Source organism: Alteraurantiacibacter aestuarii (genome assembly GCF_009827405.1).
GTDB classification, from domain to species: Bacteria; Pseudomonadota; Alphaproteobacteria; order Sphingomonadales; family Sphingomonadaceae; genus Alteraurantiacibacter; species Alteraurantiacibacter aestuarii.
Genome location: NZ_WTYY01000001.1, coordinates 281,978 through 339,174 on the forward strand (window position 1 = coordinate 281,978; position 57,197 = coordinate 339,174).

Below are 57,197 nucleotides of genomic sequence, written 5' to 3' on the forward strand. Positions count from 1 at the left end.
CGCGCGGGGCGGGCAGACGAATTTGCCTCCACCGCACTTTTCATTATCGAAAATGCCTTGCTCAATGGCGAGGTTATCCGGCTTGATGCCGGGACACGCCCACCTGCCCGCACCGCATGGTCTGCGTCCTGAGGTCTGGTGAGCTGAGAAAGTAGGAACTTATGGCTGATATCCCGCTTCCCCCTGATTTTACGCTGCAAAAGCTGGCGCAGGCGCAGCGCGCCTTCGAAAGCGTGCTGGGTGCCGGCAAGGTGTTCTTCGAGGACCTCGACCGCATTTCCTATCAGGACAAATTCTCGGTCAATGACGAGGCGCATCATGCTTCGGGCGCGGTGGCGTGTGAAAGCGTCGAGGAAGTGCAGGCGGTGGTGCGCATCGCCAACCAGTACCGCCTGCCGCTCTACCCCATCAGCCGGGGCAAGAACCTGGGCTATGGTGGCACCGCGCCGGTGCTGGCAGGCAGCGTGGTGCTGGACCTGTCGCGGATGAAGAAGATCGAGTTCGACGAGGAGCTGGGAACGGTGATCGTCGAGCCGGGCGTGGGGTTCTATGACCTGTACGACTACATCCAGCGCAACAATCTGCCGTTCTGGCTGTCCACCCCCGGCAACAGCTGGGGATCTGTCATGGGCAATGCGCTCGATCGCGGCGTGGGCTACACTCCCTATGGCGAGCATACCAAGAACATCTGCGGCCTCGAAGTGGTGCTGCCCGATGGCGATCTGGTGCGCACGGGCATGGGCGCGTTTTCCAATGCGCCGACATGGCAGGCCTATCCCTTCGGCTTTGGCCCGGGGTGGGACCAGATGTTCGTCCAGTCCAACTTTGGCATCGTGACCAAGATGGGCATGTGGCTGATGCCGGAGCCGGAAAGCCTGATGGGCATGGATGTCGAATTCGACAAGCCTGAGGATTTGAAGGTGATGGTCGACACCATCGCTCCGCTGCGGCGCGAACGCGTGCTGACGCAGAGCCCCTCCATCGGCAACTGGATGCGCGCGGCGGCCGTGCTCACCCGGCGGACCGACTGGACCGATGAGCCAGGGTCCGTTTCGGACGCGGTAATCGATGCCATTCGCAAGCAGTTCAACATCGGCTGGTGGGGCGTTTCGCTGCGCCTGTATGGCCGCGAGGACGTGAACAAGGCGGCCTACAAGATCCTGGAAGAGGCGATGGGCAATGCCGGCCCCATGGCGATCAAGCCGACCGTGTGGAAACGCGGCGAGCCGCTGGAATACACCGGCTGGACCGGCACGCCGATGACCTTCCCGATGCAGAATGTGAACTGGTATGGCGGGCGCGGCGGACACATCGGTTTCAGCCCGATCATTCCGCAGGATGGCGATGCCGCGCTGGCGCAGTTCCAGCGCACCTATGCCAGGTACCGGGAATTCGGCGTCGACTATCAGGGCAGCTTTGCCTTTGGCGAGCGGCACCTGACCAATGTCAACGCGATGATCTTCAACAAGGATGATCCCGCCATGATGGCCAAGGTCGATCCGTTCTTCCGCACGCTGGTGGCCGATGCTAAGGAACAGGGTTACGGCGAATACCGCACGCACCTTGATTACATGGATCTGGTGGCGGGAAGTTATGACTTCAATAACAACGCTTTGCTGCGCCTGAATGAGAAGGTGAAGAACGCGCTCGATCCCAACGGAATCATCGCGCCGGGCAAGAGCGGCATCTGGCCCAGAGCCTTTGCACAGGAGCGCGGACAATGAGAATCCTGACCGCAACATCGTTTGTCGCCGCCTCGCTGGCGCTTTCTGCCTGCTCAGGCGGAGAAGCCGAACAGGCTGCCACAGGCGGCCCGCCGCCGATGCCGCAGCCGGTCACCATGGCGCAGCGTCCCGATGCCACCGGGGGTGAGGCTCTGTATGTCGAATTTTGCGCCATGTGCCACGCGCCCAACGGCATGGGCACCGGGCTGATCGCGCGCCGCGCCGATGTTTCCCTGCTGGAGGAGCGTGACGATCTAACGGTGGAACTGGTGGTGCTGTCTGCCCGCAACGGCATTGGCAACATGCCCGCCATTCCGCGCGGAGAAGTGTCGGACGAACAATTGCAGCAGATCGCCGAATATCTCGCCGCCGGACCGCATGGAGGGGCACAATGAAAACCACCCGCCGCAACATGCTGCTGGGCGCGCTGGCTGTCCCCACAGTGGCCGGGCTGGCGCGCTGGCGCTGGCAATATGGCGCGCACAGCGGTCTGGTCCATGATCCGTCATTGGATGCAGGCCAACGCTTTGCGGCGGCTGGCCGCGCGGCGGGCACGTCATCGCGCGCCATCGAGGGCGATACGATCCGTTTCGCGCAGGAACTGGTCGCCAGCCGGCCTGCCCTGATCGCCGGCGTATCGCGCCATGCCGATGCGCTGATGATCGGCGAAGTGGCACTGGAAGCAGGCTATACGCTGGCCGCAGAGATTCGCGGACAGTCTGAAGGCTGCGAGTGCTTCACGCATGATTCCGCCTGGCTACCGCTCGCCCGCATGGCGGTGGGCGCAAGGCATGACTGGGCGGAGCGGTTTGCCGGCTGGGCGGCCAGGCCCGATGGCACCGCCGAGGCGATGTCCATCGCTGCCCGTCGCCAGCCCGATCGCGAGCTGGCACTGGGCTGGCTGCTGGTGCCGCGCGGCTAGGGCGCAGTTGGGGCGCGGTTCCTAACTTACCTCGCAGGTAAAACTGCTGGCCACGGCGGTGTCGCCCGTCCCGTCATATTTCGCCACCATCGGATAGGGGCACAGCGGGCGTTCCATCGGCGCGCGCGGGGGCGGCGGAGGTCCGCCAAAACCGCCGCCAGCCTGCACTGGCCGCGTGGCGATGATGCGATTGGGCGCGCGTCCGCTTGTGGCCCATGCGTCGATCGTTCCCAGCGTATCGAAATCGCTCGGGCCGTCCCCGCCAGAGCAGTGATCCATGCCCGGCGCCATGAACAGCCGCGTCTGGCTTTGTGCCACGCTGGCGGGCAGCGAATTATACATGCCGTGATAGAAGGCCAGCGTGTTGGTTGCCGGGATCAGCCCGTCGGACCAGCCGTGGCTCATCAGCAATTTGCCGCCGCGCGCGAAGAAGGCGGTCAGCCCGTCTGACGGCACGTTGAGCATCTCGGCACCAAAGCTGCGCGCATCGTTCATGTAGTCGCGATAGTCGGTTTCCTGCCAGTTCCAGCCTGTGCGCCCGGCATAGGCCAGGTCCCGGAAATAGCTCATGGCGACGGGGAAGGGCTCTGCCCCCATGGTGAGCGCCACCATCTGCCCTTCGGAGCCAACCGGCCACCCGGGCAGGAGGTGCGAGCCATCGGCAGCGCGTGTGCCGCCATAGATGTTCTGCATCGTCAGCACCTGTCCCGATGACAGGCAGCCTTCGGTCTGGCCGGGCGCGCATTGCAGGCTGGAGGGCTGGAAGTTGCATTGCAGCGGGCGGCTGATCACACCGTCTGCCACACCGTCCTGTGCATCGCACTGGGCGATCGCGGCGGCATGCACCAGGCCCAGTTGCTGCGGCCCAAGCTGCACGCCAAAGCGTTGCGGCTGCCAGCCCTGCCACATCGACTGGGTCATCAGGTCGGTCATCGGATTGGCCGGAGCCATGGCCGAAATCGCATCAAAATCATCAGGATAGCGGTGTGCCGCCATCAGGCCCTGCCGTCCGCCGGTGGAACAGCTGTTCCAGAAGGACAGCTCCGGCCCGCGGCCATAGAAGGCCTCAACCGCCGCCTTGGCCGCCACCGTGGTGACATGCACCGCGCGGTAGCCGAAATCGACCAGCTTTTCCGGGTGGCCGATGGCCCATTCAGCGGTCATCCCGCTGCCGGTATGGCCGGTGTCGGTTGCTGCCGTGGCATAGTTGCGGCTGAGTGACCGGCCCATCTCGGCATAGGAGATCGATCCTGCCCAGATGCCATTGCCAATGCCGACATATTTGCCGTTCCAGCCTTCCATCGGCAGCCAGATCTCGGTCTTGATGTCCGAATCGCTGCTGGGGGTCAGAGTGACCTGAACGCGGCAGAAGGAGGGCACATCGGCAAAGGGCGATGCAGCCACGCCCGGCGGCGGACCAAAGCCGCTGGCGGGTGCCTCGAACCCGCCAGCGGCCACGACGGCAGCCGATGTGACGCGGCCATTTTCCAGATCAAGCGAGAGCATATCCTCGCACGCGGCCTGTGCCGGTGCGGCGATAGCCAGCGCCGCCAGCGATGCCGTGGCGGCGAATGCGGTCTTCAAATTCATGGTCGTTCCCCTCAAACCCCGATGCAGATATTCTTAGCTCACTTGCGGATGATCAGCGAGTCCGGTCGCTTGCGCGGCTTCCACTCGCCGTGGCCGGGGAAGCGTTGTAGTACCTCGCCATCCCACAGCCGTACGATGCGCCGGGCAAAGCGCCATTGGCCATCCGCGCATTTGACCGCATGGTCATCATACCAGCCGCAGAAGCGCAGTTCATAAGGCGGTTCGCCGTGGCATTCGGTCACGAAGGCAAAGCTCTTCAGCTTCACGCTGCCATCGTCCTGCGGGAAATACTTCACCTGCGTGACGTGATGCTGGCGGCCGGGGAAACCAGGGGCATTGGCATAATGCTTCATCAGGCCGCGAATGCCGTCATGCCCTTCCCAGATATCGGGATCTTCGAACACTTCCTCGCTCATCAGGCAGTCAGGCGTGAAGCAGGCGACCAGCCCTTCGGTATCGCCTGTATCCAGCGCCCAGCTGTAGTCCGCGATCAGGTCCTGCAAAGCGAGGCGGTCCTCGACAGTCAATTTCGGCACGTAATCTCTCTCCCGATTGTTGCCACAACCGTAACACTCGTTATGATCGCTCCGCAAGAAGGAGAGGTAAATCGTGGGCAAGATCATCGTCACCGGCGCATCGGGACAATTTGGCAATGCGGCCGCAAAGCAGCTTCTGGAGATCGTTCCGGCGGAGGACCTGGTGTTCCTGTCGCGCACTCCGGAAAAACTGGCCGAGTTTGCCGAAACGGGCGCGCATATTCGTTGCGCCGATTTTGACGATCCCGCCAGCCTGCCCGCTGCGATGGAAGGTGGGGAGCGCATGCTGCTGATCTCCACCGCGCGTGTGGGCACGCGGGTGGGCCAGCATACCAATGCAGCGCGGGCAGCCGCCGCGGCAGGCGTCAGGCAGATCGCCTATACCAGCATCATCAATTGCGACCGGCCTGATAATCCCGCGATCGTCAAGAACGACCACCTCGCGACCGAGCAAGCCATCCGCGCGACGGGTGTCGAATACACATTCCTGCGCGACAACCAGTATTCGGAAGCCATCGCTCTCGCCATGGCGATCCCCGCGCTGCAGATGGGTGTGAAGCCCGACAATTGCGGGCAGGGCCGGGTGGGCTTTGTCAGCCGCGATGATTGCGTGAACGTGGCCGTTGGTGTGCTGACTCAGGAGGGGCACGGCAACCATGCCTATCCGGTGACAGGCCCTGAAGCGATCTCCATTCCCGAAGCGATGGCGATGGTTTCGCAAATGGCCGGCAAGCCGATCGAGGTTCAGCATGTCGATGATGAAGGGATGTTCGCATATTTCGATTCACTGGGCGTACCGCGCCACGCCAGCGACATCGTGCCTGATGGCCCGATTCCGTGGTCGAGCGATGACATGGTAACCTTCGGCACCGCCATCCGCGCCGGGTTCATGGATGAGGTGAGCGACTGCGTTGAACGCATCACCGGCAAGACCCCGCGCACGCTTCGCAGCGTGTTCGAACAGTATCAGGGAGCATGGCCGGTATGATCGGGGCTGGCATGATGCGGCGCGCACTTTTCATTGGCATGGCCGCACTGGCGCTGACCGCCTGCGGCGACGACGTGCCCGAGGTGGACACTTCCGTCTATGGCGCGGGTGAGAACTGGGACAATCCCGGCGGTGACTGGGCTGAAAGTCATTTTTCCCGGCTGGAAGGGCTGACGAAGGAGAATGTCTCCGGACTTGGTCTGGCGTGGGAATATGATCTGGGCACGGCGCGCGTGCAGGAAGCCACTCCGGTGGTGATTGACGGGGTGATGTACACCTCGGGCAATCTGGGCCGCGTCTATGCCATCAATGCCGTGACGGGGGAGGAATTGTGGACCTTCGTGCCCGAAATGGACATGCAGATCGTCCGCTCCGCCTGTTGTGACTGGGCCAATCGCGGCATCGCGGTTGCGCAGGGCAAGGTGATGGTCGCTGCGCTGGACGGCATGCTCTATGCGCTCGACATGACAGACGGGTCGGTTGCGTGGAGCGTCGATACGATTGCCGAACATGACCGCGGCTATACCTCCACCGGCGCGCCCGAAGTGGCGGGCAATCTGGTGGTTATCGGCAATGCCGGCGCGGAATATGACACGCGCGGCTATGTCACCGCCTATGATATCACCGATGGCAGCGAAGCCTGGCGCTTCTACACCATCCCGCATGATCCGGCCGATGGCCCGCAGGAGAGTGAGGAGCTGGAAGCCGCGCTTTCCACATGGTCCGAAGATACACGCTGGGACATTGGCGGCGGCGGCACCGCATGGGATGCGATCACCTACGATCCGCAATTTGACCAGATCATCGTCGGCACCGGCAATGGCGGGCCTTACCCGCAGGCAGTCCGCTCGCCCGGCGGAGGCGACAATCTCTACCTGAACTCGCTCGTCGCGCTTGATCGTGAAACGGGGCGGATGAAATGGCATTTCCAGGAAACGCCGCAGGACAACTGGGACCTCACCGCCACCCAGCCGATGATGCTGGCCGAAATGGAAGTGGCGGGCGAGCAGCGCCCGGTGATCCTGCACACGCCCAAGAACGGCTTTTTCTTTGTGGTGGACCGCGAAACGGGCCGTCCGCTGGCCGCCAACCCCATCGTCCGCACCAGCTGGGCAGACAGCTGGAACCTGGAAACCGGCCAACCCAACATGACGATGGAACTGGCCGATTATACCAATGGGCCAAAGGTCGTTTATCCCGGCTCACCGGGCGCGCGCAACTGGTATCCGGCGGCCTATGATCCGGGCCGCAACACCTATTTTGCCCATGTGCTCGATATGGGCAATCTGCTGTTCCTGACCGGCCCGACCGAGGGTGTGGAGCGGCAGAAGAGCTTCCTCAATGCCGGGGCCGCGATCATCTTCACGCCCGATCTGGAAGCCGCCGCGCCCAGCCTGCCGCCGTTCATTCGCGAGGCGATGATGGCCACGCCGCAATGGCAATGGGTGCTGGATGAACCTTTCCGCAGCGAACTTCGCGCGATGGACCCGCTGACTGGCAAAACCAAATGGGCGGTTGAATCGCTCGGCTGGCAGGACCGCAACGGCGTGCTGGCCACGCAGAGCGGGATCATCTTCCACGGCAATGTTGCTGGCCAGCTGTTCGCGCGCGACAGCGATACGGGCGAGGAATTGTGGCACATCGACACCGGCTCCAGCATCATGGCCGCGCCGATGACCTATTCGGTGGACGGGGTGCAATATGTCGCCGTGCAGACCGGCTGGGGCGGCGGTGGCTGGGGCTTCGTGCCCCCCTATGCCGCGGCCTATAGCAAGGGCAATCGCAACCGCCTGCTGGTGTTCAAGCTGGGTGGCGGCGCCGTGCCCGTTCCCGATGATCTGCCGGCGCTGGAACCCGCGCCCCAGCCGCCCGCGCAATTTGCCGATGCCACGCCGGACATGATCGCCATGGGCAGCGGCCTGTTCACCGAGAATTGCGGCATCTGCCATTCCAACCAGCCGCGCGCTCCTCTGCCCGATCTGCGGCGGATGAACAGCGGCGTGCACGGGGCCTTCAACCAGATCGTGCTGGAAGGGCTGCTGATGCCCAATGGCATGCCGCGCTGGGATGACCGGCTTTCACCCGATCAGGTGAAGGCGATCCACGCCTATCTGATCGATACGCAAGCCGCTTTGCGGACAAGAGAGCTGGAATTGCAGCGCCGCGGCCTGCCGCTGGACACGCAATCGCTGACGATCCTGTCCAATTATTGATATGATGGGCCGCACGTGGCCCGAATACGGAGAGATATGATGACCCCCGAAGGCGTGAACATCAAACACCCGGACAAGCTTTTCATCGGCGGCGAATGGGTGGCCCCGCACGGCCCCGGCCAGATCGAGATCGAGAACCCGGACCGCGAGGAAATCGTCGCCCGCGTGGCCGAGGCGGACGAGGTGGACATGGACCGCGCGGCTGCTGCGGCGCGCGAGGCGTTCGACAATGGCCCCTGGTCCACCACCCCTCCGCTGGAGCGCATGGCCAAGTTGATGGAGATGGTCGACTATCTGGAAACCCGCGTGCCCGAACTGGCGGCTGCATGGACCGCGCAGATCGGCGGCCTGTCCAGCGCGTCAGGCCCGATGCATGCAGGCGGGGTGGCCGGCCTGCGCGGCATCGCATCGCTGGGAGAGCGCTTCCAGTGGGAAGAACGCCGCCCCGGCATGGCGGTGGATACCGTCATCATCACGCGTGAACCGGTGGGCGTTGTGGCCGCCATCGCGCCGTGGAACGGACCGTTCGCGATCATGGCGAACAAGGTGTTCTATTCGCTGATCGCAGGCTGCACGGTGATCATGAAACCATCGCCCGAAACGCCGCTGGAAGCCTATATCATTGCCGAGGCGGCAGAGGCCGTGGGCATGCCCGCCGGAACGGTGAACCTTGTTCCCGCGCACCGCGAGGCGGCCGATCACCTGGTCCATTCCAGGCTGATCGACAAGGTGACCTTCACCGGTTCCTCGGCTGCGGGCATGCATATCGCCAGTGTCTGCGGATCGAACATGACCCGCTGCACGCTGGAACTGGGCGGCAAGTCCGCCGCCATCATCCGCGACGACTTCCCGATCGAGGCCGCAGCCGGTATTCTTGGCAACACCATCACCGTGATGAGCGGGCAGGTGTGCGCCATGCTCAGCCGCGCCATCGTTCCCCGCGCGCGGCATGACGAACTGGCACAAGCGATCGCCAAGGTCATGCAGGGCGTGAAGATCGGCCATCCCGAAGACGCTGACACGCAGCTTGGCCCGCTCGCCATGCGCCGCCAGCTGGAACGGGTGGAAATGTATATCGAGGAAGGCAAGAAGTCCGGCGCCGATCTGGTGACAGGCGGCAACCGCCCGGCGCATATGAACAAGGGCTATTACATGGAGCCCACATTGTTCGCCAACGTCGATAACTCCAGCCGCATCGCTCAGGAGGAGATCTTCGGACCGGTGCTGTGCCTGATCCCGGCAGAGGATGAGGAAGACGCCATTCGCATCGCCAATGACAGCAACTTCGGCCTCAACGGCAGCGTGCTGACCAATGATCCGCAAGCCGCCTATGACATTGCCCGGCGCATCCGCACCGGCGTGGTCGGCCAGAACGGAATGCGCATGGAATGGACCGCGCCGTTCGGCGGGTTCAAGCAGTCGGGCATCGGCCGCGAAGGCGGCGATGAAGGCATCTGGGCCTATACCGAAACCAAGACCATCTTGCTGGACGGCGCTCCGGCCTGATTTCCGGCTACCGGGAAGTGAAGGGGGGCGACCGAAAGGCCGCCCCCTTTTGTCATTCTGCCGCCGCGTCTTCTTCCTGAACGGGCGTGACATAGGCGATCTGGCCATCTGGCATGGTCAGGGCGCGTGTGCCGTTCTCGTCCGCTGCGCCAATCGTGTAGCAGCGTGGCTCATCCTCGCCCGTTGGCATCCAGCACGAAGACCCGTCATCCTGCATCGACCACGTGCCTTCCGATACGGTGCCATCGGCCATCTGCGTGGTGAAGGTGCCGTCAGGCCGGTTGGTGGTGACGGCGGTTGTCTCGTCGGGATAGACGACATCCCAGGCCCCCAGGTGTTCCTCGAAGGTAAAGTCGCTCACCGGTTGCACTGTTTCTGCGCTTTCTTGTGCAGCGTCGTCCGACGTTTCGGAGCAGGCCGATAGAATGGCCAGGCATGCGGCGCAGGCGATCAATTTCTTCATGGTACTATCCCCTCAGCTGTCTTTGAGGAGGGCATTCTAAACAGACTTGGCCGGTTTGCGGGACATTTCTGGCCTGTTTGCAGCGATGGCGCAGCATCAGGCTGTTTTCGCGATACAAATTGAACGAATCTTTGCCGTGTTTGCGCTGTTCGCTTTGTTGCATTGTAATTAAACGCAAGTGAGCCTATATAGCTCTTGCCTGACGTCGCTTGCGACGGAATTTGCCAGCCGGTCGAACCGGCTTTCACCTTTCCTTATCACGCTACCTGGCTGCGCAACGCGGAATGATTCGCGAAGCGACAACTCACATGCCTGAAGGATTAGAAATTTGGCGAAGGAAGAGCTGCTTACACTGGAAGGCCATATCGACGAGGTTCTGCCCGACGGTCGCTTTCGCGTAAAGCTCGACAATGATCATGAGATCATCGCCTATACCGCTGGCAAGATGCGCCGCTTCCGGATTCGTTCGGTGGCTGGTGACAGGGTTCATGTTGAAATGACGCCCTATGATCTTTCCAAGGGCCGCATAATCTTCCGCGAACGCACTCCGGGCTCCGGCCCAACGGGTGGTGCTGGCGGCGGCAAGCGCGGCAAATTCAGGCGCTAGACTACAATTTACGAAGGGCAAGGCGCATCAGACGCCGCCCTCCAGAGGAATATTATGACAATCCAGACCAGCGTGCGCACTCCGCGCACCACACTTTCGCTGCCTTTTGGCGGTCGGAAGCCCGTTTCGCATACCGCGCCGCAGCATTGCTCGAGCGCGCTGAGCGAACGGGAACTGCGGCGCCTCGTCGCCGCCATGATCGACTGACAATCATCACCACGGGGTGGTGGGCGAAATCCTGCCACCCCGCTGGGTAAGCCGCCTTTGCGGCACCAGACCTAATTTACCGGACTGATTGTAACGACCGAGCCGTCTTCCATGATGGCAGTGCGTGAGCCGTATTCATTGGCTTCGCCAATCACATAGCACCACGGCCGGTCTTCCGCCTTCAGCGACAGCAGGCAGGTCCGTTCTTCGGCAAAGATCCACAATCCGCGATCCGCGCTATCTACTCCCGCAATGCGTTCATAACTGCCATCGGCGCGAAGGATAATCGTGCTCTGCGTGCCATCGGGATAGGTGAATTCCCATCTCCCGGCATGCTGTTCCAGCGTGATTCCGGCTTTTGCCGTCTCACCCTGTATGGACCCGGGCGTTGCCGCTTCGGCTGCATTGGTGGCCGCGTTCTGTTCGGGCGCCTGCCTGCCACAGGAAGACAGGGCCAAGAGCAAGATGGCGCAGGCGATCGGTGTCCTCATCCAGTTATGCGTCCCTTGCTTTCTTGCTGTTGGGCGGATGCTAGCCGCCAATGGTTAGCAATTCCTGTTATTCTCCTATGCCAATGGCGGCCAGCATGGCCTGATCGGGGTCCAGCGCCGCGCCGGCAGGAAAATCGTTGGCTTCCAGAAGATAGGCAATCACGGCCAGATACTGGCTGTCGGGCAGCGATCCGCCTGCGGCCACCGGCATGTTGCCGCGCGTATAGGCGAACAGGTCGCCCACGGACTTGCCGCGCCAGTTGGCCATGAATGCGCCACCTTTCAGCGTGGGTGAACCTGGCGCGGGCTGGAAATCCACCCCGTGGCAGGCCGCGCAGGCGCGTTCATACACCGCCTGTCCCGCGCGTGCCTGGGCAGCCGAATACACGCCATCCGCCGTATGCCGGGCAAAGCCGCCACCCGGATTGTTCAGCGCCGGATTGTTCAGGGCCGGATCGACGGAGGACAGGCGGCCTGCCGGATTGATCGGCGCGCGATAGGGACCGGCATGACCGATACCCGCCTGCGGCAGGGCGAACACATACAGCGTGTTCTGCGTGCCATGCGTCAGTTCGGGGGTGAAGCTGTCATTCAGCCAGCGCCCGGTTGAAACCGCCACATATTGCTGGCCATCGACTTCGAACGTTGCCGGATAGCCGGTGACGCTGGAGCCAAGGTTCATCTCCCACAGCACTGCGCCATCGTGTTGGTCCATCGCGCGGAAGCGCCCGTCGGCATCGCCTGCAAACAGCAACCCACCGCCGGTCGTCATCAGCGACTGCATTCCTGTGCGGGTGGAAAATTCCCACAATGTGCGGCCGGTCACGGCATTGACCGCGTGGATCACGCCCACATTATTGTTGGCGCCCGGCGCGATATACTGGCGCGAAGACATGCCATAGACGCCCGGATTATCCGCCGGGTCGAGCGCGGCCATCTCCGCACAGCTGTTGTTGGAGGTGAGATACATGGTGCTGGTGAGCGGGCTGTAGGCCCCCGCCGGATAATTGGTGCCGCCCGATGGGGCCGGGCACACGGTCAGCTTTGCGCCAAAGGCAGTGAAGATCGTCTCCGGGTTCACGGTCACGCGGCCCGTTGCCCCGTCAATATCGCCGACAACGTTCTGGTGAATGGTCGGGCGCGCCCACAGGAACTGCCCGGTTTCGCGGTCGAGCGTGTAGATCACCCCGGTCTTGCCGGGTACGCCGGTCAGCACCTTGTAGGTGCGGCCCGCCTCGATGGCGGGATTGATCCAGGTGACTTCGGAAGGATCGGGTGCCACCGCCTCATCCACCAGCATGCGCGGGAAGGGATGATCCAGGTCCCAGTGATCCACCAGATGCTGGTAATGCCACACGATCCGCCCCGTCTCCACATCCAGCGCGAGGGTGGAATTGTGGTAGAGGTAATCGTAATCCGGCCCCGCCAGCGATATCTTGGGCGCAGGTGCGGAAACTGACGTGCCCATATAGATCAGCCGCAGTTCGGGATCATAGCTGGCCACCATCCATGCACCCACCTGCTGGCGGTCTTCCAGCGGCACGCCGCCCCATGTGGCATCGTTGGGATCATCGCCGCGGGCGATGGTGCTGGTGCGCCAGACTTCCTCGCCCGTCAGCGCATTATGCGCGGTGATGACGCAGGCATCGGGCCCGCCCTCAGGCTCGCAACTGCGCCCGGTGATGGCGAGGCCTTCGGCAATGATCGGGCCGGAGCTTTGCTTGGCACCGTTGCGGTAATCCATGATCCTGGTTTCCCACACCATTTCCCCGGTGCGGGCGTCGAGCGCATAGATATAGTCATCCGCGCCATTGGCGATGATCAGATTGCCATAGATCGCCAGATTGCGGTTGGTATCCCAGACAGGCAGGTAATTGCCGATGTCCTCGGGAATGTCGCGGCGGTACTGCCAGATCAGCTGGCCAGAGCGGGCATCGATCGCTTCGATCACATCGCCCGGCGCGGGGAAATACATCACCCCGTCATGCACCAGCGGCGTGCCTTCCTGCGATCCTGTATTGAGCGGCCGCGCCCACACCATGCGCAGGCTGGCCACATTGTCGCGGGTGATCTGCGCCAGCGGGGAATAGCCCCAGCTATCCAGCGTGCGCCGCCAGCTGAGCCAGTCAGCCGGATCGGGGTTCTGGATGTCCGCATCGGTCACGGGGGTGAAATCGCTCAATGTCTGGCCACCGGCCTGCGCTATGGCCAGCACCCCGATTGCAACTCCCAGACTGGCCTTTGCGGCCCAGTTCGTCACGGCCATGCCGCTCTCCCCATGATTATAGTGCTATTCTTCCAGACGCTGTGAATTGGGATCGATCGGCGTATCGCTCTTCAGCATCGGGTCCCAATGTTCGGCGATCTTGCCGTCCTCGATCCGGTAGAGATCGAACCAGGTCGAATAATAGGTCGCGCCGTTCGCATCGGCTTCCGTGCGCACGAAGGCGGTGGTGACAAAATCGCCCTCTGCTAGCAGGTTGATCAGCGGCAGTTCCAGCTTGTCCTCAAGCGCGCGTTCGGGCCGCGTGTTGCGGATGTATTCCTGAACACCCGCCAGACCCTGTCCGGCGTTGGGATTGTGCTGGATGTAATCGTCGGCGATGAACTCTCCCGCGCGGTCGGCATAGCCGCCCTGCAACACGATGCGGTACATGTCATAGACCAGCCGCTTGTTCGCCGCGAGCTGCGGATCGTCGCTGGCAAGAAGCGCTGTGTGATCCTGTGGCACAGCGGGCGGCGTGGCGGTCATGTCGGTCTCTCCCTCGCTCGCAGGCGCGGGCGCTGCGGCGGTTTCTTCAGTGTCTGTCAGCTTGTTGTCAGAGCAGCCAGCCAGCAAGGCGGCGGCGATGCAAAGCGTCAAAATGCGCATCCAATTCCCCTCTCCGATTGCCTTCCTGCCATTGCCGGGGTGACGCGGCAAGCATGAGACGCTAAAGCGCGCCGGACAAAATCAATTTGGGATGATTTCCACCATGAAAACCCTGCTCCTTGCCAGCACTGCAACCATGCTGATCGCCGCTCCCGCTTTCGCACAGGAGGAGCCCGCGGATCCGGCAGAAGAGACAGTCATCGTCGTGCTGGGCGATGGCCTGGCAGAAACGCCCGCCACGCCCGCCTATTCGCATGTCGAGATTGAGCGTGAGCAGATCGTCAGCTCTGGTTCGGGCCGTCTGGAAGACGTGCTGAGCAATGTCGCCGGCTTCCAGCAATTCCGCCGTTCGGACAGCCGTTCGGCCAATCCCACGGCGCAGGGCGCCACGCTGCGCGCGCTTGGCGGCAATGCCACCAGCCGCGCGCTGGTGTTGCTGGACGGCGTGCCGATGACCGATCCGTTCTTCGGCCATATCCCGTTCAGCGCCATTGCGCCTGAGCGGCTCGGCCTCATCCACGTCACGCGTGGCGGCGGTTCCGGCCCGTTCGGCTCGGGCGCTCTAGCTGGCACGATAGAGCTCAACAGCGCCGATGCTTCCGCGCTTGGCCTGTTCACCGGACAGGTGCTGGCCAACCAGCGTGAAGACACCGAAATGTCCGCCAGCATCGCGCCGGAATTTGGCAATGGTTATGCCGTGTTCAGCGGTCGGTGGGATCGCGGCGATGGCTTCTTCACCACGCCTCTGGCGGACCGTGTGCCCGCCACCAGCCGCGCCAATTTTGATGACTGGTCCGCCAGCGGACGCCTTGTGCAGAGCCTTGGCCCGGTAGAATTGCAGCTGCGCGGTTCGGCTTTCGAGACCAGCCGCACGCTGCGTTTCGAAGGCGCGGACAGCACCACATCAGGTGAAGATGTCAGCCTGCGACTGGTCAGCCGCGGATCATGGCAGGTGGACGCGCTGGCCTATGCCCAGTGGCGCAATTTCAGCAATATCATCGTGTCCTCCACCCGCTATGTGCCCGTTCTCGACCAGAAGAACACGCCTGCGGAAGGGCAGGGCGGCAAGATCGAGGTGCGCCCGCCCGTGGGTGATGACATGACGCTGCGCCTTGGTGCCGATTTCCGCCGCAGCGCGGGCGACCTGTTCGAAGATGCCTACAGCGCCTTCTCCGGCAACTTGACCGAGGAACGCTTTGCCGGCGGTGTGAACACCAACTTCGGCCTGTTTGCAGAGAACGATATCGAGCTTGGCCCGGTCACGCTGACCGGCGGCCTGCGCGCAGACCGCTATGCGATCAAGGATGGCTATTACCGCAGCTTCACCGGTGCGGGCGCGCCGGTGCGCAATGACAGCTATGCCAATCGCTCCGACTGGGAAGTGACTTGGCGCGCGGGCGCCCTGGTTCAGGCCAATGATGTGATCACCTTCCGCGCGGCGGCCTATACCGGCCTGCGCCTGCCCACCCTGAATGAGCTGTACCGCCCGTTCGTGGTCTTCCCGGTGACGACCAATGCCAATGAGAACCTCGTTCCCGAAAAGCTGGAAGGCTATGAAGTCGGGGCCGATTTCGCGGTCGATCCCGGCACGCGCTTTTCCGTCACCGTGTTCGACAACAAGGTGAAGAACGCCATCGCCAATGTCACCATCGCCACCAACCTGCGTGAACGGCAGAATCTGGATGCGATCGATGCCTTCGGGGTGGAATTTGCCACATCCGTGCAGCGCGGACCGTGGGGATTTGATGCCAGCATGGCGCTTACCAATTCCGAAGTGCGCGGCACCGGCTTTGCCGCCGGTCTGGATGGCCTCACGCCGTCGCAGACGCCCAAGTTCTCCGCCAGTGCCACGGCCAGCTATCGCGCCGACAACGGGATGAACTTTGCCGCCACGCTGCGCCATGTCTCCAGCCAGTTCGAGGACGATCAGGAAACCGACGTTCTGCCTGCCGCCACCACGGTGGATCTGTTTGCGCAAATGCCGGTCGCGGGCCGCCTTTCGGCTGTCGCCCGGGTGGAGAACCTGTTCGATGAGACGATCGTCACGCGCAACCAGGGCGGATCGATGGATATCGGCGTGCCGCAGACCGTCTGGCTGGGCCTGCGCTACGGCTTCTGATCCTGTTGCATAGGGAAATTTCCCTATTCTCGGCTGGCCTGAGAGATTAGGTTCACTGGCAAACAGGGAGGATCAAATGGCATCACGGCCTGCCGTGCTGAATGTGCGCAATCCACGCAGTGGCGAAGTCGATTTCCAGCTGCAGGTTTCATCGCGGGAGGAGGTAGCAGCCAAGGCTGCACGCCTGCGTGAAAACCAGATCGCATGGGAGGCGATGGGCGTGGATGCGCGCTGCGGCGTCATGGCGCGCTGGCTGGAGGTGGTGAAAACCCGCGCTGGCGACATTGGCGAGGCCGATGCGCACGATACCGGCGGCTGCCACACGTCATACGTCCAGGGCTTCATCACCATGGCCAATGTGGGCGGCTGGCTGCAGGATGCGCCAAAGGCTTTCGCCGACCTGAAATGGGAAGGCAAAAGCTTCACCATGCCCAGCGTGGAGCTGGAATCGCAGGTTGTCGCCATGCCGCTGACCGGGGTGATCAGCCCGTGGAACGCCCCGCTGATGCTGGCGTTGCTGGATGCGGTGCCGGCACTGTTTGCCGGCTCCGCCGTGTTGCTGAAGCCCAGCGAAGTGACCCCGCGCGTGATCGAGACATTGTTTGAAACCGTGCGCGAAGTGCCCGAACTGGCAGCGGTGTTCGATTACGTCTCCGGCGCGGCCGACGTTGGCCAGGCGCTGATTGCCGAGGTCGATACGATCTGCTTCACCGGCTCCGTCCCCACGGGCCGCAAGGTGGCGATTGCCTGCGCCGAACGGCTGATCCCGTGCAATCTGGAACTGGGCGGCAAGGACCCGTGCATCGTCACCGAAAATGCCGATCTGGACCGCGCGGTAACCTCGGTGCTGCGCGGCGCGGTCTATGCCACGGGGCAGGTCTGCTATTCGATTGAGCGGGTCTATGTGCACGAGAGCGTGCACGATGCATTCGTGGCGAAGCTGGTGGAGCAGGCGCAGGCCGTGCGCCTCAATTCCGATAATCCGCGTGCCGGCCATATCGGTCCCTTCACCTTCGCCCCGCAGGCAGAGATCGTCACCCGCCACATCGCCGATGCCGTGGCCAAGGGCGCCATGGTGCTGACCGGCGGCGCGGTGGAGAATATTGGCGGCGGGCTGTACCTGCGCCCCACGGTGCTGACCGGCGTGACGCATGACATGGAGATCATGCGCGATGAGACTTTCGGGCCGTGTATCCCGGTGATGGCCTATTCCGACACCGAGGAGGCGATCCGGCTGGCCAATGATACGCAGTTCGGCCTTACCGCCAGCGTGATCGCGGGCGATGCGGAGGAGGCCAAGGCCATCGGCAGGCGCATCAATGCGGGCGGAATCTTCCTGCAGGACACGTTCCTGACGTTCGCCAAATTGCGCACTTTCGGGTCTGACAGCTTCGGCTGGTCGGGCCACGGCGCCCCGCGCATCGGACCGGAATCGCTGCGCCGCTTCCTGCGCCGCAAGAGCCTGATGGTGCAGCATGGCGATGTTGCCAATATCCAGAACGATCATCATCTGGGACCGCCCCCGGGGAGGCCGGAAGCATGAAAATCACCGCCGCACTCAGCGGACGAGGCGGCGATGCGCCGCAATTGACCGAGCTTGAGCAGGAGGAACCGCGCGCTGGCGAGATGCGCATCCGCCTGGTCGCCACCGGTATCTGCCACACCGATCTGCATGAACATCCCGGACGCCATTCGCCGCAACCCATTGTGCTGGGCCATGAAGGCGCAGGCGTGGTGGAGAAACTGGGTGAGGGGGTGACCGGTTTCGCACTGGGCGATCACGTGATCCTGAGCGGTAACAGCTGCGGTAAATGCCCGTCATGCCTCGATAATCGTCCCACCTATTGCGATCTGGCCATGCCGCTGTGCTTTGGCGGAAAGCGCCTCGATGGCTCCACTGCGCTGTGCAGCGACGGGGCTGCAATCCACTCGCATTTCTTCGGCCAGTCGAGCTTTGCCACCCACTCCATCGTGCCCCAGCGCACGGCGGTGAAGATGGACAAGGATCTGCCGCTGGAGAAGCTGGGACCGCTTGGCTGCGGGATCATAACCGGGGCTGGCGGGGTCATAGAGGCGTTGAAAGTCGGCTATGGCGACACAATCGCCATCTTCGGGACCGGAGGCGTGGGCCTTTCGGCAGTGATGGCGGCCAGGCTGGTGGGCGCCAGGCGCATCGTTGCGGTGGACCTTGACCCCGTCCGGCTGGAACTGGCGCGTGAATTTGGCGCGACCGATTGCCTGCCCGGCGATGAAGATGATCTTGCCGCCAAGATCCGCGGCATCACCGGGCGCGGTGTGGATTTCACCTTCAACACCACCAATGTGCCGAGCGTTCACACTCTGGCGCTGGACGTGCTGGCGATGAACGGCACCGCCGGCTTCGTGGCCGCGCCGCGCGGCGAATGGGCGCCGCAGATGTTCGGCATGCTGGCGGGCGGCAAGCAGTTGCGCGGCATATTGGGCGGCGATGCCCATCCCGGCATTTTCCTGCCCAAGCTGGCCGATTACTGGCGGCAGGGGCGCTTCCCGTTTGACCGCATGATCAGCTTCTACCCCTTTGCCGATATTTCCCGTGCCTTTGCCGATGCGCACAGCGGCAAGGCAATCAAGCCCGTGCTGTTGATGGAGACACCTGAATGACGCCAGATATGCGCGCAAGACTGCAAGCATTTGGTCCCGATCTCTCGCCAGAAATGCTCGGCGGGACACAAGCCATGATGGCGGCCATCAACAAGGGCCTGCACCCAGAGACCAAGGTCGTGCGCGATCTGTCCTATGGCCCGGATGAGCGGCACAAGCTTGATATCTTCTCCATGCTGTCCCCCAGGGATGCACCGGTTCTGGTGTTTGTCCACGGTGGCGGTTTCGTGATGGGGGACAAGCATACCGAAGGCTCCCCCTTCTATTCCAACATGGGCGATTTTGCTGCCCGGCACGGCATGGTGGGGGTGACGATCACCTATCGGCTTGCCCCGGCGCACAAATACCCCGCCGGACCTGAAGACCTCAAGCTGGTGGTCGAATGGCTGCGTGAGAATATCGCCAGCCACGGCGGCAATCCGGACAAGATCGTGCTGGCCGGACAGTCCGCCGGGGCAACGCATGTGGCAGGCTATGTCGCGCACCGTCAGCATCATGCGGTGGAGGGCGGCGGCATTGCCGGTGCCGTTCTGATGAGCGGGATCTACGACACCATGACTGCCGAGCCCAACAGCTTTGCAGAGGCCTATTACGGCGAAGATCGCAAGGGCTGGGGGCCTGCTTCGTGCATGGCGGGCATGCTCAATTCATCGATCCCGTTGCAGTTTTCAGTCGCCGAATTCGACCCGGACGATTTTCACCGCCAGGCAGCGCAAGTGGTGACCCAGTTCACGCAGGCGCAGGGCCGCTACCCGGAAATGCATTTCCTCTCCGGCCACAACCACCTCTCGCCCGCGCTTTCCATCGGCAGCGACCAGCTGGAGACAGAGACCATGGTGGCAGACTTCGTGCGGCGCGTTACCCGGTGACGCGCGAGCGGGCGGACTATCAGGGCAGCTGCCATTGCGGGGCGGTGAAATTCGCCATCACCAGCGATTTCCCTGAGCTGACCACCTGCGACTGTTCGATCTGCCGCAAGAAGAATGCGCTGATGGTGCGCGTGCATGAGGATGATTTCCGCCTGCTTTCGGGTGAGGAAAGCCTGCGCGAATATCGCTTTCACACCGGCACGGCGCGGCATTTCTTCTGCGGGACCTGCGGCATCTACACCTTCCACCGCAAGCGCATGATGCCAGACAGCTATGGCGTGAATGTCTTCTGCCTGGATGATTTCGATCCCGCCGGAATCCCGCTGCGCGAAACGCACGGGACGCAGCTGCCCTGATCTCAGCGCAGCTGGTCGCGGAACAGATCGCGCATGGTCTGGCGCATGATCTGGTTGCTGATCGATGCGCGCTTGTCGAAAGCGTGTTCGGCCAGCGGCAGGGTGATCAGCCGCGCGGGCGCGCCAACCCTGCGGGCATTTTCAAACCAGTAATTGGCGGCATCGATCTGCACCGTTGAATCGTTGGTACCGTGCAGCACCAATGCCGGCGGCGCTTCCGGCGTCAGATATTGCACCGGGTCCAGGCTGGCATAGCGCTCAGGATATTCGCGCGGTGTGCCGCCGGTATAGAAGGATGCCATGCGCCGGGATGCGGGTGCATATTCGAAATGCGGATTGTCGTGGAAATCGGCCACGCTGATCACCGGATAGATGGCGCCGATTGCAGCCACTTGCGCCGCTTCGCCATCGCACGACACGGGCAATGTGCCATCCGCACGGCGATAACCTGCGTTGAGGGCGAGATTGCCGCCCGCCGATTCTCCCAGGACCGCGATCCGCTTGCCATCGCCGCCCCAGCGCTGCGCATTGGAGCGGATCCATGCGAGGGCGCAGCCGATTTCGCCCAAAGTGCGATCCCAGCGATGATCGTCCTGCGTGGACAGGCCATATTCGAGCGAGATGACCAGAAAGCCCTGATCGGCGAACCAGCCCAGATCGTCTCCGCGCGTCAGATAACTCCCGCCGGTAAAGCCGCCGCCGTGGATATAGGCGAGGACTGGTGCATCGCCGGCACCACCGGCAGGCGGGTAAATGGCGAAGTCCAGCTGCTTGCCGTTGTTGTCGGTGACCGAATCCCGGATCGTCGAAACCGGCGTTCGCACAATGGCGACAGGGTCCAGCAGCGGCAGGAGAGACACGGTAACATCGTTCTGCCAGGCGACCGCCACCATCCGTGCCGCGCCTGCCAGCGACAGCACGGTGCTGACCGCGCCCGCCGTTATCAGCACTTTCCCGGCGCCGCGACGCCAGCCGCCGAACGATGCCAGCACGATGCTGGCCAGCAGCGGAACTGCGACCATATAGACCGTATAATGGGTGATGGCAGACGACCCGCGCGATCCCAGATAGGGGATGGACGGGAACCAGGCCCCGGCCGCGTTCAGTGCGGAGGCGATGATTGCCACCACCGAGATTACGATCAGCACGGTGCGCACCACGAACATGGGGCGCACGCTTGCGGGCGCGGCGGCGGGGGCCTGCGTGTCCTGCGTCCCCTGCTGCGGCGCGGCCGGAAGTGTGTTCTCAATTGCCATGGTCGATCTGCTTACCGGGCCGAGCATTAGCGCACTCCCGTCAGCATTTGGTTAAACCGGCCCGGCGGGCGCATTTTGCCCGCAGCATTTCATGGACAGCGGCGGCGGATGGCGTAATCTGGTGCAATCAAGGCCGGCACATTCCGACCGGCCACAAGGCAGGAGAATGCATGTGTTCGTAAAATTCGTAAGCGTCGACAGGGTCCCGGTCGTCGTCAACGCGTCGCAGGTCTCCTTCATCTCCTCGGTCGAGGACGGAACGCGCATCCGCTTTGGCGAAGGGCGCAGCGTCACGGTGACCGAGCCGATGGATGAAGTGCTCCACCGGCTCGACCAGACGCATCAATTGCCCAAGATTTAGGCCGAAACCCGCTAACGATCAGACCTTGCGCGCGCAGTCTATGCACAAGGCGGCTTCGGGCCGCGCGGCAAGGCGATTGGCGGAGATATCATCGCCGCACTGCATGCAGGTGCCATAGCTGCCGTCTTCCACCCGCAGCAGGGCGCGCCGGGTCGAGGCGACATCGCGTGAGACGATGGCCGCCTGGCCTTCCAGCGATTCGTCATCTTCCATCTGCACCGCGCGTTCGGATGAATCGGGATCGAGCGGTTCGGCCAGATCGCGCTCAATATGGCTCAGGCGCGTTTCGAGTTCGGCCAGCTGCGCTTCCAGCACGGCCTTGGCCTTGGTCAGATCAGTCATTCCCATATTCTCCTATGCGGGCATCCAGCAGCCGTGAAACGCCATCGGCTGGGCAAAAGGCAGTTTGATTGTGGCGAGTGGCGGACGGCTGACATCATTGCCATCCAGAATCAGCAGATCCATGCGCTTTTCCGCCATGCGGTCAACCGCGACAAGCACGAAACCATCGCCTTCGGCGCTATAGGCAGAGCGCGGCACGAACAGCGGTTCCTGCGATGCGGCGCCTTCCAGCTCATGCACTTTGACCTCGCCTGTCTCCCAGTCGATCTGGCCGATGCCCATCTGCGGGAAATCGCGCAGGGCAAAATAGCCGGTGCGATATTTCTCCATCGCGAAGCGGTCATCGATGCGGGGCATGTCGCCCAGCGCGCCATTGACCGGGTGCAGTGAAACCGCCTCACTATCGGGCTTGGAAAGATCGAACACGATGCGGGTGATCTGGGTGATGGTTTCCGCCGGGGCAGGCTGGTTGCCGTGCTTGTCCTTGAAGAAGCTGAAGCAGTTTCCGGGCGAACACGGCGTATCGATGATGACTTTGGTGCCCTCGCTATAGGCGTTCATCACATGGCCCATCACGATGCCGGGAATATCGAACCAGCGCATCTGATCGGGCGTGCCACCGCGCGGCATGATCCCCCATTTGCTCGGCAGGTCAGGATCGTACTGGTAATAATCGCCGCCCGCCCGCAGCCGCGCATCGCTGGCGGTCAGCGGCATGATCGGGAAGATCAGGTGCTCGCGCGTCACGCCCCAGTCATGGCTCAGGCCGGGATAGGGGGTGTGGAACCAGTTCTCGCGGATCAGCCTGCCCGACTTGTCGAACACGTGCAGGCTGGCATCGGTGGTCGGCTCTCCGCCGGCAAAAACCCCGTAGCTCCACCATTCGCCGGTCTTGGGATCGATCTTGGGATGGGCGGTCAATGCGGTCGACTTCAGCGTGCCGAACTCGCCGATCTCCAGCGTGTCGAGCGTTTGCGGATCGAGCCTGTAGGGCCGCGAATCCTCGCGCAGGGCGTACAGCTCGCCGTGGTGAGCAAAGGCATAGGTGTTGCCGGTGTTGTCACGGTTGGGGAGGTTGGAGACGCTTTCATCGTCGGAATACTTGTTGCGATAGGCACCGTACAGCCGCCGCCGCGCCTCCCGCTCCGCCTTCAGGCGCTGGGTCTGCACGTAGCGGCTGCGATAGCTGACATGGCCATTGTCGAAGCGGAACATGGAGAACATGCCATCGCCGTTGAGGATGATGTCATCCTCCAGCGTGGGGAACTGGCGATCACCGCCGGTGCGATAATAGGCACCCTGCAACTCGGCCGGAATTTCGCCTTCCACTTCGCATTCAAAGACATCGGCTTCAAAACGCATCGGCATGCGCTTTTGCAGGCCGAAACTGTGAAAGGCCTGAAATACTTCCGGCATCGCTCTCTCCCTTGTGATAGCCCGTGATTCAAATAGCATTAGGCGCGCAAATCAAGCGCGCATTTGACGGGAGGCAAATTGATGAACCAGCCGTGCTGGCCAGATGGGGTGCCGCAGATCATGCCGGCGGACGACCGCGGGGAGATAGAGGAGCTTTATGCCCGCTATGCCTGGGGCATCGATCTGGCGGATGAGGAACAGGCGATCGGCACTTTCGCCCGCGATGCCGAATTCGATCACCTGTGGCAGGGCAAGGTGAAGGGCCATGATGCCATTCGCGAGAATCTGCGCAGCCTTTGGTACGATCGCCAGCACTGGTGGTATGGCCGCCAGCACCTGATGAGCCAGTTCATCATGGACCCGCATGAAGAAGGCGCGCGGGTGCGGTGCTTTTTCCAGATCATCCAGTGGAACGCCGATTACCGCACCAATTTCGTGTTCGGCATCGGCACGCGCGACGATCGGCTGATCCGCGAAGACGGGCGCTGGAAGTTCTGGCGCCTGACGGTCAATGCATGGACCGATGTGGACCAGATCCCGTGGAAGGGGGAGCGCACCTTGCCCCAGCGCCCGCCCTACCGCAGCGAACCTGCCGACACGCGGCCTTTTCACGAACAGTCACAGGACAAGTTCGCCTGAAGGTTAGGGGTGCAGGGTAAGGAGCGCGGACGGCCCGGCTATATGGCTGTTCGCGCCTTACTTCTTGTCCTTCTGACCCGGAATTCTGGCCAGCTTGCGCTTCTTGCCGCCTGATTTCCCGGAGGCGGACGCCTTCTTCTTCTTCTTTTTCTTCCCGGTTTCAGCAGACTTTGCCAGCACCGCCTCTGCCAGACGGCGCACCGTGGAAACCTTGGGGCGAAAATCGCGCGCCAGCACGCCCTTGGCCAGTGCTTTCACATCCAGCGAATCCTGATCCACGGCGGTAGCGGCTGCGGCTGCGGGGGCGGCTTCAGGGGCGGCTTCAGGGGCGGGGGGCAGCGTATCATTCGCTGCATGTGGAGCCTGGGTCGATGCCTTTGAAACCATGTCTGTCCTCGATGAATAGGTGGTCGCACAGCAGACCTGTTTTGCGCAGGCCCTGCAACAATTGCGTAACATGGTCACAAAAATGTCAAGGAGTCCTCACCCGCAACTCCGGCGGGGAGCGGTCAGGCCTGGCCGATGCGCAGTTCAGGTTCGCAATTGAGCCACAGCGCCAGCGTCTTGAGATCGGATTGCACGCTGTCCGATGCCAGCTGTTCGCGGCTTTCGTCCAGCCACAGCACCAACCTGCCATCGTCGCGGGTGAGGCGGCTGGTGAGCATGGAGGCACGCGATCCCGCGCCGATCCGGCGGCACAGGCGGAACGCCAGCCCCCATCCCGCCGCCTCGCGCAGTTCCTCCTCCTCCGCCAGTTGCAGCAGTTCCAGCGTGGGTTCGGGCTTGCCGCAAGCCCCGCGCAGGGCAGCGCCGATGATCGCGCGGCCCTTGTGATCAAGGCCCAGCCAGCGCTTGTCCATCGCCCAGTCGAACGAATGCCGCAGCCGCATGTTCGGCTCCAGCCGCGCCTGCGCCATCGCCAGCATGATCGATGCCATGCGCAGCCGCTCCAGCGCCTTGTCATTGCCCGCCACCACGCCCGAAGTCCAACCCGCGATCATCGCCGCAGCGCTGAGCGAGGCGCCGCGCGGAGCCACGAAATGGGCGATAGCGGCCAGCAGCGGATCCTGCTCGCGCGCGGCGGGTTCCAGCTGTTGGAACAGCAGGCCTTCGCGCAGGCCCCATGATGAAATCACGATGCCATCGGGCTTGAGCGTGGAGAGGATCACCCGCAGCATGGCCGCGGCATCGGGCAGGCCCGCAGCGCGTGAAGAGGATATTCCGCTGATCGAACTGAGCTGCGCGGGCTGCATCTGCATCAGCTTGCGGGCGACCTTCTCCGCCTCCTCGTTGGAAAGGCAATAGGCTTGCGGATCGGAAAGCGGATATTTGCTGCGGTACATGGAAAAGGCGGCAAAGGCGCGCCACGTCCCGCCCACCAGATACAGCGGGCCATCCAGATGCCGGGCCCAGTCCGCGCCGACCAGCTCCTTGTTCACCGCCTTGCGGAACGCTGCCTCACCCTTTTCGCGCAGGGCAGGCAGGCGCAATGTGCCCAGCGGCAGGGATACGCCATCATGGCTGGTGCCATCGCCGATGGCCACCAGTTCCAGGCTGCCACCGCCAAGATCGGCCACCACGCCCTGTGCGCCGGGAAAGGCACCGATCACGCCATAGGCTGAAATAGTGGCCTCTTCCTCACCCGTCAGCAGGCGCGGTTGCAGGCCAAGCGCGCGCACCCGTTCGAGAAACTCGAGGCCGTTGCGGGCATCGCGCACCGCTGCGGTTGCCACCACCTGCACATCGCGCACATCAATATCGGAAAGGATCGCGGCAAAGCGGGCCAGCCCCGAGAGCGCCAGATCCATCGCCTTGTCCGGCATGGAGCCGGTGGATGCCAGGTCGCGGCCCAGCTTGGCGGTGACTTTTTCGTTCAGCCAGACGTTGGGTGCGCGGCGCGATCCGGAATAGATCACCAGACGCACCGTGTTGGAACCGATATCGATGACTGCACGATCGGGCCGGTCACCTACCCCGCCATTCAGCGTGCCCCTGCGGATAGCTGTCACATGCCGCCCTTGCGCAGCGTCAGTTTGGGAATGCGGCTGTCCTTGAGAGCGCCGCCGCGACCGGAGAGGGATGGATTGACCATGAAATATTCGTGGCAGTTGAACGGCTCGCCGTCATCCTCCACGCGTTCATATTCCCCGGTTTCCCCATCCAGCAGCCAGCTTTGCTCGGTATCCAGCAAATTGGCCAGCAGCACCTGTTCCAGCACCTGATCGTGCACGGTGGGATTGGTGATCGGCACCAGCGTTTCCACCCGGCGGTTGAGGTTGCGGCTCATCGCGTCGGCGCTGGAGATATAGATCTTCGCCTGATCGCTGGGCAGCGGCTCGCCGCCCGCAAAGGCCCAGATACGGCTGTGTTCCAGAAAGCGCCCGATGATCGATTTCACGCTGATATTGTCAGACAGGCCGGGTACACCGGGACGCAGGCAACAGATGCCGCGCACCACCAGCACAATCCGCACCCCCGCCTGACTGGCCTCGTAAAACCGGTCTATGATGCCTTTTTCAGTCAGCGAATTGAGCTTTACCCAGATCGCGGCGGGCCGTCCGGCCTGTGCATTGGCGATCTCATTATCGATATTCTCATAAAGCTTCTCGCGCAGGTTCAGCGGCGAGATGGCAATGCGTTCAAGGTCCGGAGGCTCGACATAGCCGGTGATGAAATTGAACAGGCGCGAGGCATCGCGGCCGAATGCCGGATCGGCGGTGAAATACGACAGGTCGGTGTAAATCTTGGTGGTCACCGGGTGGTAATTGCCGGTGCCGAAATGGCAGTATGTGCGGTATCCGCCGTCTTCCGCGCGCACGACCATGGAAATCTTGGCGTGGGTTTTCCAGTCCACGAAGCCATAGATCACCTGCACGCCCGATCGTTCCAGCTCGCCCGCCCATTTGAGGTTCTGTTCTTCGTCAAAACGGGCCTTCAGTTCGACCACGGCAGTGACCGATTTGCCCGCCTCGGCAGCGGCGCACAGCGCATTGATGACGGGCGATTGCTGACCGGCGCGATAAAGCGCCTGCTTGATCGAAACCACCGCCGGATCGGCGGCCGCCTGGCGCAGGAAATCGACCACCACTTCGAAGCTTTCATAGGGGTGGTGGACCACGATGTCCTTTTCGCGAATGGCGGCGAAGCAATCGCCGTCATGTTCCATCACGCGTTCGGGATAGCGGGGTGTGTAGGGGGTGAATTTCAGGTCCGGGCGGTCTTCGTCGACCACGCTGGCAAGGCCGGCAATGCCCAGCATGCCTTCGGTATTGGTGACCAGCGCCTGTTCCAGCCCCAGCCTGTCACGCAGCAATTCCTCCGCGGCGGCATCGAAGCTTTCGTCGATCTCCAGCATGATCACCTGTCCGCGGCGGCGGCGCTGGATGGCGCTGCGGAAATAGCGGACCAGGTCTTCTGCCTCTTCCTCCACTTCGATATCGCTGTCGCGCAGCAGGCGGAAAACGCCGTCTCCCTCTATCCGGAAGCCGGGGAACAGCAGTGTGGCGAAACGGCAGATCAGGCGTTCTATGGCGACATAGATCGCTTCCTCGCCCGGCACGCGGATGAAACGCGGCAGGGCAGAGGGGATCAGCACCATTTCCACCAACTGGCTGCCATCTTCCTCACGCACAAGGTTGAACAGCGCGCCAATGCCGAGGTTGGAAACGAACGGGAAGGGATGCGCCGGGTCGATCGCCTGCGGCGTGATCACCGGCATGATGTGATCGAGGAAATAGCGCCGCAGCCAGTTCTCCGCCTCGGTATCGATACGGTCTTCGCCCTTGATGTGGATGCCGTTGGCTTCCAGCAGCGGGCGCAATTCCGAAAGCGTGCGCTGCTGCATCGTTTCCAGTTCGCGCACCTTGGCGTTGATCGCCGCCAGTTGCTGGCTGGGGGTCTTGCCGTCGATCGAAACCTGGCCCACGCCGGATCGCACCTGTCCGGCCAGTCCGGCCACGCGGATCATCATGAATTCATCGAGATTGCTGCCCGAAATGGACAGGAAGCGCAGCCGCTCCAGCAGCGGATAGGCGGGATTGCATGCCTCTGCCAGCACGCGCTCATTGAACGAAAGCCAGCTCAGCTCGCGGTTGAAATAGCGGTCTTCCGGGCTCAGCCGGTCCGCTGCCGTGGTGTGGGGGGCGGTGCTCATCGCCTCATTTTCAAATATTGCCCGATGTTCAATTCATGCCTGCCTGTTGTCATCAGGATGTGGCCTTTTTGCCTGCCGCGCGCAAGACACTGGCCGCGCATGTCACAGCCTCTGGCTCAGGTCTTGAGCCTTCAAGGTTCAGGCGATTTCGCTGGAGCGGGCAATCGCGCTGATCCCGCGCTTGCCATTGCTGCGGTCCAGCTGGACGATCACGTCGATCACGCTGGCGGCATAGGCGATGGTGTCGCTGCGGGTCAGGCCGATACCGGTCTGCATCACCATCAGGCTCAGCTGTTCCAGCGCGCCGCGCAGGCTGTTGGCGTGAATGGTGGAGAAACTGCCGGGATGGCCGGTGTTGATGGCGCGCAGGAAGGATACGCTCTCCGCGCCGCGCAATTCGCCCAGGACGATGCGGTCCGGGCGCAGGCGCAGGGCCGATTGCAGCAGTTCGTTGGCGGTCACCTTGGCCTCACCCAGTTCGCCCTTCACGGCCACCAGTCCCACGCCATTGGCGCCCGGCAGCTTGAGCTCGGGCGTGTCTTCCACCAGCACCACGCGCTCTTCACGCGGGATTTCGCCCAGCATGGCGTTGAGGAAAGTGGTCTTGCCGGTGCTGGTGCCGCCGGAGATCAAAATGGTCTTTCGCGCGGCAATGGCGGCGCGCAGGAAGGCGATCGGCTGCTCCACGGGATCGGGCATGTCATGCTCGGCCTGCTGGTGCAGCGGCCCCGCATCATAGGCATCCAGCGGCAGGTCCAGCCGGCGGTGACGACGGATCGCCATCGCCCAGTGCTTGCGCGTGGCGGGCGGACCGCAAAACTGCACGCGCGCGCCGTCGGGAAGCGTGGCCCCCAGCAATGGATGCTCGCGGTTGATACCCTGGTGGCTGACGCGCGCGACCTGTTCGGCCAGACGCTGCACCAGCTTGTCATCCACCTGCGGTGCTTCCACGCGCTGCATGCCGGGGCGCGCGGCATCTTCCACCCAGATCTCTCCGGGCCGGTTGACCAGAATTTCAGTCACCGTGTCACGGTCCAGCCATTCACGGAACGGTGCCAGATAGGCGTCGAGATAGACAGAGCCGCTGGCCACAAGCGGCTCAGCGGGTGCAGCGCCGCCGTCCTGTGCAACCGGCGCAGTGCCTTCCGACATCTCACCCAATTTGTGTATCCTGGCGCTCATGACTGGTGTCAGACCTGCGGTGCCTGGCTGAAATCCAGATCGCGCGCGGTGAACACGCGGATCGGTTCACCCTGCCGCACGCGCACCGTGGGCGGGCGCTGGCCGTCCTGCTGGAGCGCGGTCGAGGCGGCGCTCTCTCCGCCGCCAAGAACTATCGAAGCGCCGCCGCCGGCAATGGTGGTCAGCCCGCTGATGACAGACAGCAACATGGCGGACCCAAAGCGGGAGAAGAAGTGGCTGTTGACGTCGCCCGCAAGGCCGGTGGTGCCGTCAAAGCCGGTGGCCGGGCTGGCAAGGTTGACCGAAACGCCATCGGGCCGGATCAGCCGGGTCCAGATGACATAGGCGCGCTTTTGCCCGGCTTGCAGGCCGGACTGATACTGGCCGACAAGGCGGCTGGAGCGCGGCACGAGGATGCGGCTGCCATCGAAGCTGCGCACGTCCTGGCTCACCACCGCGCGGACATAGCCGGGCACATCGGTATCGATGGCGGTTTCCAGAATGGCCGGGATCATCGTGCCCTGCGTCACCGTGGTGGCGGGGTTCACATCGCTGCGCGCCATTGCCGGTCCGCCGCCAACGCCGCCGATCCGGGCGGCGAAATCGCCAGCCGAGCCGGAGCCGGGAATCGTGCCGCCCTCACCAGTTGCGGATATTGCTGCTTCTGCCAGCGCGGACACATTGCTGGGAGCGACACCGGCATCGAACACCAGAGTGGGCGAGGAATAGGGATTGATGGCGGGCTGGTAACCTTCCAGCGGCGGCTGCGCCAGCACGGGCGCGGGACCGACGCCGACCTGTGCCTGCTCCGATCCGGCATTGGCGCTGGGCAGGCTGGTGATATCGGTCGCCGGCGCGGGCACGATGGCGGCAGCAGGCTGCGCAGCGGCGGGTGCAGCGGCTTCACCGCCGTCATTCATGCGGCTGGCATAGAAACCGTAAAATGTCGCGCCACCGATCAGCGCTACAATGGCGACACCGGCGGCAAGGGTCAGCGCATCGGACTTGCCCCTGCGGTTGGCCACTACGGGATAGGATGTGCGGCTGGCGAGATCGATCACCTCGGCAGAGGCATCCTCACGCGGGTCCGTATCGCGGGGCGCATTCTTTTCGGGCAAGCGCATTGCAAGCTTCATCGGATTTCCTCCACGTCTTCCGTTCAGGCCCCGGCGAGGGCGGCTGATGCGCCCCCACGGGTCTGAACCGGACCATTGTTTACCAGCCGGGCATAGGCTTCACCCGATCGCAGGATGATTTCTGTGGGCACCAGGTCGAGCACGATCACATCGCCGCGCACGACGAAATTGACCGGGCCTTCGGTGCCCTGCGCATCCTTCACCAGAATGGCGGGCATCGCCTCACCCACCGGCCAGGCGAGGAATGTCGCCTCACCATTGTCATAGATCTGCTCGGGCAGCAGCGCGCTCGCGCCCTCGCCCGACCAGGCGAAGTTCAGCGTGGCAGGGTCCAGCACGGCCAGATCATCATGGGCGGCGGCCATTTCGGTCGCATTGGCGCTTTCGGGCACACTGCCCTCTGCCAGTTCCACGTCTTCTTCCGGCAGCATTTCCTCCGGATAGGTGAAGGTCATCACATACAGCGGATTGCGATGGTTGGGGCTGGCCACCAGATCGAACAGATAGACGCGGGCGTTGGTCACCACGGTCATGTTGGTGGTCGCGCGTTCGGCCAGTGGCTTCACGAACAGCAGGTTGGCATTGCGGCTGGGGGTCACCTGCCACTTCTGCGAATCGCCGATGGCAACGTTCTGGATCATCTCGTCTTCGCCAAAGCGAATGGTGGCCTGAACATTGGTGCGGCCTTCCACGCGGACAACTTCACCGGGATCGTAAAGCCGGTCAACCAGACGCGGGTCCTGCTGGGCTGCGGCAGGCAGCGACAGGGTGCAGGTGGCAAACAGGGCCGCGGCAATAAGGGCGCGGGTCATTTCACAATTTCTCCGTTGAACGAACAGGCGCTGATTTGAAGCGGCTGCCAATGCCGCGTGCGCGCGAGACAGAACCGGGCTTGTCACCCTGACTGCCCGCTGAAGCGGCGGTGGATATGATCTTCGTCTCTCGCGATACGCTGTGCGTGCCGCCGGTATCATTGGCTGCCAGCGGGGCGGAGGCGGTGACGCGAATGTCACGCGCCGGGGCGGCGGATGTGGCAATGGCCATCCGCTCACGCGCGGCGGTGCTGGCGATCGCCGTTGCCGGGGCGCGATCAGCAGAAAAGCCGCGTCCGCGCGCCTCATCATTGCGGTCTGCCTTGACCAGTCCGAACACGCTCCAGCCGCTGACCATGGTGGTGGCAACCTTCATCACCATGAACATCAGCGCCAGGTGGACCGCGCCGATCATGAAGAAGGCCATCGCCGGACGCACATCGATCTTGCCCGGCGTGGACATCAGCGAGGCAAGCACGGGCGTGGCCAGTTCCAGCATCAGCGAACCGGACAGCACGGCGAACAGCGGTGCCATCGCCATCATCACCACCGCCTTCAGCCAGCCGGTGAACAGGCCGCGCGTGCCGTTGAACAGCGCCATCACGATGAAGATCGGCCCCAGTGCCAGCAGCACGGCCAGCGCGATCTTGCAGGTGGCAAGAACGCCGACGGTGCCCAGCAGCAGCATGGTTCCGCCCGACCACAACAGGCCCGGGGGGGAGAAGATCGAGGTGGTCTCGCTCATCGCATCGCCGCCCGATGCTTCCATCAGGGAGAACATCACCACGTCCAGCTTGTCGGCAAAAATGGTGGTGGCGGAGCCATCGGTGCCCATCAATGCCCCGGCGATTTCATCGGGACCACCCACAGCCAGGTTCCAGAACACCGACTGGAAAGCGATCCAGCTGGTGGCAAAGGTGATCACCAGCACCAGCGTGATCAGCCGCGGGGCGAGCGAGGACAGGCCAATCCGCAGCCGCCCGGTAATCAGCCCATAGCCAAGGAAAGCGACGAAGATCGTCAGCAGCACCTGCAACGGCAGCAGGAATGCACCGTCAGGGCCGAAGATGCGGCTGAAGGCAGCCTGCGACATCTCGCTGGCGGCGCAGTCAATCGCGCGCAGCGATGCGCCGATGCCTGCGCCCACGCCATCCAGCGCAGACTGGCATTGTGCCGGATTGATCGCAGCCGGTGTCATTCGGCGGCTTCCCAGGCATCCAGTTCACTGTCCTGCGCATCGCCCTTGCCCGAACCGGGCCAGCGGCGATTGGTCAACGCGGGATACCACTGTGCGGGATCATCCCCCACGGCTTCTCGCAGCAGGTCGAGCCGGCGCACGGTGCTTTCGCGGCCGGAAAGAATGGTCAGCACTTCGGGCGCGTTCGACAGGTCGAGCCGCACCACAACGCTGGCATCGGGCTGGCGGACCAGGAAGCAGCGGCTGTGCGCGGGCAGGCTCTTGATCAGCGACAACTCATGCTCGGTCAGGCCAAAGCCTTCGCAGTAATCCTCCGCCCGGGCGCGGGCATTGGGCATGAAGATCATCGTCGCGGTCTGTTCCACCAGCGCGGTGGAAATGCGGCTGTCCAGCGCATCGCGCGCGGACTGCGTGGCAAAGCCGACCAGAGCATTGCGCTTGCGCAGCGTTTTCAGCCAGTCGCGAATGCGGGCGGCAAAGACCTCATCATCCAGCGCCTTCCAGCCCTCATCGATCAGGATCATCGTGGGATGGCCATCCAGCCGCTCATCAATGCGGTGAAACAGATACATCATACACGGCGTGCGCAGCTTGGGATTGTCCAGCAGCGCGGTCATGTCGAAACCCATGACCCGGGTGGACAGGTCCAGCTTGTCGACTTCATTATCGAACAGCCAGCCAAATTCGCCATCTTCTATCCAGGCGGACAGGCGGTCTGCCAGATCGCCAGCTTGCGGACGGCGGGAACCGGACACCAGTTCCTTGAAATGACGCAGACGGCGCAGAGAGGCATCATTGGCATAGGCGGCATCCACCGCCTGGGCGATGGTCTGCAATTCTTCCGGGCCTTGCGCGCTGAGCAACACGCCCAGCCAGTCACGCAGGAAGGCGCGGTTGACGGGCGTATCCGCCATCGCCAGCGGGTTGAAGCCGGTCGGCTCCCCCGAACGCACGCGGTCATAAGTGCCGCCAATGCCGCGAATGAACAGCTCGGCACCGCGATCCTTGTCGAACAGGATCGTACGCGGGCTGAACTTCTGCGCCTGCGCGGCGAGGAAATTCATCACTACGGTTTTGCCCGAACCCGACGGGCCGATGACGCTGAAATTGCCCAGATCGCCATTGTGGAAGTTGAAGAAGAACGGCGTGGAGCTGGTGGTTTGCAGCAGCGTGACCGCATCGCCCCAGTGATTGCCCTCGGCCTGTCCCAGCGCAAAGCCGTGGAGCGAGCCAAAGCTGGCCATATTGGCGGTGGAGATCATGGCGCGCCGCACCAGATAGCTCTCATTACCGGGGAACTGGCCCCAGAAAACCGGCTCCAGATTGGTGTCCTCACGCACTGCGATCGCGCCGGTATCGGCCAGCGCCGCAGCGACAGAGGCGGTGGCATCGTCCAGCCGCTGAAGATCGCGCTCACGCACCTGAACTGACAGGTGGTGATCGCCGAAAGCGACCGATCCCGCGCCCAGCTCGTCGCGTGCGGCCAGCATGTCATTGCGCTCTGCCTGGGCTTCCTCATCGGCGGAGCGCAGGCGGCGCAGCGCCAGGTCTATCCGTTCGCGCGCGGTCTGGCGTTCCTGCGGGGCGAAGCTTTCGGTCACCACCATTTCATACGGCAGGCGCAGCATGGCATCGAGCAGGCCGGGGCTGGTGGCGTCAGGATAATCCTTGAGGCTGAGCATGGCCGAGAAGTCGGTACCCGAAGCGCCGCGCAGTTCCATCGCATCCAGGCCAAAGCTGGCCCGGCGATAGGGCAGCATATTGCCGATATCGGTGCCATCGTCAGGGCGGCGCACGGGGCGCATTTCGCCATTGTAGAGTGCGGACAGCAGTTCCAGCAGTTCATTATTCGCATGGCCGCTGGGGCCGGTGTAATCGCCCAGCGGCTGCGCGCCATAGTCACCCAGCGATGCGGCCAGCGCCTGCAATGCTGCGCGGAGCGAGCGCAGGTCACGCGGGTCGACCTCTTCCGCCTCGGTCGCCTTGCCCTTGACCATGCGGGACAATTTCTCACCCCAGCCGGCCTTGCCGCGCGCCGGGCGGCGCACCAGCGTGATGAACTGGTCATTCACGAACAGCGATCCGCTGGACAGGCGTTCCCGCCAGCGGGCATCGATATGGGCCGAAAGCGGATCATCGAAACTGGCTTCCAGCTCCACCGTCACGCGGCGGCGGATGACGTGGTGATGGAGAACGAAACGCGCATCCAGATTGCTGCGCAGCATCACTTCGCGGGTGGAAGCGTGGGCGTTGAGCGCGTCTGTATCTTCGGTTTCGAACAGCAGGCCGGGCACCTGCAAGGCGCCCATCAGTGAGCCATCGCGCAGCAGCAGGGTCTGCGCGTCGACCAGCTGCGCATAGGGCAGACGGTCACCCGCCTGCGCCTCCTTGGCGCTCCATGCTGCGGCTCCGAGCCACTTGGTTGTCATCGTCTAGCTCCCTGCCGCAAATCGCGGCGGTTCAATTGGTGCACCCTCACGGGGCGTAGCTGTTGCAGCCCCAGCGCTTGTAATTGCGCACGCGCGGGCATTTGGAGACCTTGGTGATCCACAGGTCGAAAATCCGCGGTTCGCGCAGGCAGGCGAAATAGCCGACTGCATGCATCACGAACGGGATCGGCAGGATCCACAGGCTCTTGAGGATCAGGAATGCCTCCGTCGTCACCAGCGCATTGATCACGAAATAATTGAATGTGACCCCGGCAAACATCTGCGGGCGGGTCAGCGCGCGGTGCACCGGTTGGCGGGACAGCTGCACCGGATCAGCCTGCCGCGCTCTGGATGCCGGCAACGATGCTGGCGGCGCCAAAGATGATGAAACAGCCGATGATCACGGTTGCGCCAAAGCGCCAGTTCATCCGCCCGGTCAGCATCATGAAGCCCACGGCGGCCACCGCCATCACCGCCACGGCGGTGGCGACGGAGCCGAGCAGCGTGCCCTGCATCCAGAACAGTGCGGCATTGATCGGGCCAGACCCGGCGGGGTCCTGCGCCTGGGCGGCGGCGGGAACGAGCAGGGCGGCAAAAGCGGCAAGACGGCTAAGCAAACGCATGTCTATTGGGAACTCCGGGAATGGTCGGACAGGCGGCCCATGATCGAAGTGACATAGGCCTGAGTTTCACGAATACGGGGAATGCCACCGGCGCGGATCACGCGGCCAGGTCCGGCATTATAAGCGGCAAGGGCGCGCTCCAGATCACCGTCAAAGCGATCCAGCTGTTCACGCAGGTAACGCGCGCCGCCTTCAAGGTTGGCAACCGGATCATCGGCATTGACGCCAAGATCGCGCGCCGTGCCCGGCATCAGCTGCGCCAGGCCGCGCGCACCGGCGGGCGAAACGGCGTTTTCACGCCAGCGGCTCTCCTGCCACACAACCGCTTCGATCAGCGCCGGGCTGAGATCGTAGCGGGCGGACAGATTGGCCACCACGGCGGAATAACGTTCAGGAATTGCGCCGGAATTGCGCACTGTATCGGCAACCGCATGTTCGGGCACCAGCCGCGCCTGCGCCGGAGCTTCAACCGCTTCGATCGCGCCGCCTGCCTGCAGGCCGGTCTGGACAATCTGCACGGCGGGGCCGGAAAGCCAGCGCGCCTCTCCCTCTGCGCCCACTTCCAGCACGTCTGCGCAGGCCGGGCTTGCGTAAAGCGCAACCGGAGCCAGCAGGGCGGCATAAAGAGCACGATGCAGAATCACTAAAAAGGGGCCTCCAAGCGCAGTCATGTGCTTACAACAAATGACAGCGGCATGACAGTGGCCCAAGCAAAATGGCCCGGCGGCATCATGCCACCAGGCCATTGTGTGGTTGCTCGTGCACTCATCTGTGCGCTCACCCCTGCCGGTATTTCGCCAGCGGGCCGCTCCACGTGAGCGGGCCTGTTTCCGGACCTTATATATATGGCGCCATAAATAGCGGCCTTGCACCCGCTCAGTTGAGGGCGAGGTTCTCGCTGGTCAGATCGCGCAGGGCCTGACGTGCGGCGCGGCGGGAATCCACCCAGCTGCCGTCTGCCAGTTCCAGTTCGTAACGGACATCGCTTTCCATCGCGGCGCGATAGCATTGCTCGGCCCGGTCGGCCTGGCCCAGTTCGGCATAGGCACTGCCCAGATTGATCAGCAGAGCCGGATCATTGGGCATCTGTGCGCGCAGGGCTTCCAGATCGTGCACCGCCTGCGAGGCATTGCCACCTGCGAGCGTTTCAAAAGCGACATCATTCGTCTCGGTGCCGGCAGGCGAACCGATGATTGCCAGCGAACTTGCTTGGGTCATGAGCAGGGCGCCCATTGCCAGTGTGGCCAACATTGCCATTCTCCCTTTGTCTTTATCTGAAGCGATAATGGAACGAGAAATCTGCTTTCGCAACGAAACTGTAACATTGTCATCAAAGTGCAATATTTGGCGATGGTGCAGCGTTTTCGCATGGTTGGTCCAGCGGACTCCCCATTGCCACACAACTGTCATCAACTTTGTTTGCTGAAACTGCCAGATTACCGTCACACAGACCGCAAACTGTCACAAGCCACCCCTAGCGAGCGATTCGCGACATCGAATTCGCATCTTCTGATTCTCGGTTTTTTGAGGGGACCGCTCGCTGTGACTCACATTTCTCGTTCGCTTGTTCTTGGCTGCTCTATCCTGGCGCTTTCCGCCTGCGGCCCTGAAGGCATCGCTTCGCCCGGCACCGGTGGCAATGTGACCATCAACGAAGGCGACAACATCGTAAATAACCCGGCGCCCACGCCGACACCCACGCCCACTCCCACCCAGACGCTGGTGACCCCGGCCAATGGCTGCCCGACGATCTCCGATTCGCAGGGCCTGACCGATGAAGGCACCATCACCGGCCCCGAAGGCACATGGCGCGTTTGCGCACTGCCGGCCGTGGTGCAGGCATCGTCCACCCTGACACAGGTTCCCGGTCTGCTGTATCGCCTGCCGGGCCGTGTTGACGTTGGCGTGGACGGTGGTCCGGCCAATGTCGGCAATGACACCAACGTGACGCTGACCGTTCAGCCTGGCGTGATCATCTATTCCAGCGGTTCAGCCTTCCTGAACGTGACGCGTGGCAACAAGATCAACGCCAATGGCACTGCCGCCAAGCCGATCATCATGACCAGCCGCGACAACGTGCTGGGCCTGAACAACGCCAACTCGTCGGGTCAGTGGGGCGGTCTCGTCCTGTCGGGCCGCGCCAAGGTTACCGATTGCTTCCAGCCGCTGGCCACACCCGGCACGCTTGATTGCGAACGCCGCGTTGAAGGCGCATCGCCGAACACGTTCTTTGGCGGCATCACCAACAACGACAATTCCGGTTCGGTCAGCTACATGCAGATCCGCTATTCGGGCTTCGTGCTTTCGGGCGATGACGAACTTCAGTCGCTGACCACCGGCGGCGTGGGTTCGGGCACGACCCTGCACCACATCCAGTCGGTCAACTCTTCGGACGATGGCGTCGAATTCTTCGGCGGTAACGTCAACATCAAGAACCTGATCATCGCCGGTGCGGAAGATGACGGCCTCGACTCTGACACCGGTGTGAAGCTGAACATGCAGTTTGTTCTGGTTGCCCAGCGTCCGGGCGTGGGTGACACCGCGATCGAAGCTGACTCCAACAACGGCCTGTATCAGCAGACCCCGCGCCAGAACACGAAGCTGGTCAACGCCACGCTGATCCAGCGCAATGCCCGCGATCAGGTCGTCCGCATCCGCGGCGGTACCGATTATGGCATCTTCAACTCGGTGATCATCGATCAGGGTTCAACGGCCACGCCTTGTATCCGCATCGATCAGGCTGAAACGGCTGCCCTGACCAATCCGGGCGGCGATGAAGCCGGTCCTCCGGTGTTCCAGTCGGTTGCGCTGCAGTGCGCCACCAACTTCCGCAATGGCAGCGACGGTGGCCCCACGGCTGCCGAAGCTGAAGCCATCTTCGATGCTGGCACTGGCAACAACAAGGCATTCGTCAACACGCTGGTCGCCAATTACCTGAACGGCGACAACGAGAACAACTTCACGCCGCTGTTCAACGTAACCGGCCTGTCGGACTTCTTCGTTGCCTCCACCTTCCTTGGTGCGGTGTCTGCGACTGACAACTGGACACAGGGCTGGACCTGCGATTCGCTGGCCATCACCTTCGGTGGAAACACCGGATCGTGCTCGGCTCTGCCGGTCTTCAACTAAGATGACGACAGCGGGGGGTGTGACCGGTCCAGCAAGGGCCGGTGCATCTCCCGCTTACGTCTTGTGCCGGGCCCTGCGAGGCCCACGATTTTTATGGATCGACTCATGAGGGAGTCCCAGATCATGACCACTGGCAAGCAGCTGGCGGGGCTGCTTTTGCTCACCACCGCGCTCACATTTCCGGGCGCGGCCCTGGCTCAGGATGCCGATACGGCTCCGGCTGACGAATTGCTCGACACCGTTGAGGGGGTTGATCCACAGGACGATTACGAAGAGCCGGATATTTCCATTCCCGGCGGTACCGACCGGATCATCGTGACCGGACGCATCAATCGCGATCCCACGCAGACTTCCACCCAGGTGGTCAGCGTGCTTTCGACCGAACAGATCGCGCGGACGGGTGAAGGCGATATCGCAGGCGCGCTTGGCCGGGTTACCGGCCTTTCTGTGCAGGGTCAGGGCTTTGTCTATGTCCGCGGCCTGGGTGATCGCTATTCGCTGGCGCTGCTCAACGGCCTGCCGCTGCCATCGCCGCAGCCGCTCAGCCGCGTGGTTCCGCTGGACATCTTCCCCACCAACATCATCGCTTCCTCGCTGGTGCAGAAGACCTATTCCGCCAACTTCCCCGGTGAATTCGGCGGCGGTGTGATCAACCTGACCACGCGCGCCATTCCCGATGAGACATTCGTTACCGTCAGCGGCAGTGTCAGCGGCGATACGGAGACGACGTTCTTCAACGGCCTGTCCTATTACGGCTCCAAGACCGATTGGTCGGGATTCGACAACGGCACGCGCGATGCGTCTCCGGCCCTGCAGGCGTTCTTCGATACTGGCGCCCGCCTCACTGATGCCAATGTCAACCAGCAGGCGATTGCGCGCGACCTGGGCGATCCCAACCTGATCGTGCTGCAGACGCTGGGCAATGTTCCGGCCAACTGGTCCGGCGGCATCACCGCCGGCACGGCGACCGATGTGTTTGACGATGGCCGCCTGGGCGTGATCGCCACCGTATCACTCAGCAACAAATGGCGTACGCGCGATATCACTTCGCAATCGGTTCTGGCTGACTTCACGCTGGACCAGGATTTCAACGATCTGGTGACCGACAACCGCATGCTGTTCAACGCCCTGCTGGGCTTTGGGCTGGAAGTGGGCGACCATGTGATCCGCTGGACCAATCTGTTCATCCGCGACACGGTGAAGCAGTCGCGCCTGTCACAGGGCACAGACTTCCAGGACGATGACGATATCCAGCAGCAGCAGACCGCCTGGTACGAACGGCAGCTGCTCGATTCGCAGCTTGTTGCCGAGCTGGAATTTGGTGATCTGGGTGTGGATCTGCGCGGCGGCTATGCCCAGACGCAGCGTGAAGCGCCGTATGAATACACCTTCACCTATGTTCGAGACAACACTTCGGCCACGCTGGGCGATCAGTTCATCAACGTGCTCGATCGCCAGAATGGCGATGCCAATGTGGTGTTCTCCAACCTGAAGGAACAGCTGTGGTTCGGCGGCATCGATGTCAGCTATCCGGTGCTGGACTTTGCCACGGCCACCATCGGCTATGCCTATAGCGATACGGATCGCTATTCGGAGCGCCGGCAGTTCCTGTTCACGGCGCCATCGGATTTTCCCGATGGTGTAGGCCTGCTGCGGCCTGACCTGTTGCTGGGCGATGCGATCATCGATGCCTTCAACATCGGCCTGATCGAATCGACGCAGTCCGATCCGGCCTTCCAGGCAGCGCTGGAAGTGCAGGCTGGTTACGGCAAGCTCAGCATCGAACCGACGCTGGGCGTGGTGCTGGACGTGGGCGTGCGTTACGAAGATGCCACCCAGACGGTCGATCCCGCAGAAGTGTTCGCAACGCCGACCATTTCGACAAGCACAACTGCGCTTTCGAACAGCTACTGGCTGCCGGCGGCAACGCTGACCATCGAACCGATCGACAGCCTGCAACTGCGTGCCAGTGCCTCGCGCACCATCGCCCGCCCGCAATTTCGCGAGCTGATCTTCCAGGCGTTCTACGATCCGGAAACAAACCGCCAGTACGTGGGTAACCCGCTGCTGACGGACAGCGAGCTGACCAACTACGAAGTGCGCGGCGAATATTACTTCGGCGGCGGTGACAGGGTTTCGATTGCGGGCTTCTACAAGAACCTCAAGAGCCCGATTGAAGCCTTCTCCAGCTTCTCCGACAACGATCAGATTACCAGCTTCGCCAACGCGCCGCGGGCCACGCTCTATGGTGCCGAAGTGGACCTGCAATATACCTTCGACCTGTATGACATGGGCGGCTTCTTCGAAACCAAGGAGCTGGTCGTCTTTACCAACTATACCTACACCCAGTCGAATATTTCGGTGAAGGCGGGTGACACTACCCAGCTGTTCCCCGGCGGGACAACGGCAGCGTCCAACCTGTTCCTGGACGGCTTGCCGCTGACCGGCCAGTCGGACCATCTGGCCAATTTCCAGGTCAGCCTGGAAGATACCGACCGCTTGCAGCAGTTCACCGTCCTGCTGAACTACGCCAGCGAGCGCGTGACCAGCCGCGGCACTGCCGGACTGCCCGATATCGTGGAAAATCCCGGCATGACGGTCGATCTGGTGTTCCGCCAGGGCATTCCGCTGTTCGGCACCGATACGGAGCTGAAATTGCAGGCCCGCAACATCTTCGGGCGCGGCAATCATGAGTACCAGACCAACGGAACCCAGCAGATCGAGATCAACAGCTACGATGTCGGAACCGAGCTTTCGGCATCGCTCTCGGTCACGTTCTGATAGCGGCGCACCGGGCTGGCAGTTGCCGGCCCGGTAGCCACTCTTTGGCACAATATTACCGGCACAATAACAAAGGCCCCAACCGCAAGGCTGGGGCCTTATGTTATGTCCGGCAGTTATATTGCAGTTGGGGAGCGCTCATACTCGACAGATATCAGACCCCGTAAAACTCAGGCCAGATCGAGGACGTAGCCCTTGCCGTGAACGGTGCGCAGCAAATGCCCGGCGTTGACCTCTCGCAGGCCAAAGCGCAGCCGCTTGATCCACACATCCACCGTGCGCAGATATTCCGGATCGCCAGCTTTCCCCAGCGCATCGACCAGTTCCTGCCGGGTGAGGATGCGGTTGGGATTTTCGGCCATGAAGCGCAGCACCCGAAATTCGTTGGGACGCAATGGAATCTGGGACTTCTTCCAGCGCGCCTGCTCCCCCGCCACGTTGATGTGCAATTCGCCAAGGTCCAGCACCTGGCCCGCACCCGGCCTTCCGCCCGATGAATGGAGCGCCAGAACGCGGTCGAGCATGCTCTTGCGGTCCAGCGGGCCGATTGCATAATCATCCGCCCCGGCCTTTAGCGCGCGGCGCCGGTCATCGGCATCATCGGCTTCCAGCACAATGGTGACATGGGCATCGTTCAGCCGGTGATCGGCCCGCAGGCGGCGACACATTTCCAGACCCGAAAGGTCTTCCATCACCCAGTCGACAAAAGCCCAGACCGGGCCCTCGACCAGTTTCTGCGGCCCCTGTGACGTTAACAGACCAAATACGAATTCGGTTTCCCCATTGGAGAATGAATCGAAACGCGCGGCGTTTTCATCGGTGGTGACAATACTCACCCGGTTCATTGCAAGATCCCTCAGCCTGATAGGCAGGACCTGCCACCGGGATGTGACTCAGATATGACGATTTCAGCGCTGGGCGGGGCCAATTGTTGATTGGCCTGTTTTCGTCCTGGCACCGTGCAGTCTCCGGCGTGCGAGGACGCGGGAAATTCATGCCCGAACGACTTGCCATGTTTATGGCATGACCGGCACGTGATAGCTGCCATAGATGGGGCAGGCACAAATCTGCCTGTGGGATGGGGATCACATGCTATGGCGCTGCACTGGCGCAAGGACTGGCCGCAACTGCTCTTCGCCATATTGGTGTTGCAGGCGCTGTACTGGCTGTTTCTGACACCTGTCTTCGATCCGCAGACGCGCCCGCTGGAGCGCATTCTCCCCATTGCCTATGAAGTTGCCACACTGGCCTCACCCGATTGGGATGCGGTGGAGGCCGCGCAGTTCGAGGCCACCGATGTTCCGTGGGAGGATTGCTGCGAGGAAGGCTACCGCGCGTTCCGCGTGATATTCGAACTGGATACAGTGCCGCGCGAAGGCATTGGCGAAGTCCCCGTTGTCGGCGCGGACAATTATCAGGCGTGGATCAACGGATCGCTGCATTACGGGGCCGGGCGGATGGTGCTGCCCGATCTGACCTATCACGGGCGGGCCTATCGCGGGATACACCGTTTGCCCGCTGGTGTGCTGAATGTCGGCCGCAATGAAATCACCTATATCCTTGCCAGCCATGAAGGGACCGGCGGCTTCCTGGTCGCCGAGCCTACGCTGGGCGAATATGACCAGGTGGTGGCGACCTTCAATCTGCGGCGCTTCCTGCTCAATGATTACCTGCAGATATGTACGGTGGTGGGCTTTCTTGTCGCGCTGCTGGCCTTTGTCGCCTGGGCACGTAGCGGACGGCAGGGTTACCTGTTCTGGCTGGGCATGCTGTCTTTCAGCTGGGCCGGGATGCTGTTCCACGAAGACTGGGCCGATCCGCCGATTGGCGGGCGCTTGTTCATGAATGCGGTTGTGCCTTTGGGGGTGATGATCCCCGCGGCATGGGTGAATCTGTCCAACAACTGGGCGGGGCGGCCGTTGCGCTTTGTCCTGCCGCTGTCGATGGCTGGCTGGCTGTTGTGCATCGCCATATTCCTGATCGGCAATTTCCTCGATCCGCAGAACGATGCGGGACCGATGGCGCTGTGGGCATTCAGCGGCGCGATGGCCGTGCTTTTTGCCGGTCTGATCCTGTGGAAGATGAACTGGATTGCGCGCGACCGGTTCTGGGAAGCGGCGATTTTCCTGCTGCTGGCGGTGATGTCGCTGCGCGATTACATCGGCCGTATCTTCGATCTCAATATCGGCACGCAGACCGATTATGCCCTGCCGTTCCTGCTGGTTGCGCTGGCCGCCAGCTTTCTGTCGCGCAATATCCGCCTGTTCCGATCGGCGGAGGAGATCAACGCGCTGTTGCAGGTCCAGCTGGATGAGCGGACGGCGGAACTGGCGGTGGCGCATGATCGTGAGAAAATCCTGCTGTCGCAGCAGGCGCATCAGGATGAACGCCGGCGGATCATGGCCGATATGCATGACGGGCTGGGTTCCCAGCTGATGTCCATGCTGCTGTCCGCCCGGCGCGGCAATGCCGATCCCGCGCAATACGCCACCGGCCTGCAGTCTGCCATCGACGAGATGCGGCTGATGATCGATTCGATGGATTCGGTGGGCGAATCGCTCGCCGCCGCGCTGGTGCTGTTTCGCGAACGGGCGCAGGCCCGCGTGCTGGATGCAGGCTTTGCCTTTGACTGGCAGCAGGAACCATCGGCGCCATTGCCGCAGCTGCCACCGCGCGCGGTATTGCAGGTGTTCCGCATCCTGCAGGAAGCTGTCACCAATGCGCTCAAGCATTCCAGCGGAGACTCGATCAGCGTGCATGTCAGCGCCGCCCAAATCACCATCAGTGACAATGGCGATGCCCTGGGCAAGGTGCGAACCGGCGGGCGCGGGCTGGACAACATGGCCGCCCGGGCGGGTTCCATCGGCGGTATTTTCGAACTTGAACGGGTTGGTGAGATGACTGTGGCGCGGCTGCAATTGCCCGGCGATGATGAAGGGGCAGACACGGCGTGACCATCAGCCGCATAGCAATCCTGGACGATGATCCGGCCATTCGCGAACATCTGACAGAGATCGTGACCTCCTGCCCTGAATATGACCTTGCAGGCTCTGCGCCCACCATCGCCCGTGCGCGCGATCTGGTGGTGCGCAAGCAGCCGGATCTGGTGCTGGTCGATGTCGGCCTGCCCGATGGCAGCGGAGTGGACTTCATCGGCTTCGTCAAACAGCAGAGCCGGGCAAGGGTGCTGATGATCACCAGTTTTGGCGACCGGGAAACCGTGGTCAGCGCACTGGAGGCAGGGGCGGATGGCTATCTGCTCAAGGATTCCAGCCCGGCGGTGATCCTGGACGGAATTGCCGCAACGCTGGCTGGCGGCGCACCGATCAGCCCGTCGGCAGCGTCCTACCTGCTTGAACGATTGCAGGGCGATGTGCCCCAGCGTGCCCAGCCGGACAATCCCGATGCAGCACCGCTGACGGCGCGCGAGGTGGAATTGCTCCAGCTGTTCGCGCGCGGCATGAGTTACAAGGAAGCCGCCCGGGCGCTGGACATATCACCGCTGACCGTGGGCAATCACGTCAAGTCGATCTACCGCAAGCTGGCGGTCCACTCGCGCGGGGAGGCGGTATTTGCCGCCGTGCGTCAGGGCCAGTTGAAAATGGGCTGATCGCCTTTGCTCAGGCGCAAAAAAATGGCCCGGAATGGGGTTTCCGGGCCAGTTGGAACAGGGGTCGACTAAAAGACAAGACGGATCAATTAAGGCTGCGAAGATCGGAAACGCAGTCTCCAAGGTTTCGCCATCCGAACAAAGTCAGGTAACCTGCTTCCTTCAGACTCTTGCACACCACAGGTGGCGCTGTGCGGACAATGCTCATGCATTCCCCAAGGCTGGAGTAGAGTTCTGAATCAACCAGAACCCTGCACAAAGCCACATCGTCATTGCCTGCGGCATGGACCGAAACAGGCATGGCGATGTTGCACGAGGCGGCCAGCGCAATACCGGCCGTAAAGGCAATTGCCTTCTTCATTGGACTACTCCCTTGGTTGGCGATCCCCGCCTTGAAGCTGGCAAGGATCGCCGCCTGTATGCCGCCGCCCCTGATGCTCCGAAACGCCATAGGCATGGCATGGGAAGGTGCCGGCATGGCAGGGGCCGGCTCCCCGCCCATTGCCCTCAAATAGATGAATTACGGGTAGAATTGCGCGCGCAACCATGCCAAGCGGCGGCGAGTTCGCAGGCAGCGGCAAGTGCGCCTGTCGCACCGGGCCCCTTGGCTGCCAGGAGATTCCAGTGACCGACAAGAATGCCCCGATCCTTGTTACCGGCGCCGCCGGACTGGTGGGGCAGAACCTGTGCCTGCGCCTGCACGAGGCGGGATATTCCAACATCGTCGGCATCGACAAGCATCCGCACAACACGAATATTCTGCGCGAGCGGCAGCCGTGGGTGCGGGTGATAGAGGCCGATCTGGCCGAGCCGGGCGACTGGCAGCGCGAGGTTGCCCTGGCACATACGCTGGTGCTCAATCAGGCGCAGATCGGCGGACTGGACTGGACCGATTTTGAGCGCAACAACATCACCGCAACGCGCAATATCCTCGACGCAATCGACCGCGAAAACCCGCCATTCATCGTCCATATCTCGTCATCGGTGGTGAACAGCGAGGCGGACGATTTCTACACCAGGTCAAAGTCCGCGCAGGAGGATATGGTCCTGGCCAGCGGACTGCCGCTGTGCGTGCTGCGACCCACGCTGATGTTCGGCTGGTTTGACCGCAAGCATCTGGGCTGGCTGCGGCGGCTGATGGACAAGGTGCCGGTATTTCCCATCCCATCGCACGGCCGCTACATCCGCCAGCCATTATATGCCGGGGATTTCTGCCGCGTCATCATGGGCTGCATCCAGCAGCGTCCCGCAGGGGCCGTGCTCGATATCTCCGGCCATGAGAAGATCGCCTATGTCGACCTGATCCGCACCATCAAGCAGGAGACGGGCGCCCGGGCGCGGATCGTGCATATTCCCTATTGGGCATTCTGGCTTTCGCTATGGGCGGCGGAATTGGTAAGCCGCAACCCTCCCTTCACCACCCGCCAGCTGGAAGCGCTGGTGATCCCGGAGGAATTCCCGGTCGTGGACTGGCCGGGCATGTTCGACATTCAGCCGACCGGATTCCGCGATGCCGTGCGCGAGACTTTCACCCATCCCGCCCACTCCAAGACGCTGCTGGAATTCTGAGCCATGACCCCCGCCACGGATGACATCCACGACCTTGTCGTGATCGGCGCGGGTGCGATGGGGCTGGCGGCTGCATGGCGCGCGGCGAACAACGGCATTGGCTGCTTGGTGCTTGAAGCGGGGCCGGTTGCGGGCGGGATGGCGGCGCATTTCGACTTCGGCGGAATTTCGCTCGAGCGCTACTACCACTTCATCTGCCAGAGCGATCATGACACTTTCGCGCTGCTGGAGGAGCTGGGCCTGGCGGACACTCTGGTGTGGAAGCGCACCACGATGGGCTATTTCGATCACGGAAAAGTGCACGACTGGGGCAATCCGCTGGCGCTGCTCAAATATCCGCACCTCGGGCCGATAGAAAAGCTGCGCTATGGCCTGCTGGCATGGTGGTGCACCAAACGGCCCAACTGGGACGGGGCAGAACACATGACCGCGCCCGAATGGCTGAAGGAATGGCTAGGGCAATCCGGCTATGACAAGATGTGGCACCGCCTGCTGCACCAGAAATTCTTCCAGTATACGGACGTCATCAGCGCCACCTGGATCGGCACCCGCATCAGCCGGATCGGCCGATCCCGCAAGAGCCTGATGGAGGAGCGGCTGGGCCATCTGGAGGGCGGGACGCAGACACTGGTCGATGCGCTGGTCGCCGGCATCACGCAGGCTGGCAGCGAAGTGCGCTGCAGCGCGCCCGTGGCCGCAGTGACGGTGGCAGAGAATGACCTCAAGCGCGTGGAACTGGGTAATGGCGAAGTGCTGCTGGCGCGGGAAGTGATCTCGACCGTGCCCACGCCAGTGGCTGACAGGATCTTTCCCGGCCTGTCGCCCGATGAGCATGCAAAGCTGGCGGCGATCGAGAATATTGGCGTGATATGCCTGGTCTACCGCCTGAAAAAGCCGGTCACCGGGCATTTCTGGGTCAACATCATGGACAAGGCGCATCCCATTCCCGGTCTGATCGAGTTCAGCGCCCTGCGCGATTTCGGCGGCGACACGATCATTTATGCCCCCTATTACATGCCGCATGACAATGAGCGCTGGGACTATAGCGACGAGGCGTTGCTGGATGACGCATTCGCTGCCATCAAGGCGGTCAATCCGCAGATTGGCGAGGGTGACGTGATCGACCGCAATGCCAGTCGCCTGAAATATTCGCAGCCGATCTGTACCCCCAATTTCCTCGACAAGCTGCCGCCTGTCGAAACCAGCCTGCCCGGAGTGCAGATTGCCGACACATCCTACTACTACCCGGAAGACCGCGGCATTTCCGAAAGTGTCGGCCTGGGTGCACGGCTGGCCGAAACGGCGATGAAGCGGCTTGGCAATGGTTGAGCGGGAGCCAGACGGTCCGGTCCGAGCCGGAGATGCGCCTGCCTCGCGCCGCTCGTTGTCGGAATGGATCGGCCTGTTCCTTTCCGGCCAGTTCGCCCGCTTCCTGATGGCGGGCGGGACCTCGGCGCTGGCGAACTGGCTCTCGCGCATCGCCCTGACGCCGATCACCGGATATATCGCCGCGCTGTTCCTCGCCTATGCCATCGGCATTGCGACCGCTTTCGTGCTCAATGAACGCTATGTTTTCGCCCGGTCATCTACCAGGCGGCATCAGCAGGTCATCTATTTCGTGGGTTTCAACCTGTGCATGATGCCGGTGGTGATCACAATTTCCTGGGCCCTGTCGGAAACGCTTTTCCCGCGCATCGGCATGACCTTTTTCCCGCGCGAGATTGCCCATGCGATTGCCGTCGCTTCGCCGGTGCCGATCAGCTTTCTGATGCACAAGTTTTTCACTTTCAAGGGCGCGTAATGTCTGAACTCAGCAAGCTTTATCAGTTTCGTTTCAAGGAAGCCGACCGCGTCGGCAAGATCGCCATCTGGAAAACCATTTGCGACTATTACCTGCAGGACAAGATTGGCCACGACAAGGTCGTGCTGGACCTCGCCAGCGGATATGGCGAGTTTTCGCAGAACATTTCTGCCAGCCGCCAGATCGCGGTCGATCTCAACCCCGATGCGCGGGCCATGCTTCCCGAACATGTGGAATTTCACAATCTTTCGGCGACGCAGTTCAGCAGCGCAGTGGGGGAAAATTCGGTCGATGTGGTGTTCACCTCCAACTTCCTCGAACATCTCCTGACCAAGCCCGATCTGGACCTTGTTTTTGCCGAGGTCCTGAAGGTACTCAAGCCAGGCGGCAGGTTCGTGGTGCTGGGACCAAATATCAAATATGTCGGCCAGGATTACTGGGATTTCTACGATCACTACCTGCCGTTGTCGCATCTCTCGCTTGAAGAAGGGCTGATCCAGTCCGGCTTCGAGGTGGCGGAGATCATTCCCCGGTTCCTCCCCTATTCGACGCGCTCTGCCCTGCCGCAGACATCATTGCTGATTGCCGCCTATCTCAAACTGCCTTTCGCCTGGAAATTCCTGGGCAAGCAGTTCCTGATTACTGGCCGCAAGCCTGACTGAGGGGATACAGGCGCTGTGACTGGCAGGAGTGACACCGGCATTGTGCGGCTCCTCGCCGTCGCCCTGGCGCCGCGGCCTGCGTGGATAGGTCTGGCGGTGCTGGCTGTCTCTGTCATCCTTGCGCTGCTCTGGATGGCACTGGACTCCGCGCCCGCGTGCGAGCGCTTCCTGCAATTCATCGCGCTGATGCAGGACAATTACTGGCCGTTCATGATCGGCCTGTTTGTCTTTTGCAGCCTGTTGTTCCTCACCGTTATTCCGCTGGGCACCACGGTGGTCCTGCTGGCCGGTTACTTCTTTGGCGTGGAAGCTGGCCTGGTCCAGTTTGCCGGCCTTGTGCTGGCCAGTATAATCCTGTTCGAAGCATCGCACGGCTCGGACCCGGCACAGCTGGAGCAGGCGCTGGCACCGTGGCGCAGGCTCTCCCGCTTCGCCCGGCTGGCGCGCCAGTACGGGCTGGTCTTCTGCATAGTGATGCGCGTGGCTCCGGTGATCCCAAGCGCCGTCGCCTCGCTGGGGGCGAGCTATTTCGGGATCGGGCGCAGGCAGTTTTATGCAGGCATCGTGCTGGCCGGGTGGGTCCGGCCATTGTTCTTCGCCTGGGCCGGATCACAGGCCGCCAACCTTCCCGTGTGCACCTGACCAGAGGGTTAGTGCATCTGGCCGGGGCGGGTCAGAGCTTGGTCTTGTGGAAGATCGGCACGGGCAGGGACCGCACAATCAGCATGATCCAGCGCCAGAAGAAGGGCGCGTAAAGGCTGTTGCGGCGCGCGGTCGCGGCCTTGTCTGCAAGGGTCGCGATCTTGTCCGGCGTGGCCCACATCGGGCCGCCCTTGCCTTCGATATGGTCGGTCATCGGCGTATCGATGAAGCCCGGCTTGACCAGCGTCACGCTGATTTCGGGATTGCCGGCGAAACGGTGAGACATGCCTTGCGCGATGCGTTCAAGTGCCGCCTTGCTGGCACCGTAGAGGTAATTGGACTGACGCCCCCGATCGCCTGCAACCGATCCCATGATCACCAGCCGGCCCGATCCGGCCTGCTCGAAACCGGCGGCAAATCCTTCGGCCCACAGCGCTGCCGAGACAAGGTTGACGTTGAACAGGCGGACCAGTTCCTGCGCCGATGATTGCTGCGCCTTCTGGTCACCCAGAACCCCGTAAGCGATCAGCGCCAGCGAGACCGGACCCTGGCCGCGCACCTGTTCCAGCAATTGCGGCACCTGCGCCGGATCGCCGATTTCGCCCGCCACGATCTGCACATCCACGGCGCCGCGCGCGGTCACATCGGCGGCGATCCGCTCAAGCGCCGGTCTGTCGCGCCCGGCCAGCACCAGAGAGACCGGGCCAGATTGCAGCAGGCGGCGGCAATAGGCGTGGGCCACGGCGGAAGTGGCACCGATGATGGCGACGCGCGGAATGGTCTGTTCGGTCACGAATTGGCCCCTTGTTCTTGCGTTACCCGGCGCCAGAACGAAGACGAGAACGCCGGATCGCGCGCCTCCTCCAGCTCACGCCAGCGTGGATAGGATTGCTGATAGAATGCGGCGGCCATGCGTCCGTCCTTGGCCGGATAGATGCGCCCGCCGTGGCGTGCCACGCACTGGTCAAGCTGGTCCAGCAGGCGCAAGGTGCGCTCTCCCTTATTGGCGAAATCGAGCGCCAGCGAGACGCCTTCGCGGCAGAATGACATGACCCCCGGAGACGTCTCCGGGCCGTGAACCTTGAGCACGGCAAGGAACGATCCCTGCCCCGCCTGCTCGACGATTTCGAGCATTTCGCGAATGCCCTTGCGGGCTTCATCGGGCGGGATCAGGCATTGGTGCTGGTAGAAGCCGGAGGGTCCGTAGAGCTTGTTCCATCCATCGATCGCATCGAGCGGATAGAAGAACGGATCGTAATGCTGGCGACCTGCAAAGCGCGCGCCGGGGCGCATCCGGTACAGCCGGTTGAACGCCGTGATGGAGGCCTTGTTGAGGACGAATGCCGGCATGGTCATCGGCATCGACAGGCCCTTGTCGCCATGCGGTTCCAGCGCTCCATCGTCGAGCACCCGCCCGCGCGAGAATATGCCGCGCCCCACTGCCTTGCCCTTTGCGAAACAATCGACCCACATGACGGTATAGGGCCAGTCGGCACTGTCGTGGCTGAGTGTGAAGAACTCGTCGAGACTGGTGCAGGCCATGTTCTCGACAGTCAGGAAGGCAGAACCAATCGGCTTGAGCTGCAGTTCGACCCATTCGATCAGGCCGGTCAGGCCCAGTCCGCCAATGGTCAGCGCGAACATTTCACCGTTCTGCTCGCGCGAGCAGGTCAGCCGCGTACCATCGGATCGCAGCAGGCCCAGCGCCCGGACATGCGCGCCGAAGCTGCCTGCCTGATGATGGTTCTTGCCATGCACGTCATTGGCCACCGCGCCGCCCAAAGTAACGAACTTGGTGCCCGGTGTCACCGCGACGAAATAGCCCCGCTGCACGCTCACCTTGTGCAACATCGCAAGGCTCAGTCCGGCCTCGGCGCGCACGATGCCGGTGTTCCAGTCTGCGTGGATCAGCGCATCGAGCCGGGGCGTCTGCAGCACCGTGCCGCCCTCGTTCAGGGCCACATCGCCATAGGAGCGGCCAAGGCCGAAGGGGATGACACTGCGCTGCGCGTCCACCACCCGCGCCAGTCCCTCACGCGCGAGCAGTTCGGGAGAAAGGACGTATCTGTCCTGCTGGAAGCGGTGCGCGCGGCCCCAGCTCAGAAGCTCGCCAGTCACACCGGTCTCAGGGTTGTGGCAGTCATCGAATCTCGCACTTTCCTGTCATCAAGAACTGGCCTGTCATCAAGAACCGCTCTGTCATCAAGACCTGACCCATCATCGGGCATTGCGCTGCGCAGCTTGAGCACAATTACCAGCTCCTGTCAGTAACCGGGCCAATGTCAGTTACCGGCATCCTGTGCAGATTCGATGTAAATCCACGAATTCCGGTTGCAGTGGACGCGAAAGCCATACCCGCCCTCTGGCGGCGGAGCTTCGGTGCATTGCGCGCTGTCGAGCTGGTAATTGCCGATGGCCAGAGTCCAGTCGCCGCTGAGCCTGTCGATCACCACCGGATCGCCTGTTCCGTCAAATGCCAGGATCTCCGCCATGCTCGTGCAATCCTGGCAATCCGCCATTCGTGCTGCGCCGCCGAGCAGGCCGAGGGCAAAAACACCCGGCGCAATCCAGCGCAATGCCTGTGCCCAGCGCGTTCCGGGCCGGATCGTCAGATAGACGATGGCGCACACCACGGTCGAAAAATAATAGCGCGGCTCAAGCGGAAAGTCGTGATGGCGCACGCTGGCAAAGGACAGGACATTGATGCCCACCAGACAGACTGCGAAGGCCGACAAGACCGGATCGCGGCGGTGCAATGCGGCCCAGAAAAAGCCGCCGATGGACACAACCAGTGACGCCATCCAGATGAGCTTGTTCGGGGACAGGGGCAGCGATCCGCCGCTGAAATCCACCACCGGATCGGCAGCAGTGAACAGCCCCGCGACATTGAGCGCCAGATTGGTCACGATCTGCGCAATGTCTCCGCGATCGTTCAGCGGATCGCGCAGCACGATCGCCAGAACCAGCACGATGGCAAAGGCGACATAGGGTGCGGCCTTGCGCGGCTGTTGCCAGATATAGAGCGCAAAGATCGGCACCGCGCAGATCGTCAGCGGAGAAAACGCCGCCAGGAACGCCACCACAATCAGTTCGGTGATGGTGGCGGATCGCCGCTCGATACACAGTATGGCGCCAAGCACGATCAGGGCGACCACGGCGGTCCATTGCGAGAAAGCGATGAGCGTCAGATAGGTGCGGTCGAGCAGGAAGACATAGGCCGCCACTAGCAGCGCCGCATGGGGATTGCCGCAAAGCCGCCTGAGATAGGCCAGCAGAAGAATGAACAGCGCGACCGAAAAGGCAGGGTATAGCAGCGCCTGCACCGGCAGCGGGAAGATCCCTGCCGCCTCGCTGAAAAGCTCTATGCTCGCCGGAATATAGCCGACGTAATAATGCAGCACCGGCAAATCGGTATAGTTCACGCGGTGCAGGAAGACCGAGGCATCCTCGAACAGCAGCGGACCTTGAAATGCCGAGAAAAGCGCCATGACCAGGCAGCTGCAAACGACCAGGGCGGGTCCATATCGTTCGGCAGTCGACAACGCTTTGTGCATGACGGTCAAACGATATTCCCCCCGAAACTCGCGCGTGGGGACCTGCCCCGGCTGCCCGCCGTCTGCGGCAGCTAGCCCGCTGCTGCCCTGGCAATCGCAATTGCAGGGCTATGGCGGAGACGGAGGGATTCGAACCCTCGATACCCGGTATGGGTATGGTTCCTTAGCAGGGAACTGGTTTCAGCCACTCACCCACGTCTCCAGATCGCAGCGGCGATGCGGGCGCGCTATAACCGGGGGTTCTGCGGGCCGCAAGCATAGCCTGCACTTGGCTGCAATTTGGCTGCTTGCCGGGGAATTGATTCGGTTCATCGCAAAAGAGACTCGGGTCGGCGCGCGTTCATTGCCGCTTCACCCGCAAAGGATTCTCTTGGCACATTGAAAAGGTCCGCTTGCCACAGAGGGGGATGACCATGTTGATCCGAATTGCTGAAAATTGCCGAACCGGCGCGCTGGGGATAGCGCTTGCCGTGCTGGCAGGTCTTGCCGCTGCGCCGGTTGCCGCGCAATCCATCGAAACCGTCGATCCCGATATGGCAATCGATGCCGATCTTGTGCAGCCGTCTGCAGGGCCCGCATATGATACGCAAGCCCCGGCGGCGCGTTACAGCCAGACCACCCCAAGCCCGGCCACCCCGATCTCTGACCGCTATGCCGATGCCACGCTGGACCTTCCGCCCGAAACCTATCCCGCCCCTGCGCAAGGTGCCTCGCCCGTCAACGCCGCGCAGGCCGTGCAGCAACAGCCATCCAGCACCTATGGCAGCGATGATCTGATCGGTGCCGCAGAGGGCCTGTTTGGCCGCGGTGCCGAAGGGCTGGCGCGCCTGATCCAGGATCTGCTGGACGAACAGGGTGAGCCCAATGGCTATATCGTCGGCCGCGAGGGCGGCGGCGCATTTGTGCTGGGCGTGCGTTACGGTTCGGGCACATTGTTCCACGCGATAGAAGGCAACCGCCCGGTTTACTGGACCGGCCCGTCGATCGGCTTCGATGCCGGGGCCAATGCCGGCAACACTTTCGTGCTGGTGTATAATCTCGACAATTCGGAGGAGCTTTACGAGCGCTTCCCGTCTGGCGAGGGGCAGGCCTATCTGGTGGGCGGTTTCACTGCCAGCTACCTGCGCAAGGGCAATATCGTGCTGATCCCGATCCGCGTGGGTGCGGGTCTGCGGCTGGGCGTGAATGCCGGCTACATGCGCTTTTCGCACAAGCAGCGCTGGTTGCCTTTCTGACGCTGGCGTAAAAATGCCGGACAAAGCGTGATTTCCACCTTGCGATAGAGTTGCTGCGGCGGCATTGACCGCGCCATCATGCTGGACAGACTCGAACAACAACCGCCCGACGCGCTGCTTGCGCTGATCAAACTCTATGAAGCGGACACCCGCGCCGACAAGATTGACCTTGGCGTGGGCGTCTATCGCACCGCCGATGGCGGCACGCCGGTATTCGGCTGCATCAAGGCGGCAGAGGCAAAGCTGGTGGCAGAGCAGCCCACCAAAGCCTACCTTGGGCCAGAGGGCGACATGGGCTTTGTCCATGCGCTGATGCCGCATATCTTTGGCGGCGATGATCCTGCGCAGGGTGGCCGCATCGAAGGCATGCAGACGCCGGGCGGCACGGGCGCGGTTCGCCTCGCCATTTCGCTGGCCAAGCGCGCGGGCGTCGAGAACATTTTGATGGGCACGCCGAGCTGGCCCAACCATGCGCAGATATTTGCCGATATCGGCGTCAATCTGGTCGCCTTCGATCATGCCGCGGCGGATGGCAGTGCCAACATGTTTGAACTGCGCAATGTCCTGCGCGGTGCGAGCAAGGGCGATGCGGTGCTGCTGCACGGCTGCTGCCACAATCCCACCGGGATCGACTACACCAACGATCAGTGGGACGAGATTGCCGAAATTCTGGCCGAAACCGGCGTGCTGCCGATCATCGATCTTGCCTATCAGGGCCTTGGCCTTGGCATGGAAGAGGATGCCTATGGCATGCGCAAGGTGCTTTCCGCCGTGCCGGAGGCGCTGGTGGCATACAGCTGTGACAAGAACTTCGGCCTCTATCGTGACCGTGTGGGCGCGCTTTACGCCTATACCGGCAGCGCGGAAGAGACCACGCGCGTGATGTCCAACGGCCATGCGCTGGCCCGCGCCAACTGGTCCATGCCGCCCGATCACGGCGCGGCTGCGGTGCGCATCGTGCTGACCGATGCGGGCATGACCGCGCAATGGGTGGCCGAACTGGATTCCATGCGTGCGCGCATCCTGCAGGTGCGCCAGAAGCTGGCCGCTTCCAGCAATGCCGGCGCGGTGAACCTGGCCCCGCTGGGCACGCAGCAGGGCATGTTCGCCATGCTGCCGCTGAACAAGGAGCAGATCCAGGCACTGCGCGACGATCACGGCGTGTACATGGCCGGTTCCGGCCGCATCAACGTGGCGGGCCTGACGATGGACAACATCGACAAGTTCGTGAGCGCGCTGGCGGCAGTGAGTACCTGACATTGGATCGCCAGCCGATCCTCATCGGGGAGCGGCTGGAAATGCGGCCGCTGCGCGAAGACGACTGGGATGCGCTGTTCGCCATCGCCAGTGACGCTGAGCTGTGGGCGCTGCACCCGATGCACGATCGCTGGCAGGAGCCGGTCTTCCGCGCCTTTTTTGCCGATGCGCTGGCCCAAGGCGGCGCGCTTGTGGGCATTGAGCGTGAGACGGGCGCGGTCGTTTCTTCGTCCCGCTTTCAGGGATACCTGCCCGCCAATGGCGGTGAGGTAGAGATCGGCTGGACCTTTCTCGCGCGCAACAGGTGGGGCAGCGGTCTGAACACCGAAATGAAGCGGCTGATGCTGGCCCATGCGCTTGGCTTTGTGGAGCGCGTTGTCTTTCGGGTTGGAGACACCAATCTGCGATCACGCCGGGCGGTGGAGAAGATCGGCGGACGGCTGACCGATGAGGTCGAAGTGATCGAACATGAAGGCCGGCAGCTCGTCCATGTGATCTACGAGATTCGCCGCGCGGACTTCGCCAGCGGACCGCTCTCCCAAGGCTGATCCGGCCCTGATCCTGTCCTGCCGGGGTTTACACAAGTTACACCTGTTGGAGATGGCGTGACCCTGCGCAATCCCGCCGTGGAAGCGGGTTTGCGGGGGTTTTCGGCGCGAAAACAGCTGTAGGAAAAAATAAAATCCTTGTTCGCGTCGCTTTGCGAAAATTTCCTACAGCAGGCGCGGAGTGGCGCGTGGGATGTGGGGGTGCAGACAGTGGGAAAGAGCCGCTCCGGGGCTAGGCCGGGATGGAGCGTGTAGGAAAGGGCGAAGGTCTGCGGCAGGGTCGTCAGCCTCGTCGTCATCCTGAACTCGTTTCAGGATCCATTTCTCAACCTTGAACAGCGGACAGAGAGGCCGGATGGATGCTGAAACGAGTTCAGCATGACGAAAGGGGGAATTACCCCCGCAGGCTGGCCATCCTTTGCAAATAGCGCGCGACCGTATCGATCTCCAGGTTCACTTCGCCGCCCTGGCGCAGTTCGCCCAGCGTGGTGACTTCGGCGGTGTGGGGGATGATGTTGAGGCCGAAATGGACCGATCCGTCGGGGCGGTCGTTGACCGAATTGACGGTGAGCGACACGCCATCGACGGTGATCGATCCCTTGGCGGCGATGAACGGCGCAAGATCGCCCGGCGCGGCGATGGTGGCGCGCATGGAATCGCCTTCGGGCCGCCAGTCATGCACTCTGCCCACGCCGTCGACATGGCCGGTGACGATGTGGCCGCCCATCTCGTCTCCCAGCCGCAGCGATGGTTCCAGAT

55 protein-coding genes and 1 tRNA gene (2 of these 56 running past the window's edge) are annotated in these 57,197 nt (G+C 62.6%); 28 read left to right on the top strand and 28 right to left on the bottom strand.

Annotated features, from left to right (window positions below; translation table 11 throughout):
- The 4 genes in view from GRI32_RS01330 to GRI32_RS01345 are tightly spaced (at most 29 nt apart) and all read left to right on the top strand, a layout consistent with a single transcriptional unit that may run on beyond the window.
- Positions 1 to 132, top strand: the end of a protein-coding gene (locus GRI32_RS01330) for an SDR family NAD(P)-dependent oxidoreductase (RefSeq protein WP_160589327.1). It extends 633 nt beyond the left edge of the window; 132 of the gene's 765 nt are visible here — the last part of the coding sequence; the start codon falls outside the window, past its left edge; the stop codon is at positions 130 to 132.
- Positions 133 to 161: 29 nt separating this feature from the next.
- Entirely contained in the window at positions 162 to 1,724 is a 1,563-nt protein-coding gene (locus GRI32_RS01335) for an FAD-binding oxidoreductase (RefSeq protein WP_160589328.1), read from the top strand.
- The gene (locus GRI32_RS01340; RefSeq protein WP_160589329.1) at positions 1,721 to 2,119 is read left to right on the top strand and encodes a c-type cytochrome; all 399 of its coding nucleotides are present in this window, start codon (positions 1,721 to 1,723) and stop codon (positions 2,117 to 2,119) included. Before GRI32_RS01335 ends, GRI32_RS01340 begins: the two co-directional genes overlap by 4 nt.
- Positions 2,116 to 2,646 carry a hypothetical protein gene (locus tag GRI32_RS01345; RefSeq protein ID WP_160589330.1) on the top strand — a complete coding sequence of 177 codons (531 nt, stop codon included), beginning with the start codon at positions 2,116 to 2,118 and terminating at the stop codon, positions 2,644 to 2,646. Before GRI32_RS01340 ends, GRI32_RS01345 begins: the two co-directional genes overlap by 4 nt.
- Positions 2,647 to 2,667: 21 nt before the next feature.
- Here GRI32_RS01345 and GRI32_RS01350 read toward each other — a convergent pair whose 3' ends face one another.
- Entirely contained in the window at positions 2,668 to 4,236 is a 1,569-nt protein-coding gene (locus GRI32_RS01350; RefSeq protein ID WP_160589331.1) for a tannase/feruloyl esterase family alpha/beta hydrolase, read from the bottom strand.
- 38 nt (positions 4,237 to 4,274) lie between these two features.
- Complete coding sequence (locus GRI32_RS01355; RefSeq protein ID WP_337190123.1) at positions 4,275 to 4,772, bottom strand: nuclear transport factor 2 family protein; 498 nt, start codon at positions 4,770 to 4,772, stop codon at positions 4,275 to 4,277.
- A gap of 73 nt (positions 4,773 to 4,845) precedes the next feature.
- Between GRI32_RS01355 and GRI32_RS01360 the strand changes: the two genes are divergently transcribed.
- Genes GRI32_RS01360 through GRI32_RS01370 form a run of 3 tightly spaced genes read left to right on the top strand, consistent with a single transcriptional unit; the run spans position 4,846 to position 9,479 of the window.
- On the top strand, positions 4,846 to 5,760 hold the full coding sequence (locus GRI32_RS01360; RefSeq protein ID WP_160589332.1) for an NAD(P)H-binding protein: 915 nt from the start codon (positions 4,846 to 4,848) through the stop codon (positions 5,758 to 5,760).
- Positions 5,748 to 7,973, top strand: a complete 2,226-nt coding sequence (locus tag GRI32_RS01365) for a PQQ-dependent dehydrogenase, methanol/ethanol family (RefSeq protein ID WP_237437305.1) — start codon at positions 5,748 to 5,750, stop codon at positions 7,971 to 7,973. Before GRI32_RS01360 ends, GRI32_RS01365 begins: the two co-directional genes overlap by 13 nt.
- Positions 7,974 to 8,012: 39 nt before the next feature.
- Entirely contained in the window at positions 8,013 to 9,479 is a 1,467-nt protein-coding gene (locus tag GRI32_RS01370; protein ID WP_160589562.1) for an aldehyde dehydrogenase, read from the top strand.
- Positions 9,480 to 9,531: 52 nt separating this feature from the next.
- On the opposite strand, the gene GRI32_RS01375 is transcribed toward GRI32_RS01370, so the two are convergent.
- Positions 9,532 to 9,942 (bottom strand): hypothetical protein, encoded by a 411-nt coding sequence (locus GRI32_RS01375; protein ID WP_160589333.1) that lies wholly within the window; start codon positions 9,940 to 9,942, stop codon positions 9,532 to 9,534.
- A gap of 328 nt (positions 9,943 to 10,270) precedes the next feature.
- On the opposite strand from GRI32_RS01375, the gene infA reads away from it, so the two are divergent.
- Positions 10,271 to 10,549 (top strand): translation initiation factor IF-1, encoded by a 279-nt coding sequence (infA, locus tag GRI32_RS01380; RefSeq protein WP_160589334.1) that lies wholly within the window; start codon positions 10,271 to 10,273, stop codon positions 10,547 to 10,549.
- 54 nt (positions 10,550 to 10,603) lie between these two features.
- Complete coding sequence (locus GRI32_RS01385; RefSeq protein ID WP_160589335.1) at positions 10,604 to 10,756, top strand: hypothetical protein; 153 nt, start codon at positions 10,604 to 10,606, stop codon at positions 10,754 to 10,756.
- 71 nt (positions 10,757 to 10,827) lie between these two features.
- Here GRI32_RS01385 and GRI32_RS01390 read toward each other — a convergent pair whose 3' ends face one another.
- The 3 genes from GRI32_RS01390 to GRI32_RS01400 all read right to left on the bottom strand — a co-directional run bounded on the left by GRI32_RS01390 (position 10,828) and on the right by GRI32_RS01400 (position 14,119).
- Positions 10,828 to 11,247, bottom strand: a complete 420-nt coding sequence (locus GRI32_RS01390; protein ID WP_160589336.1) for a hypothetical protein — start codon at positions 11,245 to 11,247, stop codon at positions 10,828 to 10,830.
- Positions 11,248 to 11,314: 67 nt separating this feature from the next.
- A complete protein-coding gene (locus GRI32_RS01395) occupies positions 11,315 to 13,513 on the bottom strand; it encodes an outer membrane protein assembly factor BamB family protein (RefSeq protein WP_160589337.1) in 2,199 nt (732 codons plus the stop codon).
- Between the two features lie 24 nt (positions 13,514 to 13,537).
- Positions 13,538 to 14,119: a nuclear transport factor 2 family protein gene (locus GRI32_RS01400; protein ID WP_237437306.1), complete on the bottom strand. Its 582-nt coding sequence runs from the start codon at positions 14,117 to 14,119 to the stop codon at positions 13,538 to 13,540.
- 103 nt (positions 14,120 to 14,222) lie between these two features.
- On the opposite strand from GRI32_RS01400, the gene GRI32_RS01405 reads away from it, so the two are divergent.
- From GRI32_RS01405 to GRI32_RS01425, 5 genes are all read left to right on the top strand, one after another.
- On the top strand, positions 14,223 to 16,238 hold the full coding sequence (locus GRI32_RS01405; RefSeq protein WP_160589338.1) for a TonB-dependent receptor domain-containing protein: 2,016 nt from the start codon (positions 14,223 to 14,225) through the stop codon (positions 16,236 to 16,238).
- A 76-nt stretch (positions 16,239 to 16,314) separates the two neighbouring features.
- The gene (locus GRI32_RS01410; RefSeq protein ID WP_160589339.1) at positions 16,315 to 17,781 is read left to right on the top strand and encodes an aldehyde dehydrogenase family protein; all 1,467 of its coding nucleotides are present in this window, start codon (positions 16,315 to 16,317) and stop codon (positions 17,779 to 17,781) included.
- Positions 17,778 to 18,878, top strand: a complete 1,101-nt coding sequence (locus tag GRI32_RS01415; protein WP_160589340.1) for an NAD(P)-dependent alcohol dehydrogenase — start codon at positions 17,778 to 17,780, stop codon at positions 18,876 to 18,878. Before GRI32_RS01410 ends, GRI32_RS01415 begins: the two co-directional genes overlap by 4 nt.
- The gene (locus GRI32_RS01420; RefSeq protein ID WP_160589341.1) at positions 18,875 to 19,747 is read left to right on the top strand and encodes an alpha/beta hydrolase; all 873 of its coding nucleotides are present in this window, start codon (positions 18,875 to 18,877) and stop codon (positions 19,745 to 19,747) included. Before GRI32_RS01415 ends, GRI32_RS01420 begins: the two co-directional genes overlap by 4 nt.
- Positions 19,744 to 20,103, top strand: coding sequence for a GFA family protein (locus GRI32_RS01425; RefSeq protein ID WP_160589342.1), 360 nt, complete (start codon positions 19,744 to 19,746; stop codon positions 20,101 to 20,103). Before GRI32_RS01420 ends, GRI32_RS01425 begins: the two co-directional genes overlap by 4 nt.
- A gap of 2 nt (positions 20,104 to 20,105) precedes the next feature.
- Here GRI32_RS01425 and GRI32_RS01430 read toward each other — a convergent pair whose 3' ends face one another.
- A complete protein-coding gene (locus tag GRI32_RS01430) occupies positions 20,106 to 21,359 on the bottom strand; it encodes an alpha/beta hydrolase (RefSeq protein WP_160589343.1) in 1,254 nt (417 codons plus the stop codon).
- A 172-nt stretch (positions 21,360 to 21,531) separates the two neighbouring features.
- Between GRI32_RS01430 and GRI32_RS01435 the strand changes: the two genes are divergently transcribed.
- Positions 21,532 to 21,720 carry a hypothetical protein gene (locus tag GRI32_RS01435; RefSeq protein WP_237437351.1) on the top strand — a complete coding sequence of 63 codons (189 nt, stop codon included), beginning with the start codon at positions 21,532 to 21,534 and terminating at the stop codon, positions 21,718 to 21,720.
- Between the two features lie 18 nt (positions 21,721 to 21,738).
- On the opposite strand, the gene GRI32_RS01440 is transcribed toward GRI32_RS01435, so the two are convergent.
- A complete protein-coding gene (locus tag GRI32_RS01440; protein WP_160589345.1) occupies positions 21,739 to 22,062 on the bottom strand; it encodes a TraR/DksA family transcriptional regulator in 324 nt (107 codons plus the stop codon).
- Positions 22,063 to 22,074: 12 nt separating this feature from the next.
- Entirely contained in the window at positions 22,075 to 23,478 is a 1,404-nt protein-coding gene (locus GRI32_RS01445) for a carotenoid oxygenase family protein (RefSeq protein ID WP_160589346.1), read from the bottom strand.
- Between the two features lie 81 nt (positions 23,479 to 23,559).
- Between GRI32_RS01445 and GRI32_RS01450 the strand changes: the two genes are divergently transcribed.
- Positions 23,560 to 24,117 carry a nuclear transport factor 2 family protein gene (locus GRI32_RS01450; protein WP_160589347.1) on the top strand — a complete coding sequence of 186 codons (558 nt, stop codon included), beginning with the start codon at positions 23,560 to 23,562 and terminating at the stop codon, positions 24,115 to 24,117.
- Between the two features lie 57 nt (positions 24,118 to 24,174).
- On the opposite strand, the gene GRI32_RS01455 is transcribed toward GRI32_RS01450, so the two are convergent.
- The 12 genes from GRI32_RS01455 to GRI32_RS01510 form a co-directional block, all read right to left on the bottom strand.
- Positions 24,175 to 24,504 carry a hypothetical protein gene (locus GRI32_RS01455; protein WP_160589348.1) on the bottom strand — a complete coding sequence of 110 codons (330 nt, stop codon included), beginning with the start codon at positions 24,502 to 24,504 and terminating at the stop codon, positions 24,175 to 24,177.
- A gap of 122 nt (positions 24,505 to 24,626) precedes the next feature.
- On the bottom strand, positions 24,627 to 26,126 hold the full coding sequence (locus GRI32_RS01460; protein ID WP_160589349.1) for a Ppx/GppA phosphatase family protein: 1,500 nt from the start codon (positions 26,124 to 26,126) through the stop codon (positions 24,627 to 24,629).
- Positions 26,123 to 28,270 carry an RNA degradosome polyphosphate kinase gene (locus GRI32_RS01465; protein ID WP_160589350.1) on the bottom strand — a complete coding sequence of 716 codons (2,148 nt, stop codon included), beginning with the start codon at positions 28,268 to 28,270 and terminating at the stop codon, positions 26,123 to 26,125. The genes GRI32_RS01460 and GRI32_RS01465 overlap by 4 nt, the downstream gene beginning before the upstream one ends.
- 138 nt (positions 28,271 to 28,408) lie before the next feature.
- A complete protein-coding gene (virB11, locus tag GRI32_RS01470) occupies positions 28,409 to 29,452 on the bottom strand; it encodes a P-type DNA transfer ATPase VirB11 (protein ID WP_202385886.1) in 1,044 nt (347 codons plus the stop codon).
- 8 nt (positions 29,453 to 29,460) lie between these two features.
- Positions 29,461 to 30,588 (bottom strand): TrbI/VirB10 family protein, encoded by a 1,128-nt coding sequence (locus GRI32_RS01475; RefSeq protein WP_237437307.1) that lies wholly within the window; start codon positions 30,586 to 30,588, stop codon positions 29,461 to 29,463.
- Between the two features lie 23 nt (positions 30,589 to 30,611).
- On the bottom strand, positions 30,612 to 31,400 hold the full coding sequence (locus GRI32_RS01480) for a TrbG/VirB9 family P-type conjugative transfer protein (protein WP_160589351.1): 789 nt from the start codon (positions 31,398 to 31,400) through the stop codon (positions 30,612 to 30,614).
- A gap of 1 nt (position 31,401) precedes the next feature.
- The gene (locus GRI32_RS01485) at positions 31,402 to 32,598 is read right to left on the bottom strand and encodes a TrbL/VirB6 family protein (RefSeq protein WP_160589352.1); all 1,197 of its coding nucleotides are present in this window, start codon (positions 32,596 to 32,598) and stop codon (positions 31,402 to 31,404) included.
- On the bottom strand, positions 32,595 to 35,027 hold the full coding sequence (locus GRI32_RS01490) for a VirB4 family type IV secretion/conjugal transfer ATPase (RefSeq protein ID WP_160589353.1): 2,433 nt from the start codon (positions 35,025 to 35,027) through the stop codon (positions 32,595 to 32,597). The genes GRI32_RS01485 and GRI32_RS01490 overlap by 4 nt, the downstream gene beginning before the upstream one ends.
- Positions 35,028 to 35,073: 46 nt before the next feature.
- Positions 35,074 to 35,355, bottom strand: coding sequence for a VirB3 family type IV secretion system protein (locus GRI32_RS01495; RefSeq protein WP_160589354.1), 282 nt, complete (start codon positions 35,353 to 35,355; stop codon positions 35,074 to 35,076).
- Between the two features lie 4 nt (positions 35,356 to 35,359).
- Complete coding sequence (locus GRI32_RS01500) at positions 35,360 to 35,650, bottom strand: TrbC/VirB2 family protein (protein ID WP_202385887.1); 291 nt, start codon at positions 35,648 to 35,650, stop codon at positions 35,360 to 35,362.
- Positions 35,651 to 35,652: 2 nt separating this feature from the next.
- A complete protein-coding gene (locus tag GRI32_RS01505; protein ID WP_237437340.1) occupies positions 35,653 to 36,288 on the bottom strand; it encodes a lytic transglycosylase domain-containing protein in 636 nt (211 codons plus the stop codon).
- Between the two features lie 238 nt (positions 36,289 to 36,526).
- A complete protein-coding gene (locus tag GRI32_RS01510; protein ID WP_237437308.1) occupies positions 36,527 to 36,868 on the bottom strand; it encodes a tetratricopeptide repeat protein in 342 nt (113 codons plus the stop codon).
- 324 nt (positions 36,869 to 37,192) lie between these two features.
- Here GRI32_RS01510 and GRI32_RS01515 point away from each other — a divergent pair, with 324 nt between their 5' ends.
- Both GRI32_RS01515 and GRI32_RS01520 read left to right on the top strand, forming a co-directional pair.
- Positions 37,193 to 38,779, top strand: coding sequence for a hypothetical protein (locus GRI32_RS01515; RefSeq protein WP_160589356.1), 1,587 nt, complete (start codon positions 37,193 to 37,195; stop codon positions 38,777 to 38,779).
- Between the two features lie 123 nt (positions 38,780 to 38,902).
- A complete protein-coding gene (locus tag GRI32_RS01520) occupies positions 38,903 to 41,560 on the top strand; it encodes a TonB-dependent receptor domain-containing protein (protein ID WP_160589568.1) in 2,658 nt (885 codons plus the stop codon).
- 170 nt (positions 41,561 to 41,730) lie between these two features.
- Here the strand turns inward: GRI32_RS01520 and GRI32_RS10885 are convergent, their stop codons facing one another.
- The gene (locus GRI32_RS10885) at positions 41,731 to 42,405 is read right to left on the bottom strand and encodes a response regulator transcription factor (RefSeq protein WP_160589357.1); all 675 of its coding nucleotides are present in this window, start codon (positions 42,403 to 42,405) and stop codon (positions 41,731 to 41,733) included.
- A 249-nt stretch (positions 42,406 to 42,654) separates the two neighbouring features.
- Between GRI32_RS10885 and GRI32_RS01530 the strand changes: the two genes are divergently transcribed.
- A complete protein-coding gene (locus GRI32_RS01530; RefSeq protein WP_160589358.1) occupies positions 42,655 to 44,514 on the top strand; it encodes a sensor histidine kinase in 1,860 nt (619 codons plus the stop codon).
- Complete coding sequence (locus GRI32_RS01535) at positions 44,511 to 45,170, top strand: response regulator (RefSeq protein ID WP_202385889.1); 660 nt, start codon at positions 44,511 to 44,513, stop codon at positions 45,168 to 45,170. The genes GRI32_RS01530 and GRI32_RS01535 overlap by 4 nt, the downstream gene beginning before the upstream one ends.
- 85 nt (positions 45,171 to 45,255) lie before the next feature.
- Here the strand turns inward: GRI32_RS01535 and GRI32_RS01540 are convergent, their stop codons facing one another.
- On the bottom strand, positions 45,256 to 45,648 hold the full coding sequence (locus tag GRI32_RS01540) for a hypothetical protein (RefSeq protein WP_160589359.1): 393 nt from the start codon (positions 45,646 to 45,648) through the stop codon (positions 45,256 to 45,258).
- 146 nt (positions 45,649 to 45,794) lie between these two features.
- Between GRI32_RS01540 and GRI32_RS01545 the strand changes: the two genes are divergently transcribed.
- The 5 genes from GRI32_RS01545 (at position 45,795) to GRI32_RS01565 (ending at position 49,844) form a co-directional block, all read left to right on the top strand.
- A complete protein-coding gene (locus GRI32_RS01545) occupies positions 45,795 to 46,739 on the top strand; it encodes an NAD-dependent epimerase/dehydratase family protein (protein WP_337190127.1) in 945 nt (314 codons plus the stop codon).
- A 3-nt stretch (positions 46,740 to 46,742) separates the two neighbouring features.
- A complete protein-coding gene (locus GRI32_RS01550) occupies positions 46,743 to 48,068 on the top strand; it encodes an NAD(P)/FAD-dependent oxidoreductase (protein ID WP_202385890.1) in 1,326 nt (441 codons plus the stop codon).
- Between the two features lie 55 nt (positions 48,069 to 48,123).
- The gene (locus tag GRI32_RS01555; RefSeq protein ID WP_160589361.1) at positions 48,124 to 48,540 is read left to right on the top strand and encodes a GtrA family protein; all 417 of its coding nucleotides are present in this window, start codon (positions 48,124 to 48,126) and stop codon (positions 48,538 to 48,540) included.
- Positions 48,540 to 49,202, top strand: a complete 663-nt coding sequence (locus GRI32_RS01560) for a class I SAM-dependent methyltransferase (RefSeq protein WP_160589362.1) — start codon at positions 48,540 to 48,542, stop codon at positions 49,200 to 49,202. The genes GRI32_RS01555 and GRI32_RS01560 overlap by 1 nt, the downstream gene beginning before the upstream one ends.
- Before the next feature lie 132 nt (positions 49,203 to 49,334).
- Entirely contained in the window at positions 49,335 to 49,844 is a 510-nt protein-coding gene (locus GRI32_RS01565) for a VTT domain-containing protein (RefSeq protein ID WP_160589363.1), read from the top strand.
- A 31-nt stretch (positions 49,845 to 49,875) separates the two neighbouring features.
- On the opposite strand, the gene GRI32_RS01570 is transcribed toward GRI32_RS01565, so the two are convergent.
- The 4 genes from GRI32_RS01570 to GRI32_RS01585 form a co-directional block, all read right to left on the bottom strand.
- Positions 49,876 to 50,637 (bottom strand): SDR family NAD(P)-dependent oxidoreductase, encoded by a 762-nt coding sequence (locus GRI32_RS01570; protein ID WP_160589364.1) that lies wholly within the window; start codon positions 50,635 to 50,637, stop codon positions 49,876 to 49,878.
- Positions 50,634 to 51,962, bottom strand: coding sequence for an FAD-binding protein (locus GRI32_RS01575; RefSeq protein ID WP_202385891.1), 1,329 nt, complete (start codon positions 51,960 to 51,962; stop codon positions 50,634 to 50,636). The genes GRI32_RS01570 and GRI32_RS01575 overlap by 4 nt, the downstream gene beginning before the upstream one ends.
- A gap of 164 nt (positions 51,963 to 52,126) precedes the next feature.
- Positions 52,127 to 53,332, bottom strand: coding sequence for a hypothetical protein (locus GRI32_RS01580; protein WP_160589365.1), 1,206 nt, complete (start codon positions 53,330 to 53,332; stop codon positions 52,127 to 52,129).
- A gap of 177 nt (positions 53,333 to 53,509) precedes the next feature.
- Positions 53,510 to 53,600, bottom strand: a tRNA-Ser gene (locus GRI32_RS01585).
- A 205-nt stretch (positions 53,601 to 53,805) separates the two neighbouring features.
- On the opposite strand from GRI32_RS01585, the gene GRI32_RS01590 reads away from it, so the two are divergent.
- From GRI32_RS01590 to GRI32_RS01600, 3 genes are all read left to right on the top strand, one after another.
- Complete coding sequence (locus GRI32_RS01590) at positions 53,806 to 54,633, top strand: DUF1134 domain-containing protein (RefSeq protein ID WP_160589366.1); 828 nt, start codon at positions 53,806 to 53,808, stop codon at positions 54,631 to 54,633.
- A gap of 78 nt (positions 54,634 to 54,711) precedes the next feature.
- A complete protein-coding gene (locus GRI32_RS01595) occupies positions 54,712 to 55,890 on the top strand; it encodes an amino acid aminotransferase (protein WP_160589367.1) in 1,179 nt (392 codons plus the stop codon).
- Positions 55,891 to 55,892: 2 nt separating this feature from the next.
- Positions 55,893 to 56,438, top strand: a complete 546-nt coding sequence (locus tag GRI32_RS01600; protein ID WP_160589368.1) for a GNAT family N-acetyltransferase — start codon at positions 55,893 to 55,895, stop codon at positions 56,436 to 56,438.
- Positions 56,439 to 56,832: 394 nt separating this feature from the next.
- On the opposite strand, the gene GRI32_RS01605 is transcribed toward GRI32_RS01600, so the two are convergent.
- Positions 56,833 to 57,197, bottom strand: partial view of a riboflavin synthase gene (locus GRI32_RS01605; RefSeq protein WP_160589369.1) — the 3' portion only. Its footprint extends 268 nt past the window's final position; only the last 365 of its 633 coding nucleotides appear in the window; the start codon falls outside the window, past its right edge — the gene reads right to left on this strand; the stop codon is at positions 56,833 to 56,835.

Bases quoted from the DNA above. Each gene is read 5' to 3' on its own strand.
- GRI32_RS01510 (WP_237437308.1), bottom strand. From the start codon at position 36,868: ATGACCCAAGCAAGTTCGCTGGCAATCATCGGTTCGCCTGCCGGCACC.
- GRI32_RS01395 (WP_160589337.1), bottom strand. From the start codon at position 13,513: ATGGCCGTGACGAACTGGGCCGCAAAGGCCAGTCTGGGAGTTGCAATC.
- GRI32_RS01405 (WP_160589338.1), top strand. From the start codon at position 14,223: ATGAAAACCCTGCTCCTTGCCAGCACTGCAACCATGCTGATCGCCGCT.
- GRI32_RS01520 (WP_160589568.1), top strand. From the start codon at position 38,903: ATGACCACTGGCAAGCAGCTGGCGGGGCTGCTTTTGCTCACCACCGCG.
- GRI32_RS01560 (WP_160589362.1), top strand. From the start codon at position 48,540: ATGTCTGAACTCAGCAAGCTTTATCAGTTTCGTTTCAAGGAAGCCGAC.
- GRI32_RS01500 (WP_202385887.1), bottom strand. From the start codon at position 35,650: ATGCGTTTGCTTAGCCGTCTTGCCGCTTTTGCCGCCCTGCTCGTTCCC.
- GRI32_RS01490 (WP_160589353.1), bottom strand. From the start codon at position 35,027: ATGACAACCAAGTGGCTCGGAGCCGCAGCATGGAGCGCCAAGGAGGCG.
- GRI32_RS01550 (WP_202385890.1), top strand. From the start codon at position 46,743: ATGACCCCCGCCACGGATGACATCCACGACCTTGTCGTGATCGGCGCG.
- GRI32_RS01390 (WP_160589336.1), bottom strand. From the start codon at position 11,247: ATGAGGACACCGATCGCCTGCGCCATCTTGCTCTTGGCCCTGTCTTCC.
- GRI32_RS01590 (WP_160589366.1), top strand. From the start codon at position 53,806: ATGACCATGTTGATCCGAATTGCTGAAAATTGCCGAACCGGCGCGCTG.
- GRI32_RS01420 (WP_160589341.1), top strand. From the start codon at position 18,875: ATGACGCCAGATATGCGCGCAAGACTGCAAGCATTTGGTCCCGATCTC.
- virB11 (WP_202385886.1), bottom strand. From the start codon at position 29,452: ATGAGCGCCAGGATACACAAATTGGGTGAGATGTCGGAAGGCACTGCG.
- GRI32_RS01335 (WP_160589328.1), top strand. From the start codon at position 162: ATGGCTGATATCCCGCTTCCCCCTGATTTTACGCTGCAAAAGCTGGCG.
- GRI32_RS01415 (WP_160589340.1), top strand. From the start codon at position 17,778: ATGAAAATCACCGCCGCACTCAGCGGACGAGGCGGCGATGCGCCGCAA.
- GRI32_RS01350 (WP_160589331.1), bottom strand. From the start codon at position 4,236: ATGAATTTGAAGACCGCATTCGCCGCCACGGCATCGCTGGCGGCGCTG.
- GRI32_RS01450 (WP_160589347.1), top strand. From the start codon at position 23,560: ATGAACCAGCCGTGCTGGCCAGATGGGGTGCCGCAGATCATGCCGGCG.
- GRI32_RS01375 (WP_160589333.1), bottom strand. From the start codon at position 9,942: ATGAAGAAATTGATCGCCTGCGCCGCATGCCTGGCCATTCTATCGGCC.
- GRI32_RS01440 (WP_160589345.1), bottom strand. From the start codon at position 22,062: ATGACTGATCTGACCAAGGCCAAGGCCGTGCTGGAAGCGCAGCTGGCC.
- GRI32_RS01340 (WP_160589329.1), top strand. From the start codon at position 1,721: ATGAGAATCCTGACCGCAACATCGTTTGTCGCCGCCTCGCTGGCGCTT.
- GRI32_RS01445 (WP_160589346.1), bottom strand. From the start codon at position 23,478: ATGCCGGAAGTATTTCAGGCCTTTCACAGTTTCGGCCTGCAAAAGCGC.
- GRI32_RS01410 (WP_160589339.1), top strand. From the start codon at position 16,315: ATGGCATCACGGCCTGCCGTGCTGAATGTGCGCAATCCACGCAGTGGC.
- GRI32_RS01345 (WP_160589330.1), top strand. From the start codon at position 2,116: ATGAAAACCACCCGCCGCAACATGCTGCTGGGCGCGCTGGCTGTCCCC.
- GRI32_RS01400 (WP_237437306.1), bottom strand. From the start codon at position 14,119: ATGCGCATTTTGACGCTTTGCATCGCCGCCGCCTTGCTGGCTGGCTGC.
- GRI32_RS01540 (WP_160589359.1), bottom strand. From the start codon at position 45,648: ATGCCGGCACCTTCCCATGCCATGCCTATGGCGTTTCGGAGCATCAGG.
- GRI32_RS01595 (WP_160589367.1), top strand. From the start codon at position 54,712: ATGCTGGACAGACTCGAACAACAACCGCCCGACGCGCTGCTTGCGCTG.
- GRI32_RS01475 (WP_237437307.1), bottom strand. From the start codon at position 30,588: ATGAAGCTTGCAATGCGCTTGCCCGAAAAGAATGCGCCCCGCGATACG.
- GRI32_RS01430 (WP_160589343.1), bottom strand. From the start codon at position 21,359: ATGGCAATTGAGAACACACTTCCGGCCGCGCCGCAGCAGGGGACGCAG.
- GRI32_RS01530 (WP_160589358.1), top strand. From the start codon at position 42,655: ATGGCGCTGCACTGGCGCAAGGACTGGCCGCAACTGCTCTTCGCCATA.
- GRI32_RS01370 (WP_160589562.1), top strand. From the start codon at position 8,013: ATGACCCCCGAAGGCGTGAACATCAAACACCCGGACAAGCTTTTCATC.
- GRI32_RS10885 (WP_160589357.1), bottom strand. From the start codon at position 42,405: ATGAACCGGGTGAGTATTGTCACCACCGATGAAAACGCCGCGCGTTTC.
- GRI32_RS01565 (WP_160589363.1), top strand. From the start codon at position 49,335: ATGGCACTGGACTCCGCGCCCGCGTGCGAGCGCTTCCTGCAATTCATC.
- GRI32_RS01365 (WP_237437305.1), top strand. From the start codon at position 5,748: ATGGCCGGTATGATCGGGGCTGGCATGATGCGGCGCGCACTTTTCATT.
- GRI32_RS01455 (WP_160589348.1), bottom strand. From the start codon at position 24,504: ATGGTTTCAAAGGCATCGACCCAGGCTCCACATGCAGCGAATGATACG.
- GRI32_RS01480 (WP_160589351.1), bottom strand. From the start codon at position 31,400: ATGACCCGCGCCCTTATTGCCGCGGCCCTGTTTGCCACCTGCACCCTG.
- GRI32_RS01580 (WP_160589365.1), bottom strand. From the start codon at position 53,332: ATGGCGCTTTTCTCGGCATTTCAAGGTCCGCTGCTGTTCGAGGATGCC.
- GRI32_RS01385 (WP_160589335.1), top strand. From the start codon at position 10,604: ATGACAATCCAGACCAGCGTGCGCACTCCGCGCACCACACTTTCGCTG.
- GRI32_RS01485 (WP_160589352.1), bottom strand. From the start codon at position 32,598: ATGACACCGGCTGCGATCAATCCGGCACAATGCCAGTCTGCGCTGGAT.
- GRI32_RS01465 (WP_160589350.1), bottom strand. From the start codon at position 28,270: ATGAGCACCGCCCCCCACACCACGGCAGCGGACCGGCTGAGCCCGGAA.